This window comes from Streptomyces bluensis (genome assembly GCF_014650715.1).
GTDB lineage: Bacteria > Actinomycetota > Actinomycetes > Streptomycetales > Streptomycetaceae > Streptomyces > Streptomyces bluensis.
The window spans coordinates 229,008-277,622 of the sequence record NZ_BMVM01000012.1 but is presented as its reverse complement, the minus strand read 5'-3'; the positions used below and the strand labels follow the sequence as shown (position 1 = coordinate 277,622).

Here is a 48,615-nt window from a genome sequence, read left to right as displayed (position 1 = left end):
TGGGACGGGTAGGGGCGGCGGGGGCGAAAACCGTTCGGTGGCGCCCGACCCGCAGGCGCACTCCGCCGACCCGACCCGCACCCCCACATGGGCCAGACTGGACCCATGACCATTCACGAGAACCTCCTCGGGGGCCCGCCCCCGACGCACCTCCCCGACGACCCGGAGCCCCGCGAACTGCTCGCGACCGGCACGGCACCCGCGGACGTCGCCGCCCGTTACCCGACGTCGTCCCTCGCCTGGGCGCAACTCGCGGACGACGCGTTCGAGCGGGGCTCGGTCGTCGAGTCGTACGCGTACGCCCGTACCGGCTACCACCGCGGCCTGGACGCCCTGCGCCGCAGCGGCTGGAAGGGCCACGGCCCGGTCCCCTGGGAGCACGAGGCCAACCGCGGCTTCCTGCGCGCCCTGCACGGCCTCGCCCGCGCCGCCGGGGCGATCGGCGAGCAGGAGGAGTACGAGCGCTGCACACAGTTCCTGAAGGACTCCTCCCCGACGGCGGCCCAGACCCTCGGCTGAGCGTCCCCGACGTGGGGCCCGCCCGGTGTGACCAGGCGGGCCTTGCGTTTTCGGGGGACGATTGCGCAGGATGCCCGTGGGGACCGGGGCCCCCGTGTCGATAACGGCAGGGGCGGACCGCTACCCGGATCATTTCGCAGGAGACAGCGATGTCCCAACAGGCTCAGCAGACCCCTCCCCCTCCGGCCGAGGCGCACGAGCCCGAGACCCCGCATCTCGACTTCCAGGGCACGACCCCCTACGAGGACTACGTCAGGGCCGACGTCCTCACCCACCTCCAGCACACCCTCTCCGACGACCCCGGAGAAATGGTCTTCCTGGTGACCACCCAGGTCATGGAGCTGTGGTTCACCGTCATCGTCCACGAGTGGGAGACCGCCGCGGGCGCGCTCCGCGAGAACGACGTACCGACCGCCGTGGCCGCGCTCAAGCGGTCCGTACGGGAGCTGGAGGCGCTCAACGCCTCCTGGCGGCCCCTCTCGGGGCTCACCCCCGCCCAGTTCAACTCCTACCGTGCCGCCCTCGGCGAGGGCTCCGGCTTCCAGTCGGCGATGTACCGCCGCATGGAGTTCCTGCTCGGCGAGAAGTCCGCCTCCATGCTCGTACCGCACCGCGGGGCGCCGCGCGTGCACGCCGAGCTGGAGAAGGCCCTGCACGAACCGAGCCTCTACGACGAGGTGCTGCGGCTGCTCGCGCGACGCGGCCACGCGGTGCCGGACGCGGTCGTACGCCGTGACGTGTCCCGGCGCTACGAGCCCTCCCCGGAGGTCGAGGCGGTGTGGGCCGCCCTGTACGCGGGCGACGAGACCGACGAACTCGCCCGGCTGGGTGAGGCGTTGACCGATGTCGCCGAACTGGTGTGGCGCTGGCGCAACGACCATCTCGTCGCCACCCGCAGGGCGATGGGCGCCAAGCCCGGCACGGGCGGCTCCGCCGGGGTGGCCTGGCTGGAGAAGCGCGCCCAGAAGAACGTCTTTCCGGAGCTGTGGACGGCGAGGTCCCATGTCTGAGGTCCGTGAACTCGCCTTCAAGGCAGGTGAGTTGGACGCCGCTGACGAGCTGGGCGAGCTGCGCGGCAAGTTCGTGCTCGACGAGGTGGTGTACCTCGACGGCAACTCCCTCGGCGCGCTGCCGGTAGGCGTGCCCGGCCACGTCGACGACGTCGTACGCCGCCAGTGGGGCTCGCTGCGCATCCGTTCCTGGGGCGAGAGCGGCTGGTGGACGGCGCCGGAGCGGATCGGTGACCGGATCGCCCCGCTGGTGGGCGCGGCGGCCGGGCAGATCGTGGTGGGCGACTCCACGAGTGTCAATGTCTTCAAGGCGCTCGTGGCCGCCGTACGCATGGCGGGTGCGGGTGCGGGTGCGGGTGCAGGTGTAGGTGTAGGTGCGGGCCGGGACGAGATCCTGGTCGACGCGACGACGTTCCCCACGGACGGGTACATCGCCGGGTCGGCGGCGCGGATGACGGGCTGTTCGCTGCGCCCGGTGACACCGGCGGAGGTGCCGGGGGCGCTGAGCGACCGCACCGCCGCGGTGCTCCTCAACCACGTCGACTACCGCACCGGACGCCTGCACGACCTGCCGGGGCTGACGGCGGCGGTGCACGAGGCGGGCGCGTACGCCGTGTGGGACCTGTGCCACAGTGCCGGTGCCCTGCCCGTCGGGCTGGACGAGCACGGGGTGGACCTGGCGGTCGGCTGCACGTACAAGTACCTGAACGGAGGCCCCGGTTCGCCCGCGTACCTGTATGTGCGCCGGGATCTCCAGCCCCGCTTCGACTCGCCCCTGCCCGGCTGGAACTCCCACGCGGAGCCGTTCGGCATGCGACCCGAGTACACCCCGGCCCCGGGGGCGCTGCGGGGTCGCGTCGGCACGCCGGACATCCTGTCGATGCTGGCCCTGGAGGCGGCCCTGGAGGTCTGGGACGGGGTGACGATCGAGTCGGTCCGCGCCAAGTCCCTCGCCCTGACGGACTTCTTCCTGGAGTGCGTCGCGGCCTACGTCCCCGAGGGCCGGGTCGAGTCCCTGACCCCGGGCGCCCACACGGAACGGGGCAGCCAGGTCGCGCTGCGGTGCCCGCGCGCCGGGGACGTGATGAAACGGCTGATCGAGAACGGCGTGGTCGGCGACTTCCGCCACCCCGACGTCCTCCGCTTCGGTTTCACGCCCCTGTACGTGGGGTTCGGGGACGTGGAGCGGGCGGGGCGGGTGCTGGGGGAGGTCCTGACCTGACCGAGCGTCCTGAGGCCGTGCGGTACCTCAGGAACTTCACCGAGCGTGACATCCCTGTGAATGGTCATGTCACGGGGCCTGGTACCGTCCCGGCCAACGGCGGTTGCCCCATCCGGTCCGTCCGTACCCCAGGAAGCCAATTCCGTTTCGTCGCTGAGAGGTTGGAGCATGCCGGACAACGTCACAGCACCGGATGAGGCAGCAGCAGCGGAGGGTGCGCGGGCCCGGGACGCCGCCGAGGAGGCGTCCGCCTTCTCGCACCCTCCGGTCGACCCCGATGCCGGCGCCGCGTACGGAGACCACCCCGACCAGGTGATCGACTTCTACGCGCCGCGCGGGCCCGGTGCCGGACACGACCTCGTACCGCTTGTGGTCGTGCTGCACGGTGGCGCCTGGCGCGCCCCGTACGACCGCCGCCACACCACCCCGTTCGCCGCCTTCCTGGCCCGCCGTGGTTTCGCCGTGGCGAACGTGGAGTACCGGCGCGGTACGGAGAGCGGCGCGGGGAGTAGCGGTACGGAGAGTGGTGCGGGGAGTGGCGGTGCGGAGGGCGTGCCGGTGGCGGGTCGTTGGCCGGAGACGTTCGACGACGTGGCAGCGGCGCTGGACGCGCTGCCCGCCCTCGTACGGGACGCCCTGCCGCAGGCGGATCCGCGCCGCATGGTGATCACCGGCCACTCGGCGGGCGGCCACCTCGCGCTGTGGGCCGCCGCCCGCCACGTCCTCCCGGCCGACGCGCCATGGCGTGCGGACCGTGCGGCGCCGTTGCGCGGTGTCGTCGCCCTCGCCCCCATCGCCGACTTCGGGGTCGCCGAGAAGCTGGAGGTGTGCGGGGGAGCGGCCACGGAACTCCTGGGCGGGAAGGACGCGTTCGCCGAACGCCGCCCGTACGCAGACCCCGCCCTCCTGCTGCCGACGGGCATCGCCACCACGCTGGTGCAGGGCCGTACCGACATCGTCGTCCCCCAGGCGGTCGCCGAGTCGTACGCCGACGCGGCGGCCAAGGCGGGCGAGATGGTCGGCCTCACGCTGCTGGAGGACGTCGGTCACTTCCCCTTGATCGACCCGGCGGCGGACGCGTGCGCGGTGGTGGCGGAGGAGGTCGCGCAGTTGGCGTGGTGAGACGCCCTGCCCGGTCATACCCGTAGTACCTGAGAGCTACGTTCCAGGTGAGCTCCCTGGAGTGACGCGGACGACGAGTCCGCGTTCCTAACTTTCCTTCCATGCAAGCCCGATGAGCGGGCTGATCGGGAGGGAAGACGCCATGGGGGTCGAGGAGAGCGGGGTCGGCGAGCCGGGCAGGGCGAGGGCGAGGACGTGGGGAGCCGGGAGGGCCCGGCGCGTGCTGCTCGCCCTGGTTGTCGCCGTCGCGGTCGTCGCGCCCCTGGCCGCCTTCGCACGTCCCCAGATCCCCGCCCCGGCACCCGCGGTGCTCCCACCGGTGACGGCGGCCACGCTGGACGAGGCGTACACGGCGAACCGGGCGAACGCCGCGAAGGCGGCCCGCATGGCCGCGGCCAACGGCGACCGGAAGCGGGCCGCGGCGGACCGGTCCATGGCCGCGAGCACCCGGCGGTTCCTCTCCTTCGACGGGCGCGGCACCGGACAGGCCGTCGAGGTCTTCGGCGACCTGGCGCACGCCGACCGCGTGGCCGTCCTGGTCCCCGGCTCCGACACGACCCTGGACACGTACGACCGCTTCCGCGCGGGTGCGACGGCCCTCATGGACGAGGTCGCGACCCGGTCTCCCGGGTCCCCCGGAGGCGGGCACGGTGCCCGCACCGCTGTCGTCTCCTGGCTCGGCTACGAAACGCCGCGCACCATCAGCACGACCGTGCTCACCACCGGCCGGGCCGAGTCCGCGGCGCCCCGCCTGGAGGCGTTCGTACGGGAGCTGCGGGGGCTGGTCGGCCAGGACGCCCGTGTCTCCTTGCTCTGCCACTCGTACGGCTCGGTCGTGTGCGCCCGCGCGGCGGAGCGAGCGGATCGCCGGAGTGCCGGACTCCAGGGCGCCGGACTCCAGAGTGCCGGACTCCAGGGGGAGGCCCGCGTGGACGACATCGTCCTCATCGGTAGCCCGGGCACCGGCGCGGACAGCGCCGCCGCGCTGCACACCTCCGCACGCGTGTGGGCGGCGCGGGGCTCCGGCGACTGGATCGCGGACGTCCCGCACGCCGGCGCCGACCTCTTCGGCACCACCGTCGGCTTCGGTACCGACCCCGTCTCCCCGGCCTTCGGCGCCCGCGTCTTCGCGGCGGGCGACGGCGGCCACAGCGACTACTTCCGCCCGGGCTCCGTCTCCCTGGACAACCTCGCCCGGATCGTCCTCGGCGACACCTCGGAGGTGACCCGTGCGTAAGTCAGCCACACCGCTTCGGTCGGGCCGTGTCCGCACCCTGGCCGGCCGACTCGACGCGGCCACCCCCTCGGAGAGGGACCGGGCGGTCGACGCGCTGCGGGCCTTGGCGGTCCTCGGGGTCGTCCTGGGGCACTGGCTGGTGACCGCACTGGTCGCGGACGGTGGCGCGCTGCGCGCCGCGAGCCCCCTGAGGGACATGCCCTGGCTCGCGCCGATCTCGTGGGTCTTCCAGACGCTGGCCGTTTTCTTCCTGGTGGGCGGCCATGTGGCGACGAAGGGCTACGCGGCGGCAGATGCGCGCGGGACGGCATACGGGGAGTGGCTGCGCACCCGGCTGAGCCGCCTGTTCAAACCGGTCGTGGCCCTCCTCGTCCTGTGGGCGGTGACGGCGGCAGGCCTGCTCGCGACGGGCGTGGACATGGACACGGTGCACACGCTGCTGAAGCTGGCGCTGTCCCCGCTGTGGTTCCTGCTGGTCTTCGCCGCGCTGACGGCGGCGACCCCGCTGCTGACCCGGCTCAACCCGCTGTGGCCGCTGGCCGTCGTCCTCCACGTGGACCTCATACGCTTCGGGCTCGGCGGTCCGTCCTGGCTCGGCTGGGTGAACCTGGCGGCGGGCTGGCTGGTCCCGTACACGCTGGGCGCGGCCTGGACACGCGGCGAGCTGGACCGCCGCCGCGCCGGCTGGCTGCTGCTTATTGGCGGCGGCGTGGCGACGGCGGTCCTGGTCACCTGGGCCGGTTACCCGGCGTCGATGGTCGGCGTCCCCGGCGCCGCGGTGTCCAACCTCAACCTGCCCACCCTGGCCGCCGTCACCTTCGGTCTGGCCCAGTGCGGTCTCGCGCTGCTGCTGCGCGCACCCCTGCGCCGGGCGATGCGGCGCCCCCTGGCCTGGGCGGCGGTGGCCCTCGTCAACCTGTCCGCGATGACCGTCTTCCTCTGGCACCAGACGGCCCTGATGGCGACCACGGCCACCGGTCTGGCGGTGGGCCGCTTCCCTGGCCTGCACACCGCTCCGGAGAGCCTGGCGTGGCTGGCGGTCCGCGTGGCCTGGCTCCCGGTGTTCGCCCTCGTGCTCATGGTTTGCTGGGCGGCGTTCCACGGCTATGAGAAGGGCGGCCGCCCGCGCGCCGGTCGGGGCTCGCGCGTGGTGCGAGTCCAGCGGCGGCCGGAAACGGCGCGGGACGGGGCGGCACGCCATGCCTAGGGGGGCGCGGTGAGGGGGCGGAGGAGGAAGGGGCGGACGAGGTGGAGAAGCGGCTGACCCGGTGGTTGCGGGTGCTGCGCGAGGACCTGTGGACCGCCGACGCGAACCCGCTGCCGCCCTCGGTGTGGCTGCGGTGGCTGCCGCACGGCCTGGTGATCCTGGTCGCGATCGGCACGGCCATCGCCGACATGGACCAACTGGGCGACGGCTACAACCTGGGCACGGAGACCGGACTGCTCATCGCGGTGGCCCAGGGCACGGCGGTGGGGCTGGCCCCGTGGCGGCCCGTTCCGGCGTGGTGGCTGTCGACGGTGGCCGTGGTCGTGTCGGCCATGGGCGCCCGGACCCAGCTGATCGCCGGTCACGCCGAGTTCAACAGCCCGTGGCCGTGGAGCCCGCCCGCGATGGTCGCACAGTGCGTGGTGCTGTACCTGCTGGCGTTGCGGGTCCCCACGCGTGCGGCGGCCGAGACCCTGGCCCTGACCGCGCTGGCCACGTACATCCTGCAGGGGCTCATCGGCTCTGCGAACTACTCGTCGACGGGCATGCTGGCCGTGGCCCTGTTCGGCGGCGTGGTGCTCCTCGGCAGCACCCAGCGCGGTCGCCGTGAGGCCCGCACCCAGCTCGTCGAGCAGGCCGGCATCACCGCTGAGGAGCGCGCCCGGCGCACCCTCCTGGAGGAGCGCAGTCGTATCGCACGCGAACTGCACGACGTGGTCGCCCACCACATGTCGGTGATCTCCATCCAGGCACAGGTCGCCCCGCACCTGACCGAGAACCCGTCCGAGGAGCTGAAGGAGAACCTCGCGGGCATCCGCCAGAACGCCGTGGAGGCACTCACGGAGCTGCGCCGCGTCCTGGGCGTCCTGCGCTCCGAGCACCCCGAGGACCAGTACGGCATAGCGGGGGCCGCGGACGGTACGGCCCCGCACGCCCCGCAGCCCACCCTCGACCGTCTTGGAGCGCTCGTGGAGAACACCCGTGCCGCGGGGCTGGCGGTGACGGTAGAGATCAGCGGCGAGGTGCACCCGTTCCCGCCCGGAGTGGAGCTGTCGGCGTACCGGATCATCCAGGAGGCGCTCAGCAACGCCCTGCGGCACGCGCCCGGTTCGAATGTCCGGGTGGAGCTGGACCACTACCCGCGGGGTCTACAGGTACGGGTCATCAACTCCCGCCCTGCGAGGCCCGCTCCGCCGTCCCCCGGCGCGGGGCACGGCCTGCTCGGCATGCGGGAGCGCGCCACGATGCTCGGTGGCACCCTGATGGCCACCGAGACATCGCACGGCGGCTTCGTGGTGGCGGCGTTCCTGCCCCGTTCCGACGACCCGTCCGGCTCCCACATCTCCACAGGCACGACAGGTAAGACGGCGACAGGTAAGACGGCGACAGGCAAGACAGCGACAGGTACGACAGGTACGCCAGCGACAGGTACGACAGGTACGACAGGTACGACGGGTACGACAGGAGAAAAGGCCCGATGACGAGCAGCGCCATCCGCGTACTGATCGCCGACGACCAGCAGATGGTCCGGCAGGGCTTCTCGGTGCTGCTCAACACCCAGCCCGACATCGACGTGGTGGGCCAGGCGGTGCACGGTCTGGACGCGGTGGCCAAGGTCGCCGAACTCGGCCCGGACATCGTCCTGATGGACATCCGCATGCCCGAACTCGGCGGCATCGAGGCCACCCGTCGCATCATCACCGAGCACCCGCACATCAAGGTGCTGGTGCTCACCACCTTCGACCTCGACGAGTACGTGTACGACGCCCTGCACGCCGGCGCGTCGGGCTTCCTGCTCAAGGACGCCTCCGCGGACCAACTCGCCGAAGCGGTACGGGTGGTGGCCGCGGGTGACGCGCTGCTGGCGCCCGGGGTCATGCGCCGCCTCATCACCGAGTTCTCCCGCCTGCGCGGATCGGCGCCCCGCGCCCCCCTGAAGGAACGGGTGGCCGACCTCACCGAGCGGGAGACCGAGGTCCTCGCGCACATCGCTCAGGGCCTGTCCAACGCGGAGATCGCCGAGCGCCTCATCGTCGCCGAACAGACCGTGAAGACCCACGTGGGCCGCATCCTGGTGAAGTTGGGCCTGCGCGACCGTACGCAGGCGGCGGTGTTCGCGTACGAGTCGGGACTGGTGCGGCCGTCGGGGTACTGACGGGGTACGGACGGGTACGGACGGGTACTGACGGGCGGCGGCAGGGACTTGGCGATGCCCGTAGCCACGGGGATACGCGTAGACCGGGAAGACCCGTAGTACCTGAGATGGACCCGGAAGGACCCCTCTCACTGGTGACGACCGCGAACCGGTCCGGCGCCTACCGTTTGGAACGTGACCGAGACGACCCATACGCAGCCGAGGCCCCCGAAGGGCACAGCCACGTCGCGCAGCCCGGAGTTCCGCCTGGCGGAGGACGCCCTGCGAGGGCTGCGGCAGGACCTGATCCATGACGCGTTCGCCTACCGCCCGCTGCCGCGCATGAGCGTGGACGGCCGGTTCACCCGGCGCCTGAGTCCCCGCCTGCGGGAGTACGCGGTCTGGGCCCCGCATGCCGCTGTGCTCATGGGTGCCCTGTGGGTGATGCTCATCTCCGCGTCCGGCAATGACAGCGGCGGCGGTTTCAGCTCACTGCTGATGGCCCTGCTCGCCGTCTGCCCGGTCCTGCTGACGCTGTTCCGGCCCGTGGGCGCCTTCTGGTGCTCCATGGCGGCGGCTCCGGTCACCGCCACGTTCGGCGACAGCTGGAGCGACTGGCCGTGGCAGACGGGCAGCTTCGCCGGCCACCTGGTGGTGCTGACGGTCGTGGCGCTGCGCACACGACCGCGCACGGCGGCGTGGATGTGGGCGTTGACGGGGATGTACGGATTCTTGGTCGAGTCGGTCCTCGGCGCGGGCCACTACGCGTCGAACACGGGACCGATGATGACCATCTCCGCGTTCCTCCTGCTCGGCGCCACGGTCTTCCACATACGCCGTGCCGCCCAGCGGGAGGTGACCGCCCAGCAGACGGTGACCGCGCACGAGCGCTCCAAGCGCACCCTGCTGGAGGAGCGCACGACGATCGCCCGGGAGCTGCACGACGTGGTGGCGCACCACATGTCGGTGGTCGCGATCCAGGCGGAGGCGGCCCCGTACCGCGTGGAGAACCCGCCGCCGGAGCTGGAGCAGGCCTTCGCCACGATCCGGGAGAACGCGGTCGCGGCGCTCACCGAGCTCCGCCGCGTCCTCGGTGTCGTCCGCGCGGAGGACTACGAGGCACCGGACACCCCCCAACCCACCCTCGCCGACATCGACGGCCTGCTCGCCAACGTGCGGGACACCGGCCTGACCGTCGAGAAGGTGGTCACGGGAGCCGCCCGTGAACTCCCGCAGGGCATCGAGCTGTCCGCGTACCGAATAGTCCAGGAGGCGCTCAGCAACACGCTGCGGCACGCACCGGGCGCCACGGCCCGCGTTGAGATCGGTTACGTCCTCGGTGGTCTCGGAGTGCGTATCGTCAACGGCCCGCCGACCGGCCTCGTGAAGCCGTCCCCGGGCGCGGGACACGGCATCACGGGTATGCGTGAGCGCGTCACGATGCTGAACGGTGAGATGACGACGGCCGAGACGGACGACGGAGGCTACGAAGTGACGGTGTTCCTGCCGGTCCCCCTGACGGACGCCCCCGCATGACGGCCGGCATGAGTGGCACCGAGGGCATGAGCGGTGCCGGTACTGGCACCGGCACCGGTACTGGCACCGGGGGTGGGACCGGTTCCCGTGCCGATGACGGTCCCATCCGTGTGCTGATCGCCGACGACCAGATGATGGTGCGCGAGGGCTTCTCGGTGCTGCTGGGCGCGATGCCGGACATAGAGGTGGTCGGTGAGGCGGTCAACGGCCGGGAGGCGATCGACCGGGTCCGCGAACTCTCCCCGGACGTCGTCCTGATGGACATACGCATGCCCGAGCTGAACGGCATCGAGGCGACCCGGGAGATCGTGGCGGCGAACAGCGTGGCGAAGGTGCTGGTGCTGACGACGTTCGACCTCGACGAGTACGTGTACCAGGCGCTGCGGGCCGGAGCCTCGGGCTTCCTCCTCAAGGACGCCTCGGCGCGCCAACTCGCCGAGGGCGTAAGGGTGGTGGCGTCCGGTGAGGCCCTGCTGGCGCCGTCGGTGACGAAGCGGCTGATCACGGAGTTCTCCCGGCTCGTCCAGGCGCCCCGCCTCCCGCCCTCCGTCCAGGCGGCCTACGGGGACCTGACGGAACGCGAGACGGAGGTTCTGGTCCTCATCGCCCAGGGTCTGTCCAACGCCGAGATCGCCGAGCGCCTGGTGGTCGCCGAGTCCACCATCAAGACACACGTCAGCCGCATCCTCGTGAAGCTGGGCCTGCGCGACCGCACGCAGGCGGCGGTGTTCGCATACGAGGCGAAACTGGTGACGCCGGGCTGACGGGCAGGATTCAGGACAGGGTTACGCTCGCAGCCGATGTCAGTCGACGACAACGGGGGTCGCTCATGAGCGGTACAGGTACGGTCACGGCGGTCAGCAGCAACGGCGAGTACTCGTTCACGAAGCCCAACCGGCCGAGCATCCGGCTGCTGGCCGGGCTCGGGGTGGAGGGGGACGTGCACGCCGGTGTCACGGTGAAGCACCGCTCGCGGGTCGCGCAGGATCCCACCCAGCCGAACCTGCGGCAGGTCCACCTCATCCACGAGGAGCTCTTCACCGAGGTGGGCGGCGCGGGGTTCGCGGTGAACCCCGGTGACCTGGGCGAGAACATCACAACCAGCGGCATCGACCTGCTCGGTCTGCCCACCGGGGCGCTGCTGCTCATCGGGGACGAGGCGGTCGTGGAGGTCACGGGCCTGCGCAATCCGTGTGTGCAGATCGACGGCTTCCAGGACGGACTGCTGAAGCAGGTCGTCTTCCGCGACGAGGCGGGGAACCTCATACGCAAGGCGGGCATCATGAGCGTCGTCCGCGTGGGCGGCGTGGTGCGCCCCGGGGACACGATCACGGTGGAGCTCCCGGACGGTCCGCACCGTCCCCTGGACCGGGTGTGATCCGTCAACCGGATCCGTCAACCGGATTCGGCGATGTGATCCGTCAATGCGATCCGTCAGTGAGGGAGGCGGCAGGGCCGTCGGCCGGAACCCCCTGTTCAGGCGGGGGCGTGGCGGGTTAGCGTCCCTGCATGACAGCCCGTTCCGACAGCGTTCTCGCCTTCGACCCGTGGGACCCCGGGTTCGTCGCCGACCCGTATCCCGTGTACGCGGAGCTGCGGGCGCAGGGCCGGGTCCACTACTACGAGCCGACCAACCAGTGGCTGGTGCCGCGCCACGCGGACGTGTCGGCGCTGTTGCGGGACCGGCGGCTGGGGCGGACGTACCAGCACCGGTTCTCGCACGAGGACTTCGGGCGGACCGCGCCGCCGGCGGAGCACGAGCCGTTCCACACGCTGAACGACCACGGGATGCTCGACCTGGAGCCGCCGGACCACACGCGGATCAGGCGGCTGGTGTCGAAGGCGTTCACCCCGCGGACCGTGGAGCAGCTGGGGCCGTATGTGCGGAGGCTGGCGGAGGACCTCGTGGACGGGCTGGTCGCGTCCGGCGGCGGGGATCTGCTGACCGATGTGGCCGAGCCGCTGCCGGTCGCCGTGATCGCCGAGATGCTGGGCATCCCGGAGTCGGACCGGGCGCAGCTGCGGCCCTGGTCGGCGGACATCTGCGGGATGTACGAGCTGAACCCGTCTCAGGAGACGGCGCGGAAGGCGGTGCGGGCGTCGGTCGAGTTCTCGGAGTATCTGCGGGAGCTGATCGGGGCGCGGCGCCAGGAGCCGGGGGAGGACCTGATCTCCGGGCTGATCGCGGCGTACGACGAGGGCGACCGGCTGACCGAGCAGGAGATGATCTCCACCTGTGTGCTGCTGCTGAACGCGGGGCACGAGGCGACGGTCAACGCGACGGTGAACGGCTGGTGGGCGCTGTTCCGCCACCCGGAGCAGCTGGCGGCCCTGCGCGCGGACCGTTCGCTGGTGCCCACGGCGGTGGAGGAGCTGATGCGGTACGACACTCCACTGCAACTGTTCGAGCGGTGGGTGCTGGACGAGATCGAGATCGACGGGACGACCGTGCCGCGTGGTGCGGAGATCGCCATGCTCTTCGGTTCCGCCAACCACGACCCGGCCGTCTTCGCCGACCCCGGGACGCTGGATCTGAGCCGCAAGGACAACCCGCACATCTCCTTCAGCGCGGGCATCCACTACTGCATCGGCGCGCCCCTGGCCCGGATGGAACTGGCCGCGTCCCTGACCGCGTTGCTCGACCGCGCCCCGACGCTCCGCCTCGCGCAGGAGCCGCAGCGGAAGCCGAACTTCGTGATCCGAGGGCTCGAAGGGCTCAGCGTCGAGATCTGACGCGGCGCAGGAGGACGCGGTGTGCGAGGGCCCACAGGCCCAGGGCCGCGGCGGTCCCACCGAGCACCATCAGCGGCAGCTCGGCGTAGAGGACGCTCCAGTCGGGGCTCTGTTCGAAGCGCCGGAGCCGTCCCTCGACGCCGACGGACCACAGCGCGAGTCCCGCGCCCGCACCGACGGCCGCGGTCAGGCATCCGCCGGCGGCCTGCATGCGTTCTCCCATACTGATCATGGACGCATCCGGGCCGCCGGAGGTTCCGGACGAGCGGGGCAGGTCAGGTCGTGAGGTCCCGGCGCCTCAGTGCCCCCAGGCCACCCGCCACCAGAGCGGCTGCGATGGCCGTGAGGACCAGCACCGGCCCCCACTCCATCTCTCGGCCCGGCAGCTTCGGCAGGTGTCCGAAGGGCGACACGTCCAGCACCGTCTGCGGGACGTCCAGCACGGGCCCGATCCAGCCGATCAGCAGCACCGCCCCGGCCACCGCCCATGCGGCCACGGCCGCCCGCGGCAGCAGCCCGTGCAGCAGTACCGCCACTCCGCCGATGACCCACACCGCGGGCAGCTGCACCAGGCAGGCCCCCAGGATCGGCCCGAACTCCTTGCCGTAGCCGATCGCGAAGCCCAGCCCGGCCAGCAGCATGATCAGCGCGGTTCCCCCGAAGGCGACGACCAGGTGACCCGCTGCCCAGCGCAGCCGCCCCACCGCGTTCGCGAGGACCGGTTCCGCCCGCCCCGACGTCTCCTCGCCGTTCAGGCGCAGCACGGAGGCGACGATGTACAGCGCGGCGACCAGCCCCAGCATGCCGATCATGGCCGCCAGGAACGCGTTCGTCAGCCCGGACTGGCCGCCCATCCGCTGGAACATCTCGCGGGCGCTCGCGTTGTCGCCGACCACGTCGGCCGCGCCCTCGGTCAGACCGCCGTAGACCACGCCGGCGAGGAGGAACCCGATGCTCCAGCCCAGCACACTGCCGCGCTGCAGCCGCCAGGCGAGGGCGCCCGCCGTGTTCAGGCGGCCGTTCGCCGGTCCGGGCCGGGTGGGCAGGAAACTCATGCCCACGTCACGGCGTCCGGCCAGCTCGTACGCCACCGCGCCCTGGAGCAGTACGGCGGCGGCGAGCAGCCCCAGTACCCACCAGCGTTCGTCCGCGAAGGAGCGGACGTTCTCCAGCCAGCCGAGCGGGGACAGCCAGGTGAGGACCGAGGAGCCGTCGTCCTTCGCCGAGTCGCCGGCCGCCCGCAGCACGAACGCCGCGCCCAGCACGGCCGCCGTCAGTCCGCGAGCGAGCCGCGCGCTCTCCGTCAGCTGGGCGATGATCGCCGCCATCGTGGCGAAGACCATGCCGACGCCCGCGATACCGAGGCCGAGCGCCAGGGCACCGGCCCCGCCCTGGCCCGCGAGGCCCCCGACGATCAGCAGGGCGAGGACGCCGTTCGCCACGGCCGCCGCCAGCAGCGCCGCCGTCAGCGGGGCCCGTCGGCCCACCGCCCCCGACGAGACCATCTCCTGGCGGCCGCTCTCCTCCTCGTCCCGGGTGTGCCGGACGACGACGAGCAGGCTCATGACGGCCGCGAGCGCTGCGGCGTAGATGCCGACGCGCCAGGCGGTGAGCGCGCCGAGGGAGTCGTCGAACACCGGGCCGATCAGCGCGCGCAGTGAGGCGTTGGTCTCCATCTGCCGGATCAGGTCGGCGCGTTGGGCAGCGGTGCCGTACAGGCTCTTGAGCGTGTTCGGCATGGACAGCACCATCAGCGCGTTGACGCCGATCCACACCGGGAGCGTCACGCGGTCGCGGCGCAGCGCGAACCGCAGCAGGGTGCCCGATCCCGCGAGCTGACGCGACCCCCCGGTCCGGGGCGTGTACGCGGACGCGGCCGATGCGGCGGTCATCGGACCATCGCCCCTTCCGCGCCCTCGGGCCCCTGAGCACCCTCCGTGCCCCCGGACGCCTGTGCCTCGTCCTGGTAGTGCCGCAGGAACAGTTCCTCCAGCGTCGGCGGGGTCGAGGTCAGCGACCGTACGCCGGACTCGCTGAGCGAGCGCAGCACGGCGTCCAGCTTGTCCGTGTCGACCTGGAGGCGCACCCGCAGTCCCTGTACGTCGAGGTCGTGCACGCCGGGAAGGTGGGACAACCCGTTGGGCGGGCCCGCGAGTTCGGCCGTGACGCTCGTCCGGGTCAGATGGCGCAGGTCGGCCAGCGAGCCGCTCTCCACCGTCCGGCCCTTGCGGATGATGCTGACGCGGTCGCACAGTTCCTCGACCTCGCTGAGGATGTGCGAGGAGAGCAGGATGGTCCGCCCGCGGTCGCGTTCCTCCTCGACGCAGCGCTGGAAGACCTCCTCCATCAGCGGGTCCAGGCCCGATGTCGGCTCGTCCAGGATCAGCAGGTCGACGTCCGAGGCGAAGGCGGCGACGAGGGCGACCTTCTGGCGGTTGCCCTTCGAGTACGTCCGTCCCTTCTTCGTCGGATCCAGCTCGAACCGCTCGATCAGCTCCGCGCGCCGTTCCCGGTCGAGGCCCCCGCGCAGCCGTCCGTAGAGGTCGATGACCTCGCCGCCGGACAGGTTGCGCCACAGGGTGACGTCCCCGGGAACGTACGCGACCCGGCGGTGCAGGTCCACCGCGTCGGCCCAGGGGTCGCGGCCCAGCACCTGCGTGGCGCCCGAGTCGGCGCGCAGCAGGCCCAGCAGGACCCGGATCGTGGTGGACTTCCCGGCACCGTTCGGGCCGAGGAAGCCGTGCACCTCACCGGCCTCGACGTCCAGGTCGAGGCCGTCCAGCGCGTGCGTTCGCCCGAACGACTTGTGCAGTCCGGAGACGGTGATTGCCTTCGTCATGATTCTGAACGTACGGTACTTTCACAAACTTGTGAAGTTAAGGAAGCGTATAAATCGCGGATAGACTCGATGGTGTTAACACAGGCCAACAGAGGTCAGAGGTCAGAGGCCAACAGGGGCCAGGGGAGACGATCGGGCGATGGCGGACGGGATGGAAGTGACGGGGGCGACGGGGGCGCGGGCAGGGCAAGCCGAGGGCGCGAGCGCGGACGCGCGGGCCGAGGCGGGCGCGTCACCGAACGCGGGTCCCGGTCCGGCCCGGAACCCGACCGTCACCCCGGGCCACGGCCCCGACGGCGTCCCGGAGCCGAACCGTGACCCCGAGGCCGTCTCCCGGTTCGTCGAGCGGTTCGCCTCGTATCTCACCGAGGCGGGGATGCCGCGGATGCCCGCGCGGGTGTTCGCGGCGCTGCTCGCCTCGGACACCGGAGGGCTGTCCTCCGCCGAGCTCGGCGAGCAGCTCCAGATCAGCCCGGCCGCTGTCTCCGGCGCGGTCCGCTACCTCGCGCAGCAGCACATGGTCTCGCGCGAGCGTGAGCCCGGCTCGCGCCGCGACCTCTACCGCATGCACAGCAACCAGTGGTACGAGGTGCTCGCGAGTCGCGACGGAGTCATCAAGCGATGGGAGGAAGCCCTGCGCGAAGGCGTCGACAACCTCGGCCCCACCACCCCGGCCGGCCGACGCATCGCGGAAACGCTCGCCTTCTTCGAGTTCGTCGAAACGGAGTACGCCGGGCTGATGGAGCGCTGGCGCGTCCACCGCGCTGAACTCTTCGGCGACAGCTGAGACGCGACGGCTGCGTCGCGAGAGCTGGGACGCGAGAGCTGGGACGCGAGAGCTGGGACGCGACGGCTGAGACGGGAGGGCTGGGACGCGGCGCTGACCCGCGAGAGCCGAGCCCCCGAACGGCTCACCGACGAGGAGCGGCACCCGTCCGGCCCGCCGCGTACACCCCGGCGAGATGCTTCTGGAGGCGGGCGTGGCGGAACTGGTACACGGCGCCCGTCTGGCGCAGTACGTCGCGCTTGCAGGCGTCGTCCAGGAAGGCGACCAGCCGCCACGGCAGCCGTCCCGTCAAGGGGAGCCAGACGCGGGCCAGGGCCACCCACTGCCCCCACGCGGTCAGACAGAACCCGTAGCCGAACCCGGCACCGAACGCGCCCTCGATGCCGAAGACGAGACCGAGCTGGAGGCTGCGGAGGGGAGTCTCGGTGAAGGTGGACCCCAGCCCCGCGACGAGTCCGAGCACCAGGGCCCAGACGAGGAGATGGGAGACCACGTTCGCCCGGTTCTGTCGCAACAGGTCGGCGCAGCTGACGGACTCCTTGACATCGATCGGGGTTTCCGCCCAGGCCGTGAGCGCCAGCGCGATCCCCGCCGAGAGCCCGATGGTCAGCGGGAACTGGGCCGCGGCCACGAGCCCGCCCCCGAGCCCGTCGTCGAGCCCGAGCGGCGGCAGGAGAAGCCTGTCGGCGAGCACGAAGGCGAGCGCGATCCCGGCGCCGACCAGGGTCCCCAGCACCGTTTTGTGGAGGAACCGCTCGCCCAGGTCCCTGCCACCGCCGAACAGACGGATCCGTACCGGACGCGGCTTCAGCATCTCGGTGCCGGCGGCGCGCCGGTAGACGAAGCCGAGCGCCAGGCCGAACACGAGTCCGTGCAGAAGCCCCACGACCAGTCCGCGCCGGATCGCGAACCCGAGTCCGTGTGAGGTGGCGATCAGGTCCACGGGAATGTTCCCGATCGCCGTGGTGAGCCCGAAGGACAGCCCCGCCAGCAGCGAGATCACCGCCGTACGCGCCGTAAGGCTCATGGACGTGCCGAGCTTCCACCACTCCAGGTCGGGTCCGCCGCCGCGGTCCAGATGGTCGGCGAGATACCCGAGCCAGCGCTGGGCCCGCTGCGGGGTCCAGTTCCGGGGAGGCGCGGTGTCGGGAGCGCGGGGGTTTCGCCGGTAGGCCGACGGGACGAAGCTGCTCAGCAGGTGCTCCTCGATGGCTGTCCGGGTGCCGAAGCGGCGGGTGTCCAGCAGATCCAAGGGGGTGCGCCTCGGATCGTCGTGCCGCCCGTCCCCTGTGCTCGCCCTCTCGCCGTAGACGTCACGGACGAGGGAGACCATGAGGGGCGTGCCCAGTACCTCGCGGAGGTTCCGGCCGGCCGGGGCATCGGGCCGGTCGTGCAGCTCGGCCAGCACGTGCTGCCACTCGGGTTTGACGGCCGTGGCGCTGCCGAGGATCAGGTACTCCTTCGACTCCTCCGGGGTGAGAGCGGTCAGTACGATCGCGGCGGCGCGCTTCAGCGCTCTGGTTCCCCGGGCCACGTCGGCGTACGTGGCGGTACGACTCGTCAGGACCAACGGCATGGTCGTTTCGGAGAGTTGTTCCAGCGCCTTGGCCTGGAGACCTTCGGCGATCTCGTCGAATCCGTCCAGGACGGGCAGGATGAGCTCTCTGTCGACGATCGCGGCGGCGATCGTCCTCCCGTCGGTGGTGACCGCGTCCATGCCCGATGTGTCACGGCTCAGCCGGTTGCCCAGCCAGGCCTCCAGCGTGTCGGCCTCGGGGTCCCACGAGCCCAGGCTGAAGATCTCCGGGACGGGCTCGCCGGGTGTGCGGGTGTCCAGCAGATCCAGTACGAGCCGCAGGCCCAGACTGGTCTTCCCCGAGCCGGCCTCGCCCGCCACCACGAGGCGGCGGGTGGGGATCTTCCGGTACACCCGGGCGATGTGTGTCAGTTCCCCGTCCAGATCCAGGCGACCGCTCCGCTGGAGTGGGCGGCCGTGGATGAGCTCCCAGTGGTCCATCGGAATCTTGTCGCGGTGGCCCTCCGGGATTCTGTCCGCCGTCGTCCAGCGCACGGGCAGCAGCTTCGGGTCCTTGAGCCGTCGCCGCCTCTCCTCGCGCTCCCAGCGTTTGTGGACCTCGGCGGCGAGCTTCTCGGCGGCCTCGGCGACTTCGTCCGGGTCGTCATGCGGTGCCTGCTCGGTCCCGGGCGGCTGAGCCGCCGGGTTGTTGATGATCAGCGTGCCGATGCGGTCGGCCTGGACCATCGACCCGTGAACGGTGCCGCCGCTCATCTCGTTGCGCCCGCAGTGCTGCTCGGAAGACTCGCCGCCCTCGCCGCCCTCGCCGCCCTCGCGGTCCTCCCCGTCCCTCCCGTCGGGCTCGGGAGTCTCGCCGTCGTCGGACACGTCAGCCATCCCGGTCCTCCGCCCGCCGGCGCCTGCTCCACCAGACGCCCCCGAACACGGCGGCACCCACGCCCACGACGGCGGCGACCGCGGCGACCGCACGCGGAGGGGCCGCGAAGCCCGTACCACCGGACTCGGAGGCGGCGGGAGAGGTGGCGGCGGGGGAAGCGGTGCCGGGGGCGCCGGGCTGGGCCGGCGGCGCACCGCTCGGGGTGCCCGGGGCTGCCGGGGCGGCCGGGCCCGACGCGTCACGCTCGACTGTGAAGGGCGCCAGAAATCCGTCCTGCCCGGAGTCCAGGTCGCACGGCGCATCGACCTTGCCCGCCCGCGTCTCGTCGCCGTCCGTGCCCCGTGGGACGAGATGCAGGTGGATCTCGCCGACGAAGATCTTCGCGGATCCCGGTTCGCTGAAGACGAGCGACGGCAGCGTCCCGATCGCCGGAACGGTCAGCGGGCCGGACCCCGGGACCTCGGACCTCGGCACCTTGAGCCGCATGTCCACGGGGATGTCGCCCTGCGGCGCGGCGACAACGGCGCTCACATCCGCGGTGCCCTCGACGGTGGCCGCACCCGCGAACCGGAGGATTCTGGTGACGTTGGAGCCCACCGTGGCCGAGGCCCTGACGGGCGACCGGGACGTGGCCTGGCCGACCACGTGCGTGTCGGGGGCGGTCCACACGACCGACGCCGTCATCCGCTCGCCACCGATCAGCGGGAACGAGCACGTGTACTTCAGCGTGCGCGGAGCCGGGTCCGCCACCGCGGAACCGGCTCCGAGGAAACCGCCGCTTCCCACGAGGGTCGCTGCGGTGACCACGCGGAGCACGCGGATCGCCGTGCGCCTGCGTAAGCCAGAGGCTGGGGATCCAGTGACCATAATTCACACCTTAAGAAGATGTGTCGCAACTCACAGTCAAAACCTGGGAGCCCTTACGGCTCCTCCGTATCCTCTACCGCTCCTTCGTCTCCTCAAGGATGGTTCCGCTCACCCCGGCAACGTAAGCCCCCAGGCCCCCTCCCGCACGGTCCACGTCCGCGTCCGTACCGGCCCGGTCACCACCGAGTCCGCCCGGTACCGGAACGTCGGCCCGGACACCGTCACCCGGCGACCCACAGCCCGCAGCGGCTCGGCCTCCGTGCCCGCCGGCACCGGCCGCACCTCCACCGCCGCTCCGCCCCCGTTCGGCGCCACCGACACCGCCTCCACCGGCTGGTCGAGGTCGACGAGCGTCGCCCCGTCGACCTCCACCCGCAGCCGGGACGGTTCGGGCGCCGCCGGGGAAGCGAGCCGTGGCGGGCGCGTCGCCAGCGTCCGTACGAAGGACTGGCAGGTCCGCAGCCACGAGGAGGGGGTCATCACCGTCGGTTCGATCACCGTCGGCGCGACCGGTACGGGCGGTATGCCCACCGCCCCCAGCACCACCCCGTCGCTGTCGTCCACCAGCAGGTCGAGCCACCGCTCGGCCCCGTCCAGTGCGGCGCGGGCCGCGGCCACGGTGCCCGTGGGCACCCCGAGCGACCGGGCCAGCACCCCGGCGTCCCCCACCGGCACCAGCGACAGCGCACACGCGTCCAGCTCCCGCTGCCGGTGCAGCAAGGACACGGCCCGCAGCAGGGCGCGGTCGTCGCCGACCACCACCGGACGCCGCGAACCGCGCCGCTCCAGCGCCCGTGCGAACTCCTCCGGCCCCTGAGGGAGACAGACCTTCGCACTCGCCGCACCCGCGCTGAGCACGTCTTTCGCGATCCGTACCGACTCACTGTCCGTGTGACGGGCCAGGGGGTCGATGACCACCAGGAGCTGGTCGGAAGTCGCCACCTCGGTCATGCCTCGCTTCCTCGGGTAGCATCTTTGTGCAAGAGCCCCTTGCGCCATATCGCCAGGGGCTTCGTCTATTCCGGGGCATCCGGGTCCGACAGGGAGCGGCCAGGTCCGGCCGCCGGCGTACGCGGCACGCGCGGTGTCCCGTACGCCCCTGACCTTGGACATGCCCCGCCCGGAAGGGGTGTACGCGCGTGCCCGCACTTGTGCTGCTCGGTGCTCAGTGGGGTGACGAAGGCAAGGGAAAGGCCACCGACCTGCTCGGCGGCTCGGTGGACTACGTGGTGCGCTACCAGGGCGGCAACAACGCCGGCCACACGGTGGTCGTGGGTGACCAGAAGTACGCGCTCCACCTCCTCCCTTCCGGAATCCTGTCGCCCGGCTGCACGCCGGTCATCGGTAACGGCGTCGTCGTCGACCCGTCGGTCCTGCTCTCCGAGCTGAGCGGACTGAACGAGCGCGGCGTCGACACGTCCAAGCTTCTGATCAGCGGCAACGCCCATATCATCACGCCCTACAACGTCACCGTCGACAAGGTGACGGAACGCTTCCTCGGCAAGCGCAAGATCGGTACGACCGGGCGCGGCATCGGCCCGACCTACGCCGACAAGATCAACCGCGTGGGCATCCGCGTCCAGGACCTGTACGACGAGTCGATCCTGACGCAGAAGGTCGAGGCGGCCCTCGACGTCAAGAACCAGGTCCTCACCAAGCTCTACAACCGCCGCGCGATCGCCGTCGGCCAGGTCGTCGAGGAACTGCTGGGCTACGCGGCGCAGATCGAGCCGTACGTCGCCGACACGGTCCTGGTCCTCAACCAGGCGCTCGACAACGACAAGGTCGTGCTCTTCGAGGGCGGCCAGGGCACGCTCCTGGACATCGACCACGGCACGTACCCGTTCGTCACCTCGTCGAACCCGACCGCGGGCGGCGCCTGCACGGGCGCGGGCGTCGGCCCGACCAAGATCAGCCGCGTCATCGGCATCCTCAAGGCGTACACGACCCGCGTCGGCGCCGGCCCCTTCCCCACCGAGCTCTTCGACGAGGACGGCGAGGCGCTGCGCCGCATCGGCGGCGAGCGGGGTGTGACGACCGGCCGTGACCGCCGCTGCGGCTGGTTCGACGCGGTGATCGCCCGCTACGCGACCCGCGTCAACGGCCTGACGGACTTCTTCCTCACCAAGCTCGACGTGCTGACGGGCTGGGAGGAGATCCCGGTCTGCGTGGCGTACGAGATCGACGGCAAGCGCGTCGAGGAACTCCCGTACTCCCAGTCGGACTTCCACCACGCCAAGCCGGTCTACGAGACCCTGCCGGGCTGGTCCGAGGACATCACGAAGGCCAAGTCGTTCTCCGACCTCCCGAAGAACGCCCAGAACTACGTCAAGGCCCTGGAGGACATGTCCGGCGCCCCGATCTCCGCGATCGGCGTGGGCCCCGGCCGGGACGAGACGATCGAGATCAACTCGTTCCTGTAGAACGCGCGCGACGCCGCACCCACCCGCCCGCACCCGCCCCCGTCCGGCTCCCGTCGGCCGGGGGCGGGGTCCGTGAGCGGGCGGGAGTCGCGGAGCATGTCGGCGCCCTGTCGTCCGTCAACATCGAAGGGCTCGACTTCGCGGCGTCGACCGCTGTGGGCAAGCGCCTGCGGACGGCAGCCGTCGCGGACGAGGAGCAGAGGGTGGCAAGGAGGAGAGTGACTGGAGCGGCGCCCACGTGTTGCACCTCGCCCTGCCCACCGTCGACTGGCCTCGTGGTCGCCCCGTCCTGACCAGAACGCCCACGCGGTATCGCGGTACCGGTATCCGTACGATCCGCATCGTCGAGCAGTACTGACAGCAACTCCAAGACGAAGGGCGCCCCCCGAGCGGGCGCCCTTCGCGCGTGAGTGGGGCCCTGGGCTAACAGCGCACTGTCCATGTGTGGGAACCGCCCTGGTCGTTCGCACCCGCGTTGTAGCCGATCTCCTGGCCGGGGGCGAGGCAGAGGGTGACGCGGCCCGTGAGCTCGCGGCCCGAGTAGATCCTGACGTGGTCGGGGACACCGGGGCCGGAGACGCCGTGGTTGGCCCACGAGGAGTCGTAGTGGTACATGTCGCCCTCCCACCAGCGGTCGTCGCCGCTGTGCTCGATCTTCAGGCCGTTGAAGTTGGCGTCGGTCCAGACGCAGAAGTAGCCGCTGCGGCAGGGCGCCGCCTGCGCGGTGGCCGACGTGGCCAGGACGGCGCCCGTGGAGATCAGGGCGGCGGCGAGGAGGGCGGTGAAGCGGTTCATGGGTGCGCGGTTCCCTTCGAGGAGGAGTGCGTACTGGCTGCGAGAACGGTCTTCGCGGACTTCAGGGCGTGGGCGCGCAGACGGCGCCAGTCGGCCAGTTCGGCGCGGTGCCGGTGGCGGACCTCGGCGAGGGAGCTGTGGGTGTGCGCGGCCTCGGGCCGGAGGTTGTTGACGATCGCCGAGGTGCGGAACCAGCGGCGCTGGTCGCCGTACAGCCGCTGCTGCGCGGCGGCCAGGCAGCCGTCGGTGTGGGCGCGGACGACGTAGCCCGTGGGCAGGCGCACGGACAGTTCCGTCCTGCCCGCGCCGAACAGGGCGTCGGAAACGCGCTGTTGGTCGGCGGCCGGGGGCGGTCTGCGGCCCGGCCGCGGAGGGGCGAGGCCCCGGCGGGTGAGACAGGCGTCGGTGAGGTGCCGGGTCGCGGCCTTGATGAGGTCGTCAGCGGACGGGCGTGAGGCAGGCGGGGCGCTCGTGCAGGCGGTCAGGCCGACAGTGAGGAGCAGGGTGCCCGCGGCGAACGCTGCGGTGAGGGTGCCGAGTTGGCGCATGAGGAGACCCCGGAGTTACGGACGGTGACGGCCTGGTGACCGAGATCTCCCCTGCGTTTTCCCCGGATATGCGGCATGTCGCCCGTTCAGGTGACCAAGGGGCTGGCCGCGGCCTCTCCGACGCTCAGCTGAACACGATCATCGACCCCTGGGCCAGGCTCCGCGTCACCGCGGCGTGGAGCCCCAGCCACACGTGCCGTTCCCGGGCGAAGGGGCTGGGGTCGTACGGGGCGGGGACGGCCGGTTCCTCCAGCTCCGTGGGGGTGAGGGGCGGGTCGGGGGCGGCCGGCGGGTTCGCCGGGTCGATGCCGATCGAGGGGGCGACGAGTTCCAGCTCCCGGAGCAGCGCGTGGGAGGAGCCCAGGGGGCCGCCGCCGGCCAGCAGCTCGTCGCTGGCGAGCGGATGCGGGAAGTCCACGGGCACGTACGCGCCCGCGTGGTCGTAGTGCCAGACCAGGTGCGACTGCTGGGCCGTCGTCTCGAACATCTCCAGGAGCTGTTCGTAGTCGCCGCCCAGTTCGTCGACCGGGGTCACCGCCAGGCCGCACACCTGGAGCAGGTACGCCCGCCGCAGGAAGTGCAGCGCGTCGTAGTCGAAGCCCGCGACCGGGGCCACGTCACCCGACAGGCCCGGCATGTACTGGTACACCGGCACCGGCGGCAGGCCGGCCTCGCCGAGCACCTTGTTGTAGAGCGCGAGCTCCTCGGCGAAGGGGTTGTCGGGGGTGTGGCACAACACGTCGACGAGCGGGACCAGCCACAGGTCACAGGCCAACAGAAAGCTCCTCGCGTAAGGACGAGTGGACGAGTACGGGACGAGTAAGGGACGAGTAAGGGACGTACGGGATGAGTAAGGGCGAGTAATGGTCGAGTGACACAGCGTGTGCGCGGTGGTCAGGGAAGCGTAATGGGTGGGGGCTGCTTCGGCCCCCCTTGAGTCAGCCCTCTTCGTGCAGGTCCCATACCCACACTCCGCCGACCCACTTACCCGGCCGGCCCACCAGCTTCTCCACGGTCTCCCGCAGCTGTGCGTCGTATCCCTGCGGGGCGAGCACGAGCGCGCCCGCCTTCCAGTGGGCGAAGTCCCTGCGTGCCTGGGCCCGCCAGTTGTCGCCGATCTCGGGTACGACACCCGAGTACCGCACCTCGCGCAGCAGGTTCGAGGTGTAGCGGGGTGAGGCTCCGTAGATGCCGATGCGCTCCTCGCCGTACGGGCCGTTGAAGTAGCCGCCGGGCATACGGAACTGAAGGTGTGCCGTGGTCTGCCAGTGCAGGGCCTCCGCGTTGCCGGGGTCGGGCAGCGGCACCGGTACGAGGGTCTCGCCCTTTCCGGTGTCGACGTACGACTTCCACGTCCCGTCGGCGATGAAGGCCGGCACCTCGGGCCGCTCCACCGACTTCAGCGGGGCGGGGACGATCGGGATCAGGGCGGCCGCGACCGCCGTCAGGCCCACGAACTGGATGCCGAGGTGCGGGGACCTGACCAGGGCGTCGATCGCGAGCGCCAGCAGTATGCCCAGCACGGGCGCGCAGATCATGGCCACGCGGCCCTCGATGACCGACTCGAAGAGGGGTTTGTCCGAGAGCAGCGCCCACGGGCCCGGCACCACCGTGTCGGTCAGCGGGATGGGGATCCTCGGGCCCAGGGACAGCAGCGCGGCGGCGACGCCCGTGAACGCCAGCGCCTTGACGACGGTCCGCTCCCAGAGGCCGATGACGATCGCGAAGGCCAGCGCGGCCAGCGGCCAGCCGTAGAAGGCGTTCTGCTCGGTGGGGTTGAGGGACAGCGCGTTCGCGGTCTCCTCGTTGCCCGCGACGAGGGAGCGTTCCGCGAACGAGAACAGCGCCAGGGGGCTGTTGCCCGCGTTGTCGCCGTGCAGGACGCTCTTGTAGCTCTGCGGGCCGAAGAACTGCCAGGCCAGCGGGAAGGCGACCAGCGGGAGGCAGACCAGCAGGGCCAGCCCGAGGCCCTTGAACAGGGGCCGCCAGGACTCCTTCGCCACATCCCGCCGGGCCACCGCGTACGCGACCGCGAACAGCAGCATGCCCATCGCCGCGAGCAGCAGCGGCTCCTCGCCCAGGAAGATCTGGTACGTCGCCATCAGGCCGAGCACGATGCCGTCCCGGCGGACGCGGGCGCCCTCGCACAGCCGCAGCGCCCGGTCGATGATCAGCGGCATCATGAACAGGACGATGAAGTTCGGGTGCGCGTTGGCGTGGCTGACCATCGGCGGGGCGAAGGTCGCGAGGGCGGCGCCGGTGAAGGCCGCGCCCCGGTGGCGCCCGACGCGGCGGACGATCAGCCAGTACCAGGCCGCCGCCGTCGCGGTCAGGCCCAGCGTCATCGCCAGGCCCAGGGAGACGGCCGGGCCGAGGGCGAGGGTGATCGGGGTGAAGGGGACGGACACGCCCAGCATGACCGTGTTGGCCATGAGGTTCACGCCGTCGGGGAAGCCCTGGAGGGTGGTGAAGAGCGGGTTGCGGAGATGGACGACGTGGTCGGCCGTCACCGCGAAGAACCACTCCCACTGGTTCTGGTCCTGGAGGGAGTCCGGCAGATAGCGGTGGTTGGGGTCGATCCAGCGGCCGGCGTACAGGAGCACCGACATCAGCAGGAACGCCAGGACCGCGAGGAGGTCGGCGCGGCGGACCGAGCGGGCCTTGAGGGCGGTGAGTTCGCCCAGGACCCGGGCGTAGTCCCAGGGGCGGATCTTCGAGCCCGACTGGTGGGCCCAGCGGACCGGGACCTCGGCGACCGGCCAGCCGGAGCGGCGGAAGTACTGGAGTATCTCGATGTCTATGCCGAAGCCGTCGAGCCGGGACGCGGCGAAGGCCTCACGGGCCCGCTCGCCGTCGAACAGCTTGAAGCCGCACTGCGTGTCGCGGATCCCCGGCACCGCGAGGCCGCGGATGAGGAAGTTGCCGGCGCGGCCGAGGGCCTCGCGCACGGGGTGCTGGTGGCGCTCGATGGTGGCGCCCGGTGTGGCGCGCGAGCCGATCGCGGCCGTCCGCCCGTCGGCGAGCGCCTTGTCGAGATGCTCCAACTCCTCGATGGGGGCGGCCAGATCGGCGTCCGTGACAAGCACACGGCGCCCGTACGAGGCGCAGACGCCGAGACGCAGGGCGTGGCCCTTGCCACGGTTGCGGGGGCTGGTGACCAGCTGCACGCGGGGCTCGGCCTCGGTGGCGGCGGTGACGACGTCACGGGTGCCGTCGGTGGAGCCGTCGTCGACGACGATGACCTCCCACGTGGTGCCGTCGCCGGCGTCACGGAGGTGGCCGGTGATCGCGTCGAGGGTGCGGCCGAGCCTGTTCTCCTCGTTGTAGGCGGGTATGACGACCGAGAGGTCCACCTCGTGCGCGCCGGGCGTGCGCTCGTACGCGCCGGGCCCGCGTGTCACGGCGCTCATCCGGCGGCCAGGCGTTCGACGAGGGCGAGGCAGTGGGCGTTGTGCCCGGCGACGATCTCGTGCGCGGCCTTCGCGTCGCCGCGGGCCAGGGCGTCGACGAGTTCGGTGTGCCGCGCCCACAGCAGACCGCGCAGATCGGGCAGCCGCCGCAGGTGCTGGACCGCGCACACCCAGGACTGCACCAGCAGCCGGTGCAGGAAGTCCGCCAGGTAGGGGTTGCCGAACAGGTCGCTCAACTCCCGCCAGAAACGCAGGTCGTAGCCGATGAGGACGGTCAGGTCGCCTGCGGTGGCGGCGCGCCGGGCCTCCTCGCCGCGACGGCGCACACCGGCCAGTACGGCGGTGGTGCGGGAACCGGTGTCGTACTCCTTGTCCGCGCGGAAGACACCGCCGATGACCATGCTGCGGGCCTCGATCATCTCCCGGTAGTCGTCCAGGGAGTACTCGTGGACCTGGAAGCCGCGGTGCTGCACCGCGTCCAGCAGACCCTGGGCCGACAGGTCGACCAGCGCCTCGCGAACGGGCGTCGCGGAGACGCCGTACTGGTCGGCGATCTCCTTCACGGTGAACTCCTGCCCCGGCTGGAGCCGGCCGGCCAGCACCTCGTCGCGGAGCGCGTCCGCGAGCTGCTGCCGCAGGGTGCTGCGGGTCACGGTGCTGTTGCCGTTGCGGCTCGGCGTGGTGCCACCGGTGCCGGGCATGGTCGGGCCCTCCCCTTTCGTGTACGGGTACGTGGTCGTGTACGGGTACGTGGTCGTGCGCGGGTTCGTGGTCGTGCGCGGGTTCGTGTTCGTGTGCGGTTACGTGGTCGTGTGGCGGTACGTACTTTTCTACGAGCACGCCACCTTACGCGTTCGGGATTGCTCCCAGGATGAATGGTGTGCCCGGCCGGGGTGGCCGTGTCATGGGCGTCAGGGAACGCAGCCTTCCACGCGTCACAGATCTGCAACGCGGGTCAGGAAGGCTTGTTGGGGTGGGGTCGCCGCGTGACCATGAGTGGCGGGCGGCGACAGCGCGGCCTGTGGGGGGACGGGGCGGCGGAGGAGAGCGGGGCGTGGCCCAGCGACCGGTCGACGGGGTGCACGGGAAGAACGAGATCTCAGGCGGGCGCATAGGCACCGCGGTGCAGGCCGGCAAGGTGGACCAGGTGGTGATCCACGAGCGCCGCTCGCCCGCCACCGGCTATCTCGTCGCCGCGGTGAGCGGCGCGGCCATGGCGGTGCTGGTGTACTTCGTCCTCGCCGCGTCCCCACGCCTCTCGTGGCCGTGGCCGGGCCTCAACCGCTACGGGACCGCCGCCGTCGTCGCCGGGGTCGCCGCGCCACTCGCCGCCCTCGGTTTCGAGGTCCGCCGCCGTGTCCGGCGCCGCCGCAGTGCACGCCGCCTCACGGACGACGAGTTGCGGCGCACCGCCGACAAGCTGGCACACGTCCTGGCCACGCAGTACGCGCGGGAGGCGGAGCTGGGCCGGATCCACGACCCGCTGGCGCTTCCGGTGCGCTGGGTACCCGCGGATCCCGGCCTGGGCGACCATGTCGAGAACCTCGCCGACGGTCCGGACGGCGGCGGCAGCCTGCTGCGCGAAGGAGAGTTCAGCGCCGTCGCGGAACAGTACGCTCGGCTGCCGCGTGGCCGCCTCGTCGTACTCGGCGCGGCCGGAGCCGGAAAGTCCGTGCTGGTCCTGGAGCTGGCCAGGGAGCTGTTGAGGCAGCGCGGTGGGTCCGGCCGGGTCCCGGTCGTGCTGCCGCTGTCCCCCTGGAACCCTCGTGAGCACGCCGACGTGTGGAAGTGGGCCGCAGGGGCATTGGCGGAGGCGTGGCCCGAGGCACTGGCCGACACCGGCCTGCCGCCCCGCGACGTGGCCCGGCAACTCATCGGTGCCGACCTGGTCCTGCCCATCCTCGACGGCTTCGACGAGCTCCCGCCCGCCTTGCGCGTCGACGCGCTGCGCAGCCTGCACGCTCTGCTGAGCGGCGACCAGCACTTCGTGATGACGAGTCGTACGCGCGCCTACCGCGAGGCCGTCGAACAGACCGACCTGCGGCTGCCGGGCACTGCCGCGATCACCCTGCGGACGCTGAGCCTCGCGGATGTGGCGGGCCTGCTGCGCCGCTCCAGCCGGACGAGAGCCGGCGGGCGGACGAAGTGGGACCCGGTGCTGGACCGGCTGGCCGACCCGGGAGCGGCAGGCACGAGGGAGGTCCGCCGGCTGCGCACGGTGCTCGGCAATCCGCTGATGGTCTCCCTCGCCCGCACCGTGTACAGCGACACCGTCGCCGATCCGGCCGTCCTGCTCGACGCCGGCCGCTTCGACAGCGTACGGGCGTTGGAACGCCATCTGCTGAGCGCGTATGTCGATGCCGTGTACGGCGCCGAGTCGCTCCGCGGTGACCGGACGCCGTGGCCGACCGCCGATGCCCGGCGCTGGCTGGCGTATCTCGCCCACCGACAGCGACAGCAGGGACGGCAGGACATCGCCTGGTGGCGGATGGGTCACCTGGCGCCCCGCTGGGCCCGGCTGGTGCTCTCCCTGCCCCTGGCCGTGTGTGTGGCGGCGGCGGTGGCCGCGGTGCAACTGGCGTGGGAGAAGCGGCTGCCGCTATGGGCGGTGGCGGCCGGCGGTGTGCTGGCGGCCGCCACCGCCGAGTGGCTCGTGGTCGACGACGACAAGGACGCGCCGGCGCCACAGCGGCTTCAGCGCCCGGGGCGCGCCGTGTTCCGCGAGGTCCTGGGCGGGCGGTGGGGGCGGTACGCCACGGCCCTGGCGCTGCTCCTGCCGCTCGGGCTGTGGGCAGCGGCCCTGGTCGGGGCGGTCGCGGAGGGGACGGCTGTCTCGTGGACGCTGGTGTCGGCGGCGCTCGGCCTGTTCGCGCTGCGCAGCGCCGTGCGCCGCCCCGCCGACCCGGAGAGCCGTACGCCGCGGGCACTGCTCCGCGACGACCGGAGAGCGGCCCTGCTGCTGGGACCCGTCGCGCTGCCCAACGCGGACGGAGTGCTGTCGGGGCACAAGGCGGTGCTCGGTGTGACCGCCCTCGTCGTGGGGAGCTGGAGCCTTGGCCGCGGCGCGGAGCTCATGAGCTCCTGGCACTGGCTCCTCCTCCTGGCCCTGGGCATGGCCGCGGCCACGGTGTGGAGCGTCGCGGCCTCGGCCTGGGCGCGCTATGGCGTCGTCCGCTGCTGGCTCGCGTGGCGCGGGCTGCTGCCGTGGCGGCTGACGCACTTCCTGGAGTACGCGCTGGAGCACGGCGTCCTGCGCAGCAGCGGCGGCTACTACCGCTTCCGACACTTGGAGCTGCAGAACGAACTGGCCGACTCGGTCGACGTGGCCTCCGACGTGGCCTCTTCGGCTTCGTCGGACCTTTTGGCCTCGTCGGCCGCTTCGATTCCCCCGGCCCTTTCGGCTTCCTTGGCCGCTTCGGTTCCTTCGGCCCTTTCGGCTTCCTTGGCCGGTTCGCCTGCCGGGCCACGGCTGTCGGTCCGACTGGCGGTCCGGGCGACATCGGTTCTCCTGGCGCTGCTCGCGCTGTCCGCGTCCGCGGTGCTGTACGAGACCAGTCGTACCGCCATGATCCCGCCCGTTCCGATCCGTACCCTGCCCTCCGCCTGTGATCTGCTGCGCCCGCAGGACCTGCGCCCGTTGGTGCGCAAGCCGGTGGTGCTGCGGGACGTGCCTGCCGCCATGACGGAGAACACTGGGCGTGGGGGTTTCGCGCAGGGCTTCAAGGCGGCTCTGCGGCAGCCCGTCGACAGTTGCACAGTGGCCGAGCAGGATCCCTTCCGGCCGGATGTGGTGGTCACCGCCTTCACCGGCCTGGGGCGGGGCGAGGACATGTGGAGGACGGGGGTGGAGGCGGCACAGCAGACGGCCAGGTCGCCGGCCCCCAGCTTGTACTACACCGGCTCCGAGCAGCCCGTCGCCGACCCGATGGCGCAGCAACTGGCCAACGCCTACCACTCGGCCGTGGGTTACGCGACCGCCCGGGCGGACAACGCCGTGGTCGGGGTCGTGGTCAACAGCCAGTTCGGCAGCACCAAGCAGGTACAGCAGGCCGCCGGGATCATCGCCCGCGGCGTGCTGCACCGCGCCGGACTCGTTGCTCGGAACGACGGCCCCGGGCTCGCCGACGTACCGGAGACCGAACTGCCCAAGCAGTCGCGGCTGACCGCCTACGTGCGCGGCCGGACGGCTCGGCTCACCCCCGACACATGGTCGGGCGGGGAGGCGTCGGGCCTGACCGTGGCCGACTTCCGGGCCCGGGGCGTGTGGTTCGTGCTGCGTACGCCGCGCTTCGTGGGGTGTACGCAGTCCGAGGCGGGCGAGGGCGAGACCGCTTGGCGCTGCACTGTGGGGCACGGGAAGGACCGGTTCACGCTGGACATGGTCGTGAGCACGTGCCGTGGTTCGTGCTCCGACAAACGCGTCGAGGAGTTCTTCCGCGCCCGGCCCGGGTCGTGGGTAGGGGAGTGGCCCCGACACGACAAGTGGACCAGCTACCGCACCCCGGAACCGTATCGCGCCCAACTGGGCCGGATGTTCACCTCCGGCAAGGGGGACGACCTCGACACCCACCTGATGTGGCTGGACGTCACCGCTCCGAAGGGCAGTCCCGAGCTCGCCGAGAAGGTGCTCAACGACGCGTTCGCCCAGACCGGCGGGCGGTCCTAGCCGGGAGTGCGTTCGCGATCACGGGACGCCCGCGTATCCGCACCGCATCCGCATCCGCACCTGTATCCGCATCCGCATCCGTAAGCCTGTTGCACATGAGGCAGTGGTGGACACGTAGGGGCAGACGCTACGGAAGGAAACCATGCCCATCGATACGGAAGCCCAGTTCACGGAGGTGTACCGGGCCCACTACGAGGACGTGCTGCGGTTCGTGCGCCGTCGTGCCCACCCCATGAACGTCGACGACATCGTCGGAGAGACCTTCCTCACCGCATGGCGCCGACGGCGCGAGCTCCCCGAGGACCCGCGGCCCTGGCTGTTCGGCACGGCGCGCAAGGTGATGCTCAACGCGGGCCGAGGCATGCGCCGGCAGACCGCGCTCGTGGTGCACATCCAGCAGTCCGCCGAGACCGGCTCCCACGACCGGACGCTCGACACCACGGCCCAGGTGGACAGCCGGATGGACCTCGTCGCCGCCTGGAAGTCACTGCCTCCGGCCGACCAGGAGGTCCTCGCGCTGCACGTCTGGGAGGGGCTCGCGGCCAAGGACGCGGCGAAGGTCCTCGGCTGCACCCGCGCCGCCTACGCCATGCGCCTCACCCGCGCCAAGCGGCGCCTCGCCGGACGGCTGACCCCCGCGCATTCCCTCTCGCCCGCCCCCGCCCCGACGCACTGATCAGGAGTCCTCATGAACAACGACCTTCTCTCCCGCCTCGCCGAGCTCGACGCCGCGCCGCGCACCGAACCGTCCGCCGCCGACATCGACCGCGAGGAGCGGCTGCTGCGGACCGTCCTGAGCGACACCGGGCGGCCCGAGCGGTCGGCCGGTGCCGCGTTCCGCCGCCCGCTCGTACGGCGTTTGGCGTTCACGGCGGTCGGCGGCGCGCTCGCCGCGGGCGCGGCCGTGGTGGCGGTGGCGGTGACGGGCGGCGGGCTGTTCGGCAACGGCTCCGGACCGCTGTCCTCCGCGGAACTGGCCACCTGGACCAGCACCCCCCACAGCCTGAACACCGCCGACGGCAAGGGCTCCGGCGCCGAGAAGCGGTGCGTGGACCTGACGAAGGGCACCTCCGGTGCCGGGGCCTCTCCCCGGATCAGCAACGCGGACATCCGTGGCAGCGTCGCCTCCATGATCGTCACGCGGGGCGGCGATGCCGCGTGGTGCCTGACCGGTTCGGACGGCTCCGGCGCCATGATGGCCGTCTCCCCGGTGGTGGAGCTCCCCGCCGACCGGATCGACCTCGACACGCTGGGCGCCTGGGGCAGCGGCTCGGGTCAGGTCAACTACGCGCTCGGCTCGGTGGGTTCCGACGTCCAGGAGATCACCGTGCGCGATCACGGACAGACCGTCCACGCCATGGTGGAGGAGGGCCGCTGGACCGCCTGGTGGCCGAAGGGCGACCCCGACGGCATGATCACCGGCACGCTCACCCTCACCCTCAAGGACGGGTCGACCCGGACGGTCGACGGGGACGCGTTGATGAACCAGTGACGGAACCCGCCCTGGGCGGCCGGGGTTTCAGCGAGCCGCGGAGCGGCGCAGGCAGCGGAGCAGGACCACGAGGTGAGCGACATCCTCGTCGGCCAGCCGGCAGCGCGGGCAGTCGCCCGGGTCCGGCGCCCGGTGCTCGCAGGGCGCGGCGTCCCCGGCCCGGGACGCCTCCTGCGGCGTGCGGCGCACGCGCTTGTCGCGTTCGGGCAGGGGCGGAACGGTCCGCTCTCCGTCCTCCTGCGACGGCTGCGGTGGAGTGCCCTGGCCAGGGATCCGGTGCGGCTTTTCCTTGATCATCGGTGCCTCCCGTCGTCTGGGTGCCTCCTGGCGGGTATCGGCTCGCCGGGAGGCGGACCTGAGACGCAGGAGCCCTGTGCGAATGGTGCGTTCGACCAGGCCGGGCCGCCACGGCCGCGCCGGTCCCCGCTGTTACGGAACCGTCGAAACCGCCCGCCTCACCTCCCCGGAACGCCGCACTATCCTCGGGCTGTTGCCCATGCATGGGGGAAGGTGGCACGGGGATGGACAAGCTGGGCGCCGGGGATCCGCAGCGGATCGGGGCGTATCGGCTGCTGGCGCGGCTGGGTGCGGGCGGGATGGGGCACGTGTACCTGGCCCGGTCGGACCGGGGCCGTACCGTCGCCGTGAAGCTGGTCCTGCGGGAACTCGCCGAACAGGAGGAGTTCCGGGCGCGGTTCCGGCAGGAGGTGCAGGCCGCGCGACGGGTGGGAGGGTACTGGACCGCCCCCGTCCTCGACGCGGACACCGAGGCCGACATCCCCTGGGTGGCCACCGGGTACGTCGCCGGGCCCAGTCTCCAGAGCATCGTCGGACGCGACCACGGGGCCCTGCCCGAGCGTTCCGTACGGATCCTCGCGGCCGGGCTCGCCCACGCGCTCAAGGACGTCCACGCCGCCGGGATCGTCCACCGCGATCTCAAGCCGTCCAACGTGCTGGTGACCATCGACGGCCCCCGGGTCATCGACTTCGGGATAGCCCGTGCGATGGAGACGGTCACCGACGGCGGGCTGACGCGCACGGGCGGGCTCGTCGGATCGCCCGGGTTCATGGCGCCCGAGCAGGTGCGCGGCGACCGCATCACGCCCGCGTGCGACGTCTTCTGCCTGGGCTCCGTCCTCTCGTACGCCGCGACCGGGGCCCTGCCCTTCGGGAACGCCAACTCCGGTGTGCACGCGCTGATGTTCCGCATCGCGCAGGAGGAACCCGACCTGGAGGGTCTGCCCGAGGGGCTCGCCGACCTCGTACGGGACTGTCTCCGCAAGGACCCCGCGGCCCGGCCCACACTCGATCAGATCCTGGACCGCACGGGCGCCGAGGACACGGTCCTGGACGGGCGCTCCCGGGACCCCTGGCTGCCGAGCGCCCTGGTCGCCCAACTGGGGCGGCACGCGGTGCGGTTGCTGGACACGGAGAACCCGGAGGAGACGGGTGGACGGGAGGCGGGCGGACCGGAGACGGGTCCGTGGGCTGCGGCCGCGTCGGCCCCCGCTGCCCCCGCCCCCACACCAGCCGCCCCCGCCCCGGAGGCGCCTCCCGAACACGCCCAGGCCCCGCCCCCGCCGCCGATTCCGGCCGCCCGCCATCCGCAGCAACACCCGCAACCCGCCGCCGGATACGGTCCACCGGGTGCGGAACCGTACGGACCGCATGGCCCGTACGGCCCGCACGGACCGGCCACGGCGCCGAGCCCGCCCTACGGCCCCCACGCAGGCCCAGGCTCCCTCGGGCCGACTCTCCTGTACGGTCCGGGTGGTGCCGGCCCACAGCCCGAGCCGCCGCACAGAAACGGCCGTTCCACGGCGGCGCTGGTCGCGGTCGCATTGGTCGTCGCGCTCGCGGCGGGCGGTTCGGTGTACGCGCTGATGCGGGACGGCGCCGGCCAGGACGGCCACGGCAAGGTGGCCCCGACGACGAGCGCCCCCACGGCCCCGCCGACCACCGAGGCCCCCACCACCCAGAACCCGACCACGCGGGCCCCCGAGGACGGCGCGATCCCGGCCGGGTACCTCGGCACCTGGAGCACGGGCATCGACAACGCCGCCGGACGCAGCACACGCCGCCTGGTGATCCGGCAGGGCGAGGTCGGTGACACGGTCCTCACGCTCACGGCGGACGGACCGGCGGGGAGCGGCACGTACCACTGCGTGTTCAAGGCCGAGCTGGCGGCGGCCCCGAGCGGCGGCGGCCCGTTGAGGTTCGGCCCCTCCACCGTCACGACCGGCCCGGCGGCCTCCTGTACTCCGGGCGCCGCCTCGGAGGTCACGATCCTGCCCGACGGCCGTCTGCGCCGCGTGAGCACGGACTCGGGGAAGTCGCTGACGTTCACGAAGGCGGACTGAAGCCGATTCCCCTCACGGCCCGTCAGACCCGTGAGGCACCCTTGCCCCTGCTTGACGCGTCCACAACGATGTCCCCGTTGGCATCCCAAGCCCCGGCTGCTCGCGGAGGACCCATGCGCCCCAGCAGGAGAACGGTTCTGACGGCCACCGCCGCCGCGGGGGTGGCGAGCGCGACGGCCCCCGCCACGGCCGTGGCCGCCGCGGACGGAACCACCGACCGGCCGCCCGCGACCGCGCAACGGCCCTCCCGTGAACTCCGCGCCCTGCTCGGGGAGATCGACCCCGACCGCATCGAGGCGACCGTCCGCAAGCTGGTCTCCTTCGGCACCCGCCACACCCTCTCCACCCAGGACGACCCCGCCCGCGGCATCGGCGCGGCACGCGACTGGATCGCGGCGGAGATGCGGTCGTACGCGGCGGCCTCCGGCGGCCGGATGACGGTGGAGCTCCAGTCGTACGTCCAGGAACCGGCCAGCCGTATCCCTGTGGCGACCCGCATCACGAACGTCGTCGCCACGCTCCGTGGCTCGGTCACACCGGAGCGGGTGTACGTCGTGTCGGGGCACTACGACTCGCGGGCCTCGGACGTCATGGACGCCACGTCCGACGCGCCCGGCGCGGACGACGACGCCTCCGGGGTGGCCGTGGCCATGGAGCTGGCCCGGGTGATGGCGCGGCGCCGGCCGGCCTCGACGATCGTGTTCGCGGCGGTGGCGGGGGAGGAACAGGGGCTGTACGGCGCGGCGTACATGGCGCAGCAGTACAAGGACGCCGGTACGGACGTCCAGGGCATGTTCACCAACGACATCGTCGGCAGTTCGACGGCGGACGACGGGACGCGTGACCCGTACACGATCCGCCTGTTCGCGGAGGGTGTGCCGTCCTCGGAGACGTCCGAGCAGGCGGCGGTCCGCCGTTCGGTGGGCGGGGAGAACGACTCGCCGTCTCGTCAACTCGCCCGCTTCGTCCGGGACGTGGCGGACAACGACGCGACGGGCATGCGGGTGCGGGTGATCTACCGCCGTGACCGCTACCGCCGGGGCGGCGACCACATCCCCTTCCTCGAACGCGCCTACCCCGCGGCCCGCTTCACGGAACCCGCCGAGGACTTCGCCCATCAGCACCAGGACGTGCGGGTGGAGGACGGCAAGCGGTACGGCGACCTCCCGGAGTTCTGCGACTTCGCGTTCACCGCCCGCGTGGCCAAGGTGAACGCGGCGGCCCTCTGGACCCTGGCCCAGGCCCCCGGAACCCCGCGTGGCGCGAAGATCGTCACGTCCACCCTCACCAACGCCACGGAGCTGACGTGGACCCGGGGTGGCGAGCCCGATCTCGCGGGCTACGAGATCGTCTGGCGGGAGACGACGGACGCCGAGTGGACCCATGTGATCCTGGCGGGCGACGTCACGTCGTACGAGGTGGATCTGTCCAAGGACAACGTCTTCTTCGGCGTACGGGCGGTGAACCGGGCGGGCCTGCGGGGCCCGGTGGCTTTCCCGGCCCCACAGACCTGACCTGACCGGCCCGGCCGGGGCTGGGGGCTTGGGGCTGGGGGCTTGGGGCCTTGGGGCGTTGAGGCTTTCAGCCGAGACCAGGCACCCCAGCCCGTCCGGCGCTTGAGGAGAAGGCCGACTCCCAGCCTGTCCGGCGCTTGAGGACGAGGCCGTTCAGGCCGACGCACCCCGCCCACCCGCACAAACCACCCGCTCCAGCCCCCACCCCAGCCCGTCCGGCGTTTGAGGACGAGGCCGTTCAGGCCGAAAGCGGGGGTCTGGGGGCGGCAGCCCCCAGGGAAGGGATGGGACGGGTAGGGGCGGCGGGGGCGAAAACCGCTACCGCGCCTCCGGCGGCCGCTGGCGAGGCATGTTCGGGCGGGCAGCCCCCGGCGGCATGGGAAGGCGCCCGTTCGCAGACGTCTCCGAACGCCCCGCACCCACCCCCGCCGTCTGGATGCCCAGGGGCGCGGCCCCCGTCCGGAACTCCACCATCCAGCCCGCGGTCTCGGCCCGCACGAGTTCCGTGACGTCCTCGGAGAACCTCCGCAGCACCCCCAGACACCGCTCCGCCGCCTCGGCGGCCGTCCCCTCCGTCGGCCCGAGCACCTCCCGCACACTCTCGGAGGCCCAGTCGAACTGCAGCATCTGAAGCCGGCGCTGCACGGCCTGAGCCGTGGCGACATCCCGTATCCAGCCGGACGTGACCCCGAAGAACCGGTCCCCGGCCACACAGGCGGCGCTCAGCAACAGCGAGAGATAGCCCCAGGGAGCCACCCCGCCCATCACTCCTGTCAGGTCGAGCAGCGGCAGCGCCGCCCCGGCGACGGCCCCACACGCGGCACCCACGCGCAGCACCCGCGCCCCCCGCCGCTTCCAGACGCGGTCCGCCAGGTACCACGTCACCGTCTCCAGCGCACTCCGCTCCACCCACCGGTACAGCTCCTCCAGCCGTTCCGCGGGCTCTCCCCAGTCACCCGTCGGGAACGGCCGCCCGGTCAGATCGCGGCCCCCCGCCCACAGCCCCGCGCCGTCGACCCGCCCGTCGCCTCGCCCGTCGCTCCGCCCTTCCTGGGACGCTCCCTCGGGCTGCATCTCCGGCTGGCTCACCCCGGCCTCCCTCCTGCTGCTGACGACACTGCTGCTGCTGACGACGCCGACACAACAGCCGACGGGACGTAACGCTCCGCGACACGACGGAGTACCGCACCGTGCGGAAACGCCACACCTTCCTGCCCTGCACCCGGCCGCCCCTTTCCTAGCGCCCAACGGGTGGCGACGGTGCCGCTTTCACCGTTTTTCCGCCCGGACGAGGCCCTTGATCAGGTAGGGGATCCCCGGCGACCTCACCCGAAAGAGTGCTTGGGCGACGGCCACACCGACCACGTAGGCTCGTGCCAGGCGAGAAACATCCCGCAAGAGAACCCGCAAGAGATCGCGCAAGAGAACGCGCAAAGACCCGCAAAGGGAGCTGATCGTGATCCCCGGTGGTGGCCAGCCCAACATGCAGCAGCTGCTCCAGCAGGCCCAGAAGATGCAGCAGGACCTCGCGAACGCGCAGGCGGAGCTCGGCAGGACCGAGGTGGAGGGCCAGGCGGGCGGCGGCCTGGTGAAGGCCACCGTCAACGGCTCCGGCGAACTGCGCGGCCTGGTCATCGACCCGAAGGCCGTCGACCCCGAGGACACCGAGACCCTCGCCGACCTGATCGTCGCCGCGGTCCAGGCGGCCAACGACAACGCCCAGAAGCTCCAGCAGCAGAAGCTGGGCCCCCTCGCCCAGGGCCTGGGCGGCAGCGGCATCCCGGGCCTGCCGTTCTGACGACGGCGCCCGGGGGAGCCGTCGCCCCCGAACCCCGTCCGCCCGACCCCCGGCCTGCCTTCCTCAGACGGGTGGGAGCCAACTACCGTACGAACTGAAAGACTCCACGAAGGGCAGGCAGTCCGTTGTACGAAGGCGTGGTCCAGGACCTCATCGACGAACTGGGGAGGCTCCCCGGCGTCGGTCCCAAGAGCGCGCAGCGGATCGCCTTCCACATCCTCCAGGCCGAACCGACCGACGTCCGCCGTCTCGCGCAGGCCCTCATGGAGGTCAAGGCCAAGGTCCGTTTCTGCGCGACGTGCGGCAACGTGGCGCAGGAGGAGCTGTGCGGCATCTGCCGCGACACGCGCCGCGACCCCGCGGTGATCTGTGTCGTGGAGGAGCCCAAGGACGTGGTCGCGATCGAGCGCACCCGTGAGTTCCGCGGCCGCTACCACGTGCTCGGCGGAGCGATCAGCCCCATCGAGGGAGTCGGCCCCGACGACCTGCGGATCAGGGAGCTGCTGGCCCGGCTGGCCGACGGTACGGTCACGGAGCTCATCCTGGCCACGGACCCGAATCTGGAGGGCGAGGCCACCGCCACGTACCTCGCCCGCATGATCAAACCCATGGGCCTCAAGGTCACCCGCCTGGCCAGCGGCCTCCCGGTGGGCGGCGACCTGGAATACGCGGACGAGGTGACCCTCGGCCGCGCCTTCGAGGGGAGACGACTCCTAGATGTCTGACGCCACGCTGCACGCGACCAACCAGGACCCGGACGACTTCGCGGTCCAGATCGCCGACCAGGTAGAAAGCTTCCTCGTCGCCGTGATGGAGGTGGCGAAGGGCGACGAGCCGGAATCGGCGATCCCCTTCCTCCTGCTGGAGGTCTCCCAGCTCATGCTGGCCGGCGGTCGTCTCGGCGCGCACGAGGACATCGTGCCGGAGGAGCGGTACGAGCCGGACCTGGGCCCGGAGCCGGACGTGGACGAGCTCCGCGAGAACCTGGCCCGTCTGCTGGACCCGGTCGACGTCTACTCCGAGGTCTTCGACCCGTACGAGCCCAGGAAGGCGCCGGTCCCGGCCCGTATCTCCGACGACATCGCCGATGTCATCACCGACCTCCGCCACGGCATGGCCCACTACCGCTCGGGCCGTACGACGGAGGCCCTGTGGTGGTGGCAGTTCTCGTACTTCTCCAACTGGGGCTCGACGGCGTCGGCGACACTCCGCGCCCTCCAGTCCCTGGTGGCCCACGTCAGGCTCAACCAGCCGCTGGCGGAACTGGACGGCCTGGACACCGACCACGACATCGGCGACGAGACGCTTGAGTTCGAGGCCGGCAGGGTGATGGCGGAGGAGATCGCGGGCCCGCTGGGACTGCGCAAGGTCAAGTAGCTCACGGTCAGGGCTGGAGCGCACTGGGGGCTTCGCCGCCCAGGCGGCTCAGCGCCTGCATGGCCTCGCGCTCTGTGCGGGAAAGATCGCAGAGGACGGTTCCCGCGCGTACGAGGCACTGCGCGTCGCCCGATTCACCGGCCTCCGTGATCAACGCTGCGGCTTCCGTCCACAGGGTGGCTGCCTCGGCGTACAACCTGTGCCCGGTGCGCAGATGGCTGCTGTCGAGCAGTTGGGTGCATTCGGCGAGGAAGTCGCGGTAGAGGTTGCGGAACAGGGCGCCGCCGGTGCCGGCCTTCTCCATCAAGAGGGCGGCCTGCGGCAGGTCCCGCTGCGGGTCGTCCGTGCGCTGGAGCCAGGTGCGCACCAGTCTGCCCGCCTTCTCGATGCCCCGGTGGCCGAGATTGGCGATGGGTGGGTTGAGGAAGGCGTCGGCGCAGGCGGTGATGGCGGGGATGATCCGGCTCTGCGGGGAGGGCCGGTTCCTCGGAGCGGTGAGGGTGAAGGACCGGTGCCTGGCGGTCATCGGGCCGCGCGCGGCCCTGGCCCGAGCGAGGCTGGTCAGGCTGGTGGACACCGCTCCACCCTGCTGTTCGGTGTCCACCAGGTGGGCGTCGTGGTCGTCATAGCCGTACAGGGCGACGACATGACCGCCGAAGTGCACCTTCGAGGTGAAGTAGTCCAGGTGGTAGCTGTCGAGCTGGAGTCCTACGGGGTGGCCGGCGTCGATGGGGGCCACCACGTTCTCCCATGCCCGGCGGGGCGAGGTGGTCTCCTGGACCACCAGGTCCAGCCCGAGTCCGGTGGCCAGGTTTCTGGTGAGGTCGAACGGCTTGACCCGTCCCCCGAGGAAGGGGAAGCCCATGTTCTTGCTGTCCCAGTAGACGAAGGACAGACCGGAGCCGAGCCCGAAGATCATGGGCTCGGACAGATCGAGTCCCTGGTGCCGCAGCAGCACCCCCAGAGCTGTCGTCTCGCAGTGCTGCGCACCGCTGGCATCGATGTCTCTCACCGTGGTCATGCCATGCTCTCCCTGCCTGGACGGACGGGTCACCCCAGCCCGGCAACCCCTTTCCCCAGCGTGCTCAATCCTCCGCCCAGCGCGAGCAGCAGTACGAGGAGCCGTGCCCGCTCCTCCGGTACGCGCCCGGCGAGCGCCCTCCCCATCAGGGCGCCCACGGCCATGGCACCGGCGGCGAGGCCCCAGACGGGTGCGGCGAGCCGGGGCAGCCCGTTCGACGCGACGGACACGGCGTTGACGAGGACCCCGTAGAACTGGGCGTTCGGCACGAACTCCCGCATGGTCCACCCGGCGTTGAGGCCGTAGAGGGAGACGGGCGGCCCGCCGACTCCGGCCGCGGAGTTCATGAACCCGCCCACGCCTCCGGCGACGAGGGCTCCTCCGCCGCCGCGCAGGGCGGTTATGCGTGCGCCCCGCATCACGAACACGACGGCAACGGTGACGAGCACCCCCATGGCCGTCATCAGCGCGGGCTCGGACAACCGCCGCGCCACCCACGTCCCGGCCGGCACCGTGCACACCGCCGCGACGCACAGCGGCACCATGGCGGCGAGCCGTACCCGGCGCCACCCGTCGGCAAGCCCGACGGCACTGATGATCCCGGCGGCGCAGTTCGCGAGGACGACCCCCTCGGCGGGGCCCAGCACGAGCACGAGAGCGGGCACGGCGACGAGCGCGAAGCCCATGCCGGTGAGCCACTGCACCGAGGAACCGAGCAACACGATCCCGGCCAGCACCAGTTGGCCCACCCACCCGTCCGTCACAGCCCGGGATCCTGCCCGGCCGGGTGGGCGTGATCAATACCTCCGCCCGCACTCCGCCCGCACTCGGCTCCCCGTCACTCCGAGCAGCGCCGTCGACGTGCGGGACGAACACCGAGCCACGCCGGATGTGACTCAGGGCACTTTTTTGAGTGGGGTGCACGGTCCTGGGCAGGTACCGGACCGGAGCGGCCGGAGCTCTCCGAGTGAAATCCGGCGGACGCGACTGCGGACGCCGGGAGAAATCCGGGATGATCACAGCGTGAGCGGGACATCTCACCATGCGATACCCAGGAAGGGATATTCGGCCGCTCGATAGACTGAGCCGACCGCAGTACGTGTGTATGTGCGGACCGAGACGGATGAGCGAGGAGCGCACGTGGGCCTTGTCGTGCAGAAGTACGGAGGCTCCTCCGTAGCCGATGCCGAGGGCATCAAGCGCGTCGCCAAGCGGATCGTGGAAGCGAAGAAGAACGGCCACCAGGTGGTCGTGGTCGTTTCCGCGATGGGCGACACGACGGACGAGCTGATCGATCTCGCCGAACAGGTATCGCCGATGCCTACCGGCCGTGAGTTCGACATGCTGCTGACCGCCGGAGAGCGGATCTCGATGGCCCTGCTGGCCATGGCGATCAAGAACCTGGGCCACGAGGCCCAGTCCTTCACCGGCAGCCAGGCAGGCGTCATCACCGACTCGGTCCACAACAAAGCCCGGATCATCGACGTCACACCGGGCCGTATCCGGACCGCGCTGGACGAGGGCAACATCGCGATCGTCGCCGGGTTCCAGGGCGTCAGCCAGGACAAGAAGGACATCACGACCCTCGGCCGTGGTGGCTCCGACACGACGGCCGTCGCGCTGGCCGCGGCCCTCGACGCCGAGGTCTGTGAGATCTACACGGACGTCGACGGTGTCTTCACCGCCGACCCGCGGGTCGTGAAGAAGGCCCGTAAGATCGACTGGATCTCCTTCGAGGACATGCTGGAGCTGGCGGCGTCCGGCTCCAAGGTGCTGCTCCACCGCTGCGTGGAGTACGCCCGCCGCTACAACATCCCGATCCACGTCCGCTCGTCCTTCAGCGGGCTGCAGGGCACGTGGGTCAGCAGTGAGCCACTCGTACGAAAGCAGCAGCAAGGGGAACAGAAGGTGGAGCAGGCCATCATCTCCGGTGTCGCTCACGACACCTCCGAGGCCAAGGTGACGGTCGTCGGCGTGCCGGACAAGCCGGGCGAGGCCGCCGCGATCTTCCGCGCCATCGCCGACGCCCAACTCAACATCGACATGGTCGTGCAGAACGTGTCGGCCGCGTCGACGGGCCTCACGGACATCTCGTTCACGCTGCCGAAGACCGACGGCCACAAGGCGATCGGCTCCCTGGAGAAGGCGAAGGCCGCGATCGGCTTCGACTCGCTGCGCTACGACGACCAGATCGGCAAGATCTCGCTGGTCGGCGCCGGCATGAAGACCAACCCGGGCGTCACGGCCTCCTTCTTCGAGGCGCTGTCCGACGCCGGCGTGAACATCGAGCTGATCTCGACCTCCGAGATCCGTATCTCGGTGGTCACCCGCGCCGACGACGTCCCCGAGGCAGTGCGCGCCGTGCACTCCGCCTTCGGGCTCGACTCGGAGAGCGACGAAGCCGTCGTGTACGGAGGCACCGGCCGCTGATGACCGAGGATGCCGGGCGAACCGGCAGGCCGACACTCGCGGTCGTCGGAGCGACCGGGGCCGTCGGCACGGTCATGCTCCAGATCCTGTCCCAGCATGCGGACATCTGGGGCGAGATCCGTCTGATCGCCTCGCCGCGCTCCGCCGGCCGCAAGCTGGCCGTGCGCGGTGAGGAGGTCGAGGTGGTGGCCCTGACGGAGGAGGCCTTCGACGGGGTCGACGTCGCCATGTTCGACGTACCGGACGAGGTCTCCGCGCGGTGGGCGCCCATCGCCGCGGCCAAGGGCACGGTCGTCGTGGACAACTCGGGCGCCTTCCGGATGGACCCCGAGGTGCCGCTGGTGGTGCCGGAGGTCAATCCGCACGCCGTCCGGCTGCGGCGCCGCGGGATCATCGCCAACCCCAACTGCACGACACTCTCCATGATCGTGGCGCTGGGCGCGCTGCACGCCGAGTTCGGGCTGCGCGAACTCGTGGTCTCGTCGTACCAGGCGGTCAGCGGCGCGGGGCGGGAGGGCGTCGAGACGCTGCGGAGGCAGGTGTCGCTGGTCGCCGGTACGGAGCTGGGGACGCACCCCGGTGACGTACGGCGGGCCGTGGGTGACGACACGGGTCCGTTCCCGGAGCCGGTCGCCCTGAACGTCGTCCCCTGGGCCGGTTCGCTCCGCGAGGACGGCTGGTCCTCGGAGGAGATGAAGGTACGGGACGAGTCCCGCAAGATCCTCGGGCTGCCCGAGCTGCCGGTCGCCGTGACGTGTGTGCGGGTGCCGGTGGTGACGACGCACTCGCTGACCGTCCACGCCCGCTTCGAGGGCGAGGTCACCGTCGACAAGGCGCGTGAGATCCTCGCCACCGCCCCCGGCGTCGTCCTCTTCGACAACCCGGAGGCCGGCGAGTTCCCGACCCCCGCCGACGCGGTGGGCACCGACCCCACCTGGGTGGGCCGCGTCCGCCGGGCCCTGGACGACCCCACGGCCCTCGAACTGTTCGTCTGCGGCGACAACCTGCGCAAGGGCTCCGCCCTGAACACGGCCCAGATCGCGGAGCTGGTGGCGGGCGAGCTCGGCGCCTCGTAAGCCACTTGCTTCAGGCGCTCAGGCGTTCGAAGATTTTCTCCCCGTTCTCCGCAACCGCGCGGAGGGCGGGGAGCGTCTTTGCGGACGCCCTTCGGGGGGACGCCATGACACATGGGCACAGGGGATGGGAAGAGCTGGTACGCATGCGGGGATGTGACACGCGGTCCGACGCGCCGTCGGACAGACCGTCGGACGCGTCGGCGGAGGTGCGGCTGCGGCCTGACACAAACGTGACGGCCGTCGCGTACAACCCTCATGGGGGGACACGTGTCCAACAGGCGTGGCAGAGGTACTCGACTTCACCGCGGTACAGGCGAGGGGCGCGGCTCTGCGGCCCCCTCGTAAGGCCGCCCGTCCCCGCATGTCCGGCGCGCCCGGCGGCATGCCGGTGATCGCCCCCATGCCCGCAGCGCGGCCCGCCCGCATACCGAACCAGCGCGACGGCGCCGAGGACACCACGGCGACCGCGGCGGCGGGTACCACCGTCGACCATCTCACCGAGACCTACCGCGCCCACTACCGGTCGCTGCTCGGTCTCGCGGCGCTCCTCCTCGACGACACCGCGTCCTGCGAGGACGTCGTCCAGGAGGCCTTCATCCGCGTGCACTCCGCGCGCAAGCGGGTGCGCGATCCGGAGAAGACGCTGGCGTACCTGCGCCAGACCGTCGTCAACCTGTCGCGCTCGGCCCTGCGCCGCCGCATCCTCGGTCTGAAGCTGCTGACCAAGCCGATGCCGGACATGGCGAGCGCGGAGGAGGGCGCGTACGACCAGCTGGAGCGCGACTCGCTGATCAAGGCGATGAAGGGGCTCCAGCGGCGGCAGCGCGAGGTTCTCGTCCTGCGCTACTTCGCGGACATGACCGAGGCGCAGGTCGCCGAGACGCTCGGCATCTCGCTGGGCTCGGTCAAGGCGTACGGTTCGCGCGGCATAGCGGCCCTCCGGGTCGCCATGGGGGCACCGGCATGAGTGGGTACGACGGGCGCGCACCGCGGGACAGGCGTGAGGCGCACGAAGAGAACGAACTGAACGAACTGCACGAACCGTACGATCTGCATGAGCTTCATGAAGAGCGCGAAGGCCGTGACGACCGTGAAGACCGTGAAGAGCACACATCGCACGCTGGGAACGGAACTGTGAATCACGGCCCGGACGCACAAGGTCAGGGTCCCAGGGGCCGGGGCGGCGAGGGAGCCGGCCCGGGTGACGAGGGCGGTCCCGACGGGTTCGGGTCCGACGAGCTGGCGCTGCGCAGGATGCTGCAACAGGCCGTCCAGGAGATCGAGCCGCGGGACGGCACCCTGGAGCACCTGCGGCGCGCGGTGCCGGCCCGCCGGGCCCGCAAGCGGCACGCCGTCGTCGGCATGGCCGCCGCCGCGCTCTTCATCTGCACGGCGATCCCGGCCTTCGTGCACGTCTCGAACTCCGCGGGCTCCGCCGCCGACCCGTCCACCGTGGGCAACGCCTCGCAGGCGCAGGGCGGCGCCGCCCAGGACAAGGGCCACAGCAGCGGCTTCGACGCGCCGGACGGCTCCGGAGGTTCCGCCAAGGAGAACGGCAAGAGTGGCGGCAAGGGCAAGAGCGAGCAGGACGAGGGTGCGACCGGCGGCGGTGCCACCGGGCCCGCGCCCAGCGCCTCGGTCGCGAGCACACGGGCCTGTACGTCGGCCGAGCTCGGCGGTACCTCGGCGAGCGTGGCCTCCCCCGACTCCAGCGGCACGGTGTACGGCAGCTTCCGCGTGACCAACGTCTCCGGCACGAGCTGTGCGGTCACCGGCGCGGGCACCGTGGGCGTGACCGCCCAGGGTGCGGCCGACTCGTCCAAGGTCTTCGTCGCGGACCATGTGGCGGGTGACGGGGTCACCGGGCTGCCCGACCCGTCCCTGTCGGTCACGCAGATGGTGCTGCAACCGGGCGCGGCGTACGTGGTGAAGTTCGCCTGGGTGCCTTCGGAGACGTGTCCCACCGTCAGCGATCCCAGTCCGTCGCCCGATCCGTCGCCCACCGACAACACCGCCTCCGCCGGCGGCACCACCACCGAGGGCAGCGGCACGGCGCCCCAGCTCGTGACCGCGGACGGCGTCGCCGACGGCAGCGTCGTGGTGTCCCACACCACCGCGGTCGGCGCACCGTCGATCCCCACCACGGTGACCGACGCCTGCGCGGGAACGGTCTACCGTACGGGGCTGCTGGAGGGCTCCTGAACCGGATCAGCGGGCTCCTGAACCGGGTCAGGTGAGCTGGACGCCGCCGTCGACGTCGACCACGGAACCGGTGGCGTAGCCGTTGGTCATCAGGAACAGGGCGGTCGAGGCGATGTCCTCGGGCAGGCCGACGCGGGCGACGGGCACGCTGGCGATGTACTGGGTGAGCAGCCGTGTCCGCACGTCCTCCGGGACGTCGTCGAAGGCGGGGGTCTCGACCAGTCCGGGGGCGATGACGTTGACCCGCACCGGGGCCAGATCGACGGCGTTGGCCTTGCCGAAGGCCTCCAAGGCGGCGTTGATCGCGGCCATCATCGGGCGTCCCGGACCGTGCTTGCGGCTCGCGATGCCTCCGATCAGCACGATGGAGCCGTCCTTCGCGATGCGGTCGGCCGCGGCTCGCACCCCCTCGTAGGCGCCCCAGAACTTGGTGTCCATGAACTTTCGCGCGGCACCGGAGTCCAGCTCCCGCACGGTGCCGAGGGCCGTGGTGCCCGCCGACATGGCCAGGTGGTCGAAGGGGCCGACACGATCCAGGAGGGACTCGATCGAGGCGGCGGAGGTGATGTCTGCCTGCTCGGTCGCTATGCCGGGGGGCACGGTGCCCGCGGCACGCTGAGGGTTGCGGCTGGCCGCGGTGACCCGGGCCCCGGCCGCCAGGGCGCGCTCGGCGATGGCGAGGCCGATGCCGGAGGTGCCGCCGATGACGACTACATGCTTGCCGGCCAGGGGGCTGGCGATGCTCATGAGCGATGTCCTGTTCTCGGGTGGTCGATCGTCGGCGCGGACCGTACTTCCCGGCGCCTGCGGATCGGTTTAGCGCGCTCATGCCAACAAGTCGGGCCAGCACACCAGTCCAACAAGCCAGGCCAACAGGTGTACGCGTGCGCGTACCGCGCCTCAACCGGCCAGGCTTTCGCCGGCGTACTCGCCCGCTGGAGCTCCGCTCAACTCCGCTCAGGAGGCCGCGGTTTCCCGAGCGCGCCCGGCCTCCCGCGCCGGCTCCTCGCCGTCGACCAGACCCAGCTGCGCGTCCCGGACGAACTCCACCTCGCGGCGCAGCAGGCGGAACCACATGAAGACCACGAAGCCCGCGAAGACGAACCACTCGCCGGTGTAGCCGAGGTTCTGGAACGCCTTCAGGTCCAGGCCCGTGTCCTGGGGCGCGGCCGCGGGGACGGCCTTCATCCCCGAGTCGCCCTTGGTGAGGGTGATCCACGCGTCGTACACGTCGTACGGCACGAGGTTCACCAGTGAGGCCGCGCTGATCGCCCCGGTCTGGCCCTCGGGCAGCCCGCCGGTCGCGCTCACCCCGTTCGAGCCCGGGGTCTCGGAAGCCTGCAGCGCGCCCGTGACCGTGACCTCGCCCTTGGGGGCGGCGGGTGCCTTGGCCGCGTCCGCCTCACCGGGCAGCCAGCCCCGTACGACGGGCAGTGCCCTGCCGTCGTCAGTGCGCAGCAGCGTCATCACGTAGTACCCGCGCCGGTCGTCCAGCTCGCGGCCCGGCACCAGCAACTGCTTGCCGTACTGTCCCGTCGCGGTGGCCTGTCGGCCGGACGTCTCCTTGTCGACGGGGAGCAACTCGTCCAGCGGCCGGGCGGCCTCGTGCTTCGCCGACTCGGCCTGCTCACCCGCCGACCGGTGGTTGTCCATGCGCTCCTCGAACCGCCCCAGCTGCCATGACCCCATGAACAAGCAGAAGGGGATGGCCAGCAGCACGAAGACGTTGATTCCCCACCATCGGGGCGTCAGCAGGAACCGGTACACCCCGTCAACGGTACGGGGCGGGCGCGGAACTCCGGATCGCGGGGTCGGTACCGACGGTTCGGTGTCGCCTGGTCAGTACCGCCCGGTCAGGACCGCCCGTGCGTCCACA

43 protein-coding genes are annotated in these 48,615 nt (G+C 71.7%); 26 read left to right on the top strand and 17 right to left on the bottom strand.

Annotation, left to right across the window (positions count from 1 at the left end):
- Window positions 1-105 precede the first annotated feature (105 nt).
- The 12 genes from IE262_RS27505 (at window position 106) to IE262_RS27450 (ending at window position 12,720) form a co-directional block, all read left to right on the top strand.
- Window positions 106-519 (top strand): DUF3151 domain-containing protein, encoded by a 414-nt coding sequence (locus tag IE262_RS27505; protein ID WP_134034499.1) that lies wholly within the window; start codon window positions 106-108, stop codon window positions 517-519.
- A gap of 149 nt (window positions 520-668) precedes the next feature.
- A complete protein-coding gene (locus IE262_RS27500) occupies window positions 669-1,529 on the top strand; it encodes a tryptophan 2,3-dioxygenase family protein (protein WP_189877432.1) in 861 nt (286 codons plus the stop codon).
- Window positions 1,522-2,751: a kynureninase gene (gene kynU, locus IE262_RS27495; RefSeq protein WP_189877429.1), complete on the top strand. Its 1,230-nt coding sequence runs from the start codon at window positions 1,522-1,524 to the stop codon at window positions 2,749-2,751. Before IE262_RS27500 ends, kynU begins: the two co-directional genes overlap by 8 nt.
- A 168-nt stretch (window positions 2,752-2,919) precedes the next feature.
- Window positions 2,920-3,873 (top strand): alpha/beta hydrolase, encoded by a 954-nt coding sequence (locus IE262_RS27490; protein ID WP_189877427.1) that lies wholly within the window; start codon window positions 2,920-2,922, stop codon window positions 3,871-3,873.
- Between the two features lie 112 nt (window positions 3,874-3,985).
- Entirely contained in the window at window positions 3,986-5,110 is a 1,125-nt protein-coding gene (locus tag IE262_RS27485) for an alpha/beta hydrolase (protein ID WP_229877521.1), read from the top strand.
- A complete protein-coding gene (locus IE262_RS27480) occupies window positions 5,103-6,317 on the top strand; it encodes an acyltransferase family protein (RefSeq protein ID WP_189877425.1) in 1,215 nt (404 codons plus the stop codon). Before IE262_RS27485 ends, IE262_RS27480 begins: the two co-directional genes overlap by 8 nt.
- Window positions 6,318-6,358: 41 nt before the next feature.
- Window positions 6,359-7,798: a sensor histidine kinase gene (locus IE262_RS27475; RefSeq protein ID WP_189877423.1), complete on the top strand. Its 1,440-nt coding sequence runs from the start codon at window positions 6,359-6,361 to the stop codon at window positions 7,796-7,798.
- Window positions 7,795-8,472 carry a response regulator gene (locus IE262_RS27470; protein WP_189877421.1) on the top strand — a complete coding sequence of 226 codons (678 nt, stop codon included), beginning with the start codon at window positions 7,795-7,797 and terminating at the stop codon, window positions 8,470-8,472. Before IE262_RS27475 ends, IE262_RS27470 begins: the two co-directional genes overlap by 4 nt.
- Before the next feature lie 174 nt (window positions 8,473-8,646).
- Window positions 8,647-9,987: a sensor histidine kinase gene (locus IE262_RS27465; protein ID WP_134034519.1), complete on the top strand. Its 1,341-nt coding sequence runs from the start codon at window positions 8,647-8,649 to the stop codon at window positions 9,985-9,987.
- An 8-nt stretch (window positions 9,988-9,995) separates the two neighbouring features.
- The gene (locus IE262_RS27460) at window positions 9,996-10,751 is read left to right on the top strand and encodes a response regulator (protein WP_373305151.1); all 756 of its coding nucleotides are present in this window, start codon (window positions 9,996-9,998) and stop codon (window positions 10,749-10,751) included.
- Window positions 10,752-10,816: 65 nt separating this feature from the next.
- The gene (locus tag IE262_RS27455; protein WP_189877419.1) at window positions 10,817-11,365 is read left to right on the top strand and encodes an MOSC domain-containing protein; all 549 of its coding nucleotides are present in this window, start codon (window positions 10,817-10,819) and stop codon (window positions 11,363-11,365) included.
- 131 nt (window positions 11,366-11,496) lie between these two features.
- Window positions 11,497-12,720 carry a cytochrome P450 gene (locus tag IE262_RS27450; protein ID WP_189877417.1) on the top strand — a complete coding sequence of 408 codons (1,224 nt, stop codon included), beginning with the start codon at window positions 11,497-11,499 and terminating at the stop codon, window positions 12,718-12,720.
- On the opposite strand, the gene IE262_RS27445 is transcribed toward IE262_RS27450, so the two are convergent.
- The 3 genes from IE262_RS27445 to IE262_RS27435 are packed head-to-tail and all read right to left on the bottom strand — an operon-like array spanning window position 12,704 to window position 15,559.
- The gene (locus tag IE262_RS27445) at window positions 12,704-12,952 is read right to left on the bottom strand and encodes a hypothetical protein (RefSeq protein WP_229877520.1); all 249 of its coding nucleotides are present in this window, start codon (window positions 12,950-12,952) and stop codon (window positions 12,704-12,706) included. The two genes, IE262_RS27450 and IE262_RS27445, sit on opposite strands and share 17 nt — an antisense overlap.
- 43 nt (window positions 12,953-12,995) lie before the next feature.
- Window positions 12,996-14,612: an ABC transporter permease gene (locus tag IE262_RS27440; RefSeq protein WP_189877415.1), complete on the bottom strand. Its 1,617-nt coding sequence runs from the start codon at window positions 14,610-14,612 to the stop codon at window positions 12,996-12,998.
- Window positions 14,609-15,559, bottom strand: coding sequence for an ABC transporter ATP-binding protein (locus IE262_RS27435; protein ID WP_189877413.1), 951 nt, complete (start codon window positions 15,557-15,559; stop codon window positions 14,609-14,611). Before IE262_RS27435 ends, IE262_RS27440 begins: the two co-directional genes overlap by 4 nt.
- A 151-nt stretch (window positions 15,560-15,710) precedes the next feature.
- Here IE262_RS27435 and IE262_RS27430 point away from each other — a divergent pair, with 151 nt between their 5' ends.
- Window positions 15,711-16,346 (top strand): GbsR/MarR family transcriptional regulator, encoded by a 636-nt coding sequence (locus tag IE262_RS27430; RefSeq protein WP_189877464.1) that lies wholly within the window; start codon window positions 15,711-15,713, stop codon window positions 16,344-16,346.
- A gap of 124 nt (window positions 16,347-16,470) precedes the next feature.
- Here IE262_RS27430 and IE262_RS27425 read toward each other — a convergent pair whose 3' ends face one another.
- The 3 genes from IE262_RS27425 to IE262_RS27415 all read right to left on the bottom strand — a co-directional run bounded on the left by IE262_RS27425 (window position 16,471) and on the right by IE262_RS27415 (window position 20,578).
- Window positions 16,471-18,759, bottom strand: coding sequence for an NACHT domain-containing protein (locus IE262_RS27425; protein WP_189877411.1), 2,289 nt, complete (start codon window positions 18,757-18,759; stop codon window positions 16,471-16,473).
- Complete coding sequence (locus tag IE262_RS27420; protein ID WP_189877409.1) at window positions 18,752-19,567, bottom strand: DUF6801 domain-containing protein; 816 nt, start codon at window positions 19,565-19,567, stop codon at window positions 18,752-18,754. Before IE262_RS27420 ends, IE262_RS27425 begins: the two co-directional genes overlap by 8 nt.
- 168 nt (window positions 19,568-19,735) lie before the next feature.
- Window positions 19,736-20,578 carry a diacylglycerol kinase gene (locus IE262_RS27415; RefSeq protein WP_134034537.1) on the bottom strand — a complete coding sequence of 281 codons (843 nt, stop codon included), beginning with the start codon at window positions 20,576-20,578 and terminating at the stop codon, window positions 19,736-19,738.
- 188 nt (window positions 20,579-20,766) lie between these two features.
- Between IE262_RS27415 and IE262_RS27410 the strand changes: the two genes are divergently transcribed.
- Window positions 20,767-22,050: an adenylosuccinate synthase gene (locus IE262_RS27410; RefSeq protein WP_134034540.1), complete on the top strand. Its 1,284-nt coding sequence runs from the start codon at window positions 20,767-20,769 to the stop codon at window positions 22,048-22,050.
- Between the two features lie 423 nt (window positions 22,051-22,473).
- On the opposite strand, the gene IE262_RS27405 is transcribed toward IE262_RS27410, so the two are convergent.
- The 5 genes from IE262_RS27405 to IE262_RS27385 form a co-directional block, all read right to left on the bottom strand.
- A complete protein-coding gene (locus IE262_RS27405; protein ID WP_189877407.1) occupies window positions 22,474-22,845 on the bottom strand; it encodes a peptidase inhibitor family I36 protein in 372 nt (123 codons plus the stop codon).
- Complete coding sequence (locus IE262_RS27400) at window positions 22,842-23,393, bottom strand: hypothetical protein (RefSeq protein ID WP_229877518.1); 552 nt, start codon at window positions 23,391-23,393, stop codon at window positions 22,842-22,844. Before IE262_RS27400 ends, IE262_RS27405 begins: the two co-directional genes overlap by 4 nt.
- A gap of 124 nt (window positions 23,394-23,517) precedes the next feature.
- Window positions 23,518-24,168 (bottom strand): putative DNA-mimic protein, encoded by a 651-nt coding sequence (locus IE262_RS27395; RefSeq protein WP_134034546.1) that lies wholly within the window; start codon window positions 24,166-24,168, stop codon window positions 23,518-23,520.
- Window positions 24,169-24,331: 163 nt separating this feature from the next.
- Window positions 24,332-26,803: a dolichyl-phosphate beta-glucosyltransferase gene (locus tag IE262_RS27390; protein ID WP_189877405.1), complete on the bottom strand. Its 2,472-nt coding sequence runs from the start codon at window positions 26,801-26,803 to the stop codon at window positions 24,332-24,334.
- A complete protein-coding gene (locus IE262_RS27385; protein WP_134034552.1) occupies window positions 26,800-27,504 on the bottom strand; it encodes a GntR family transcriptional regulator in 705 nt (234 codons plus the stop codon). Before IE262_RS27385 ends, IE262_RS27390 begins: the two co-directional genes overlap by 4 nt.
- Window positions 27,505-27,857: 353 nt before the next feature.
- On the opposite strand from IE262_RS27385, the gene IE262_RS27380 reads away from it, so the two are divergent.
- The 3 genes from IE262_RS27380 (at window position 27,858) to IE262_RS27370 (ending at window position 32,961) form a co-directional block, all read left to right on the top strand.
- Entirely contained in the window at window positions 27,858-31,469 is a 3,612-nt protein-coding gene (locus IE262_RS27380) for an NACHT domain-containing protein (protein WP_189877403.1), read from the top strand.
- 142 nt (window positions 31,470-31,611) lie between these two features.
- On the top strand, window positions 31,612-32,145 hold the full coding sequence (locus tag IE262_RS27375) for an RNA polymerase sigma factor (protein ID WP_189877401.1): 534 nt from the start codon (window positions 31,612-31,614) through the stop codon (window positions 32,143-32,145).
- 12 nt (window positions 32,146-32,157) lie between these two features.
- Window positions 32,158-32,961, top strand: coding sequence for a hypothetical protein (locus IE262_RS27370; protein WP_189877399.1), 804 nt, complete (start codon window positions 32,158-32,160; stop codon window positions 32,959-32,961).
- Window positions 32,962-32,988: 27 nt separating this feature from the next.
- On the opposite strand, the gene IE262_RS27365 is transcribed toward IE262_RS27370, so the two are convergent.
- On the bottom strand, window positions 32,989-33,258 hold the full coding sequence (locus tag IE262_RS27365) for a hypothetical protein (protein WP_134034565.1): 270 nt from the start codon (window positions 33,256-33,258) through the stop codon (window positions 32,989-32,991).
- A gap of 224 nt (window positions 33,259-33,482) precedes the next feature.
- On the opposite strand from IE262_RS27365, the gene IE262_RS27360 reads away from it, so the two are divergent.
- Together IE262_RS27360 and IE262_RS27355 are read left to right on the top strand one after the other, a co-directional pair.
- Entirely contained in the window at window positions 33,483-35,321 is a 1,839-nt protein-coding gene (locus IE262_RS27360; RefSeq protein WP_189877397.1) for a serine/threonine-protein kinase, read from the top strand.
- A 113-nt stretch (window positions 35,322-35,434) separates the two neighbouring features.
- Window positions 35,435-36,835, top strand: a complete 1,401-nt coding sequence (locus tag IE262_RS27355; protein WP_189877395.1) for a M20/M25/M40 family metallo-hydrolase — start codon at window positions 35,435-35,437, stop codon at window positions 36,833-36,835.
- A 318-nt stretch (window positions 36,836-37,153) separates the two neighbouring features.
- On the opposite strand, the gene IE262_RS27350 is transcribed toward IE262_RS27355, so the two are convergent.
- Window positions 37,154-37,924 carry an SLATT domain-containing protein gene (locus tag IE262_RS27350; RefSeq protein WP_189877393.1) on the bottom strand — a complete coding sequence of 257 codons (771 nt, stop codon included), beginning with the start codon at window positions 37,922-37,924 and terminating at the stop codon, window positions 37,154-37,156.
- 367 nt (window positions 37,925-38,291) lie between these two features.
- On the opposite strand from IE262_RS27350, the gene IE262_RS27345 reads away from it, so the two are divergent.
- From IE262_RS27345 to IE262_RS27335, 3 genes are all read left to right on the top strand, one after another.
- Entirely contained in the window at window positions 38,292-38,633 is a 342-nt protein-coding gene (locus IE262_RS27345) for a YbaB/EbfC family nucleoid-associated protein (protein ID WP_134034577.1), read from the top strand.
- Between the two features lie 125 nt (window positions 38,634-38,758).
- The gene (gene recR, locus IE262_RS27340; RefSeq protein WP_134034580.1) at window positions 38,759-39,358 is read left to right on the top strand and encodes a recombination mediator RecR; all 600 of its coding nucleotides are present in this window, start codon (window positions 38,759-38,761) and stop codon (window positions 39,356-39,358) included.
- On the top strand, window positions 39,351-40,010 hold the full coding sequence (locus IE262_RS27335; protein ID WP_134034583.1) for a DUF5063 domain-containing protein: 660 nt from the start codon (window positions 39,351-39,353) through the stop codon (window positions 40,008-40,010). The genes recR and IE262_RS27335 overlap by 8 nt, the downstream gene beginning before the upstream one ends.
- Before the next feature lie 7 nt (window positions 40,011-40,017).
- On the opposite strand, the gene IE262_RS27330 is transcribed toward IE262_RS27335, so the two are convergent.
- Together IE262_RS27330 and IE262_RS27325 are read right to left on the bottom strand one after the other, a co-directional pair.
- Window positions 40,018-41,031 carry a BtrH N-terminal domain-containing protein gene (locus tag IE262_RS27330; RefSeq protein ID WP_189877391.1) on the bottom strand — a complete coding sequence of 338 codons (1,014 nt, stop codon included), beginning with the start codon at window positions 41,029-41,031 and terminating at the stop codon, window positions 40,018-40,020.
- Between the two features lie 29 nt (window positions 41,032-41,060).
- Window positions 41,061-41,795, bottom strand: coding sequence for a sulfite exporter TauE/SafE family protein (locus tag IE262_RS27325; protein WP_189877389.1), 735 nt, complete (start codon window positions 41,793-41,795; stop codon window positions 41,061-41,063).
- Window positions 41,796-42,171: 376 nt separating this feature from the next.
- Between IE262_RS27325 and IE262_RS27320 the strand changes: the two genes are divergently transcribed.
- The 4 genes from IE262_RS27320 to IE262_RS27305 all read left to right on the top strand — a co-directional run bounded on the left by IE262_RS27320 (window position 42,172) and on the right by IE262_RS27305 (window position 46,739).
- The gene (locus tag IE262_RS27320; RefSeq protein ID WP_189877387.1) at window positions 42,172-43,461 is read left to right on the top strand and encodes an aspartate kinase; all 1,290 of its coding nucleotides are present in this window, start codon (window positions 42,172-42,174) and stop codon (window positions 43,459-43,461) included.
- Window positions 43,461-44,537, top strand: a complete 1,077-nt coding sequence (locus IE262_RS27315) for an aspartate-semialdehyde dehydrogenase (protein ID WP_134034595.1) — start codon at window positions 43,461-43,463, stop codon at window positions 44,535-44,537. Before IE262_RS27320 ends, IE262_RS27315 begins: the two co-directional genes overlap by 1 nt.
- A gap of 280 nt (window positions 44,538-44,817) precedes the next feature.
- Window positions 44,818-45,504 (top strand): SigE family RNA polymerase sigma factor, encoded by a 687-nt coding sequence (locus IE262_RS27310; protein ID WP_134034598.1) that lies wholly within the window; start codon window positions 44,818-44,820, stop codon window positions 45,502-45,504.
- A gap of 167 nt (window positions 45,505-45,671) precedes the next feature.
- Entirely contained in the window at window positions 45,672-46,739 is a 1,068-nt protein-coding gene (locus IE262_RS27305) for a hypothetical protein (RefSeq protein WP_229877517.1), read from the top strand.
- A 27-nt stretch (window positions 46,740-46,766) separates the two neighbouring features.
- Here IE262_RS27305 and IE262_RS27300 read toward each other — a convergent pair whose 3' ends face one another.
- Together IE262_RS27300 and IE262_RS27295 are read right to left on the bottom strand one after the other, a co-directional pair.
- A complete protein-coding gene (locus IE262_RS27300) occupies window positions 46,767-47,486 on the bottom strand; it encodes an SDR family oxidoreductase (RefSeq protein ID WP_189877385.1) in 720 nt (239 codons plus the stop codon).
- Window positions 47,487-47,696: 210 nt separating this feature from the next.
- On the bottom strand, window positions 47,697-48,506 hold the full coding sequence (locus IE262_RS27295; protein WP_189877383.1) for an SURF1 family protein: 810 nt from the start codon (window positions 48,504-48,506) through the stop codon (window positions 47,697-47,699).
- Window positions 48,507-48,615: the final 109 nt, after the last annotated feature.

Excerpts from the sequence above, each read along its gene's own strand:
- IE262_RS27505 (WP_134034499.1), top strand. The coding sequence starts at position 106 with ATGACCATTCACGAGAACCTCCTCGGGGGCCCGCCCCCGACGCACCTC.
- IE262_RS27500 (WP_189877432.1), top strand. The coding sequence starts at position 669 with ATGTCCCAACAGGCTCAGCAGACCCCTCCCCCTCCGGCCGAGGCGCAC.
- kynU (WP_189877429.1), top strand. The coding sequence starts at position 1,522 with ATGTCTGAGGTCCGTGAACTCGCCTTCAAGGCAGGTGAGTTGGACGCC.
- IE262_RS27490 (WP_189877427.1), top strand. The coding sequence starts at position 2,920 with ATGCCGGACAACGTCACAGCACCGGATGAGGCAGCAGCAGCGGAGGGT.
- IE262_RS27485 (WP_229877521.1), top strand. The coding sequence starts at position 3,986 with ATGAGCGGGCTGATCGGGAGGGAAGACGCCATGGGGGTCGAGGAGAGC.
- IE262_RS27470 (WP_189877421.1), top strand. The coding sequence starts at position 7,795 with ATGACGAGCAGCGCCATCCGCGTACTGATCGCCGACGACCAGCAGATG.
- IE262_RS27460 (WP_373305151.1), top strand. The coding sequence starts at position 9,996 with ATGAGTGGCACCGAGGGCATGAGCGGTGCCGGTACTGGCACCGGCACC.
- IE262_RS27455 (WP_189877419.1), top strand. The coding sequence starts at position 10,817 with ATGAGCGGTACAGGTACGGTCACGGCGGTCAGCAGCAACGGCGAGTAC.
- IE262_RS27450 (WP_189877417.1), top strand. The coding sequence starts at position 11,497 with ATGACAGCCCGTTCCGACAGCGTTCTCGCCTTCGACCCGTGGGACCCC.
- IE262_RS27445 (WP_229877520.1), bottom strand. The coding sequence starts at position 12,952 with ATGATCAGTATGGGAGAACGCATGCAGGCCGCCGGCGGATGCCTGACC.
- IE262_RS27440 (WP_189877415.1), bottom strand. The coding sequence starts at position 14,612 with ATGACCGCCGCATCGGCCGCGTCCGCGTACACGCCCCGGACCGGGGGG.
- IE262_RS27435 (WP_189877413.1), bottom strand. The coding sequence starts at position 15,559 with ATGACGAAGGCAATCACCGTCTCCGGACTGCACAAGTCGTTCGGGCGA.
- IE262_RS27430 (WP_189877464.1), top strand. The coding sequence starts at position 15,711 with ATGGAAGTGACGGGGGCGACGGGGGCGCGGGCAGGGCAAGCCGAGGGC.
- IE262_RS27425 (WP_189877411.1), bottom strand. The coding sequence starts at position 18,759 with ATGGCTGACGTGTCCGACGACGGCGAGACTCCCGAGCCCGACGGGAGG.
- IE262_RS27415 (WP_134034537.1), bottom strand. The coding sequence starts at position 20,578 with ATGACCGAGGTGGCGACTTCCGACCAGCTCCTGGTGGTCATCGACCCC.
- IE262_RS27405 (WP_189877407.1), bottom strand. The coding sequence starts at position 22,845 with ATGAACCGCTTCACCGCCCTCCTCGCCGCCGCCCTGATCTCCACGGGC.
- IE262_RS27400 (WP_229877518.1), bottom strand. The coding sequence starts at position 23,393 with ATGCGCCAACTCGGCACCCTCACCGCAGCGTTCGCCGCGGGCACCCTG.
- IE262_RS27390 (WP_189877405.1), bottom strand. The coding sequence starts at position 26,803 with ATGAGCGCCGTGACACGCGGGCCCGGCGCGTACGAGCGCACGCCCGGC.
- IE262_RS27385 (WP_134034552.1), bottom strand. The coding sequence starts at position 27,504 with ATGCCCGGCACCGGTGGCACCACGCCGAGCCGCAACGGCAACAGCACC.
- IE262_RS27375 (WP_189877401.1), top strand. The coding sequence starts at position 31,612 with ATGCCCATCGATACGGAAGCCCAGTTCACGGAGGTGTACCGGGCCCAC.
- IE262_RS27370 (WP_189877399.1), top strand. The coding sequence starts at position 32,158 with ATGAACAACGACCTTCTCTCCCGCCTCGCCGAGCTCGACGCCGCGCCG.
- IE262_RS27365 (WP_134034565.1), bottom strand. The coding sequence starts at position 33,258 with ATGATCAAGGAAAAGCCGCACCGGATCCCTGGCCAGGGCACTCCACCG.
- IE262_RS27360 (WP_189877397.1), top strand. The coding sequence starts at position 33,483 with ATGGACAAGCTGGGCGCCGGGGATCCGCAGCGGATCGGGGCGTATCGG.
- IE262_RS27355 (WP_189877395.1), top strand. The coding sequence starts at position 35,435 with ATGCGCCCCAGCAGGAGAACGGTTCTGACGGCCACCGCCGCCGCGGGG.
- IE262_RS27335 (WP_134034583.1), top strand. The coding sequence starts at position 39,351 with ATGTCTGACGCCACGCTGCACGCGACCAACCAGGACCCGGACGACTTC.
- IE262_RS27330 (WP_189877391.1), bottom strand. The coding sequence starts at position 41,031 with ATGACCACGGTGAGAGACATCGATGCCAGCGGTGCGCAGCACTGCGAG.
- IE262_RS27315 (WP_134034595.1), top strand. The coding sequence starts at position 43,461 with ATGACCGAGGATGCCGGGCGAACCGGCAGGCCGACACTCGCGGTCGTC.
- IE262_RS27300 (WP_189877385.1), bottom strand. The coding sequence starts at position 47,486 with ATGAGCATCGCCAGCCCCCTGGCCGGCAAGCATGTAGTCGTCATCGGC.